The 57,166-nt window shown below is 65.4% G+C and carries 52 protein-coding genes (1 of these 52 cut by a window edge); 14 read left to right on the top strand and 38 right to left on the bottom strand.

All coding sequences use genetic code 11. From position 1 onward, the window contains the following. Positions 1–454, top strand: the final stretch of a protein-coding gene (locus tag Q1W68_RS04600; protein WP_300653215.1) for a catalase family peroxidase. It extends 554 nt beyond the left edge of the window; the window shows 454 of its 1,008 coding nt (coding positions 555–1,008); its start codon lies beyond the left edge, outside the window; it ends in the stop codon at positions 452–454. Between the two features lie 24 nt (positions 455–478). Here the strand turns inward: Q1W68_RS04600 and Q1W68_RS04595 are convergent, their stop codons facing one another. After that, positions 479–1,633 carry an acyl-CoA dehydrogenase family protein gene (locus Q1W68_RS04595; protein ID WP_300653213.1) on the bottom strand — a complete coding sequence of 385 codons (1,155 nt, stop codon included), beginning with the start codon at positions 1,631–1,633 and terminating at the stop codon, positions 479–481. A gap of 109 nt (positions 1,634–1,742) precedes the next feature. On the opposite strand from Q1W68_RS04595, the gene Q1W68_RS04590 reads away from it, so the two are divergent. From Q1W68_RS04590 to Q1W68_RS04560, 7 genes are all read left to right on the top strand, one after another. Further along, positions 1,743–2,948, top strand: a complete 1,206-nt coding sequence (locus Q1W68_RS04590) for an acetyl-CoA C-acetyltransferase (RefSeq protein WP_300715699.1) — start codon at positions 1,743–1,745, stop codon at positions 2,946–2,948. A 17-nt stretch (positions 2,949–2,965) separates the two neighbouring features. After that, on the top strand, positions 2,966–5,122 hold the full coding sequence (locus Q1W68_RS04585; protein WP_300653207.1) for a 3-hydroxyacyl-CoA dehydrogenase NAD-binding domain-containing protein: 2,157 nt from the start codon (positions 2,966–2,968) through the stop codon (positions 5,120–5,122). Between the two features lie 4 nt (positions 5,123–5,126). Beyond that, positions 5,127–5,870 (top strand): 3-oxoacyl-ACP reductase FabG, encoded by a 744-nt coding sequence (gene fabG / locus Q1W68_RS04580; protein WP_300653204.1) that lies wholly within the window; start codon positions 5,127–5,129, stop codon positions 5,868–5,870. A 128-nt stretch (positions 5,871–5,998) separates the two neighbouring features. Beyond that, complete coding sequence (locus Q1W68_RS04575) at positions 5,999–7,627, top strand: ATP-binding protein (RefSeq protein WP_300653202.1); 1,629 nt, start codon at positions 5,999–6,001, stop codon at positions 7,625–7,627. Between the two features lie 2 nt (positions 7,628–7,629). Continuing rightward, on the top strand, positions 7,630–8,016 hold the full coding sequence (locus Q1W68_RS04570) for a response regulator (protein ID WP_300653200.1): 387 nt from the start codon (positions 7,630–7,632) through the stop codon (positions 8,014–8,016). Beyond that, the gene (locus Q1W68_RS04565) at positions 8,009–8,593 is read left to right on the top strand and encodes a chromate transporter (RefSeq protein WP_300715697.1); all 585 of its coding nucleotides are present in this window, start codon (positions 8,009–8,011) and stop codon (positions 8,591–8,593) included. The genes Q1W68_RS04570 and Q1W68_RS04565 overlap by 8 nt, the downstream gene beginning before the upstream one ends. 5 nt (positions 8,594–8,598) lie before the next feature. After that, positions 8,599–9,189, top strand: a complete 591-nt coding sequence (locus Q1W68_RS04560; protein ID WP_300715696.1) for a chromate transporter — start codon at positions 8,599–8,601, stop codon at positions 9,187–9,189. A gap of 18 nt (positions 9,190–9,207) precedes the next feature. Here the strand turns inward: Q1W68_RS04560 and Q1W68_RS04555 are convergent, their stop codons facing one another. The 3 genes from Q1W68_RS04555 to Q1W68_RS04545 are packed head-to-tail and all read right to left on the bottom strand — an operon-like array spanning position 9,208 to position 11,407. Further along, positions 9,208–9,930, bottom strand: a complete 723-nt coding sequence (locus Q1W68_RS04555; protein WP_300653192.1) for an NAD-dependent deacylase — start codon at positions 9,928–9,930, stop codon at positions 9,208–9,210. Positions 9,931–9,932: 2 nt separating this feature from the next. After that, on the bottom strand, positions 9,933–10,676 hold the full coding sequence (gene rlmB / locus Q1W68_RS04550) for a 23S rRNA (guanosine(2251)-2'-O)-methyltransferase RlmB (protein WP_300653190.1): 744 nt from the start codon (positions 10,674–10,676) through the stop codon (positions 9,933–9,935). A 32-nt stretch (positions 10,677–10,708) separates the two neighbouring features. Further along, complete coding sequence (locus tag Q1W68_RS04545) at positions 10,709–11,407, bottom strand: ABC transporter ATP-binding protein (protein ID WP_300653188.1); 699 nt, start codon at positions 11,405–11,407, stop codon at positions 10,709–10,711. Between Q1W68_RS04545 and Q1W68_RS04540 the strand changes: the two genes are divergently transcribed. After that, a complete protein-coding gene (locus Q1W68_RS04540; protein ID WP_300715694.1) occupies positions 11,406–12,098 on the top strand; it encodes an arylesterase in 693 nt (230 codons plus the stop codon). The genes Q1W68_RS04545 and Q1W68_RS04540 overlap by 2 nt on opposite strands. A 6-nt stretch (positions 12,099–12,104) precedes the next feature. Then, positions 12,105–13,172: a tRNA 2-selenouridine(34) synthase MnmH gene (gene mnmH / locus Q1W68_RS04535; RefSeq protein WP_300715693.1), complete on the top strand. Its 1,068-nt coding sequence runs from the start codon at positions 12,105–12,107 to the stop codon at positions 13,170–13,172. Positions 13,173–13,207: 35 nt separating this feature from the next. Here mnmH and Q1W68_RS04530 read toward each other — a convergent pair whose 3' ends face one another. From Q1W68_RS04530 to Q1W68_RS04425, 22 genes are all read right to left on the bottom strand, one after another. After that, the gene (locus tag Q1W68_RS04530; protein WP_300653180.1) at positions 13,208–13,393 is read right to left on the bottom strand and encodes a hypothetical protein; all 186 of its coding nucleotides are present in this window, start codon (positions 13,391–13,393) and stop codon (positions 13,208–13,210) included. Between the two features lie 32 nt (positions 13,394–13,425). Beyond that, positions 13,426–14,625 (bottom strand): PLP-dependent transferase, encoded by a 1,200-nt coding sequence (locus Q1W68_RS04525; protein WP_300659464.1) that lies wholly within the window; start codon positions 14,623–14,625, stop codon positions 13,426–13,428. Next, complete coding sequence (locus tag Q1W68_RS04520) at positions 14,613–15,137, bottom strand: phosphoribosyltransferase (RefSeq protein WP_300659462.1); 525 nt, start codon at positions 15,135–15,137, stop codon at positions 14,613–14,615. The genes Q1W68_RS04525 and Q1W68_RS04520 overlap by 13 nt, the downstream gene beginning before the upstream one ends. A gap of 82 nt (positions 15,138–15,219) precedes the next feature. Further along, positions 15,220–16,608, bottom strand: a complete 1,389-nt coding sequence (locus Q1W68_RS04515) for an adenylosuccinate synthase (protein WP_300715692.1) — start codon at positions 16,606–16,608, stop codon at positions 15,220–15,222. Then, on the bottom strand, positions 16,605–17,798 hold the full coding sequence (locus tag Q1W68_RS04510) for an ATP phosphoribosyltransferase regulatory subunit (RefSeq protein ID WP_300653172.1): 1,194 nt from the start codon (positions 17,796–17,798) through the stop codon (positions 16,605–16,607). Before Q1W68_RS04510 ends, Q1W68_RS04515 begins: the two co-directional genes overlap by 4 nt. Before the next feature lie 118 nt (positions 17,799–17,916). Further along, positions 17,917–18,099 (bottom strand): DUF2065 domain-containing protein, encoded by a 183-nt coding sequence (locus Q1W68_RS04505; protein ID WP_291213590.1) that lies wholly within the window; start codon positions 18,097–18,099, stop codon positions 17,917–17,919. Positions 18,100–18,158: 59 nt separating this feature from the next. Beyond that, complete coding sequence (gene hflC / locus Q1W68_RS04500) at positions 18,159–19,052, bottom strand: protease modulator HflC (protein WP_300659452.1); 894 nt, start codon at positions 19,050–19,052, stop codon at positions 18,159–18,161. Between the two features lie 31 nt (positions 19,053–19,083). Continuing rightward, positions 19,084–20,388, bottom strand: coding sequence for an FtsH protease activity modulator HflK (gene hflK / locus Q1W68_RS04495; RefSeq protein ID WP_300653231.1), 1,305 nt, complete (start codon positions 20,386–20,388; stop codon positions 19,084–19,086). Positions 20,389–20,522: 134 nt separating this feature from the next. Continuing rightward, a complete protein-coding gene (hflX, locus tag Q1W68_RS04490; protein WP_300653165.1) occupies positions 20,523–21,683 on the bottom strand; it encodes a GTPase HflX in 1,161 nt (386 codons plus the stop codon). Positions 21,684–21,786: 103 nt separating this feature from the next. Further along, complete coding sequence (gene hfq / locus Q1W68_RS04485) at positions 21,787–22,056, bottom strand: RNA chaperone Hfq (RefSeq protein ID WP_300653229.1); 270 nt, start codon at positions 22,054–22,056, stop codon at positions 21,787–21,789. A 66-nt stretch (positions 22,057–22,122) separates the two neighbouring features. Then, entirely contained in the window at positions 22,123–23,457 is a 1,335-nt protein-coding gene (gene der / locus Q1W68_RS04480; RefSeq protein WP_300653163.1) for a ribosome biogenesis GTPase Der, read from the bottom strand. 46 nt (positions 23,458–23,503) lie between these two features. After that, the gene (bamB, locus tag Q1W68_RS04475; protein ID WP_300653227.1) at positions 23,504–24,616 is read right to left on the bottom strand and encodes an outer membrane protein assembly factor BamB; all 1,113 of its coding nucleotides are present in this window, start codon (positions 24,614–24,616) and stop codon (positions 23,504–23,506) included. 29 nt (positions 24,617–24,645) lie between these two features. Continuing rightward, positions 24,646–25,320 (bottom strand): tetratricopeptide repeat protein, encoded by a 675-nt coding sequence (locus Q1W68_RS04470; protein ID WP_300653161.1) that lies wholly within the window; start codon positions 25,318–25,320, stop codon positions 24,646–24,648. Positions 25,321–25,423: 103 nt separating this feature from the next. Further along, a complete protein-coding gene (gene hisS / locus Q1W68_RS04465) occupies positions 25,424–26,737 on the bottom strand; it encodes a histidine--tRNA ligase (RefSeq protein ID WP_300653158.1) in 1,314 nt (437 codons plus the stop codon). Between the two features lie 47 nt (positions 26,738–26,784). Continuing rightward, positions 26,785–28,080 (bottom strand): flavodoxin-dependent (E)-4-hydroxy-3-methylbut-2-enyl-diphosphate synthase, encoded by a 1,296-nt coding sequence (ispG, locus tag Q1W68_RS04460; protein ID WP_300653155.1) that lies wholly within the window; start codon positions 28,078–28,080, stop codon positions 26,785–26,787. Between the two features lie 2 nt (positions 28,081–28,082). After that, positions 28,083–29,021: a RodZ domain-containing protein gene (locus Q1W68_RS04455; RefSeq protein ID WP_300653152.1), complete on the bottom strand. Its 939-nt coding sequence runs from the start codon at positions 29,019–29,021 to the stop codon at positions 28,083–28,085. Next, a complete protein-coding gene (gene pilW, locus Q1W68_RS04450; RefSeq protein WP_300653150.1) occupies positions 29,014–29,850 on the bottom strand; it encodes a type IV pilus biogenesis/stability protein PilW in 837 nt (278 codons plus the stop codon). Before pilW ends, Q1W68_RS04455 begins: the two co-directional genes overlap by 8 nt. Next, positions 29,847–30,992, bottom strand: coding sequence for a 23S rRNA (adenine(2503)-C(2))-methyltransferase RlmN (gene rlmN / locus Q1W68_RS04445; RefSeq protein ID WP_300715690.1), 1,146 nt, complete (start codon positions 30,990–30,992; stop codon positions 29,847–29,849). The genes pilW and rlmN overlap by 4 nt, the downstream gene beginning before the upstream one ends. Before the next feature lie 20 nt (positions 30,993–31,012). Then, entirely contained in the window at positions 31,013–31,438 is a 426-nt protein-coding gene (gene ndk / locus Q1W68_RS04440) for a nucleoside-diphosphate kinase (RefSeq protein ID WP_056277714.1), read from the bottom strand. Positions 31,439–31,554: 116 nt separating this feature from the next. Next, a complete protein-coding gene (locus Q1W68_RS04435; protein WP_300653145.1) occupies positions 31,555–32,889 on the bottom strand; it encodes a pseudouridine synthase in 1,335 nt (444 codons plus the stop codon). Continuing rightward, complete coding sequence (scpB, locus tag Q1W68_RS04430) at positions 32,855–33,583, bottom strand: SMC-Scp complex subunit ScpB (protein WP_300715689.1); 729 nt, start codon at positions 33,581–33,583, stop codon at positions 32,855–32,857. The genes Q1W68_RS04435 and scpB overlap by 35 nt, the downstream gene beginning before the upstream one ends. A gap of 230 nt (positions 33,584–33,813) precedes the next feature. Beyond that, positions 33,814–34,827 (bottom strand): RluA family pseudouridine synthase, encoded by a 1,014-nt coding sequence (locus tag Q1W68_RS04425; protein WP_300715713.1) that lies wholly within the window; start codon positions 34,825–34,827, stop codon positions 33,814–33,816. A gap of 73 nt (positions 34,828–34,900) precedes the next feature. Between Q1W68_RS04425 and Q1W68_RS04420 the strand changes: the two genes are divergently transcribed. After that, a complete protein-coding gene (locus Q1W68_RS04420; protein WP_300653139.1) occupies positions 34,901–35,707 on the top strand; it encodes an outer membrane protein assembly factor BamD in 807 nt (268 codons plus the stop codon). Here Q1W68_RS04420 and Q1W68_RS04415 read toward each other — a convergent pair. Continuing rightward, positions 35,670–37,766 carry an ATP-dependent DNA helicase gene (locus tag Q1W68_RS04415; RefSeq protein ID WP_300653136.1) on the bottom strand — a complete coding sequence of 699 codons (2,097 nt, stop codon included), beginning with the start codon at positions 37,764–37,766 and terminating at the stop codon, positions 35,670–35,672. The two genes, Q1W68_RS04420 and Q1W68_RS04415, sit on opposite strands and share 38 nt — an antisense overlap. Before the next feature lie 52 nt (positions 37,767–37,818). On the opposite strand from Q1W68_RS04415, the gene Q1W68_RS04410 reads away from it, so the two are divergent. Beyond that, a complete protein-coding gene (locus Q1W68_RS04410; protein WP_300653133.1) occupies positions 37,819–38,577 on the top strand; it encodes a protein phosphatase 2C domain-containing protein in 759 nt (252 codons plus the stop codon). A gap of 36 nt (positions 38,578–38,613) precedes the next feature. On the opposite strand, the gene zapE is transcribed toward Q1W68_RS04410, so the two are convergent. The 8 genes from zapE to Q1W68_RS04370 form a co-directional block, all read right to left on the bottom strand. Continuing rightward, a complete protein-coding gene (gene zapE / locus Q1W68_RS04405) occupies positions 38,614–39,711 on the bottom strand; it encodes a cell division protein ZapE (RefSeq protein WP_300653132.1) in 1,098 nt (365 codons plus the stop codon). Between the two features lie 13 nt (positions 39,712–39,724). Continuing rightward, positions 39,725–41,152: a dihydrolipoyl dehydrogenase gene (lpdA, locus tag Q1W68_RS04400; RefSeq protein ID WP_300715688.1), complete on the bottom strand. Its 1,428-nt coding sequence runs from the start codon at positions 41,150–41,152 to the stop codon at positions 39,725–39,727. A 63-nt stretch (positions 41,153–41,215) separates the two neighbouring features. Beyond that, on the bottom strand, positions 41,216–42,472 hold the full coding sequence (gene odhB / locus Q1W68_RS04395) for a 2-oxoglutarate dehydrogenase complex dihydrolipoyllysine-residue succinyltransferase (protein WP_300715687.1): 1,257 nt from the start codon (positions 42,470–42,472) through the stop codon (positions 41,216–41,218). Between the two features lie 83 nt (positions 42,473–42,555). Next, positions 42,556–45,447 (bottom strand): 2-oxoglutarate dehydrogenase E1 component, encoded by a 2,892-nt coding sequence (locus tag Q1W68_RS04390; protein ID WP_300715686.1) that lies wholly within the window; start codon positions 45,445–45,447, stop codon positions 42,556–42,558. Positions 45,448–45,625: 178 nt separating this feature from the next. After that, positions 45,626–46,000: a metalloregulator ArsR/SmtB family transcription factor gene (locus Q1W68_RS04385; protein WP_300661704.1), complete on the bottom strand. Its 375-nt coding sequence runs from the start codon at positions 45,998–46,000 to the stop codon at positions 45,626–45,628. Between the two features lie 106 nt (positions 46,001–46,106). Continuing rightward, positions 46,107–48,053, bottom strand: a complete 1,947-nt coding sequence (locus Q1W68_RS04380) for a propionate--CoA ligase (protein ID WP_300715711.1) — start codon at positions 48,051–48,053, stop codon at positions 46,107–46,109. Between the two features lie 75 nt (positions 48,054–48,128). Further along, positions 48,129–48,740, bottom strand: coding sequence for an isochorismatase family protein (locus Q1W68_RS04375; protein WP_300651293.1), 612 nt, complete (start codon positions 48,738–48,740; stop codon positions 48,129–48,131). 79 nt (positions 48,741–48,819) lie between these two features. Next, entirely contained in the window at positions 48,820–49,554 is a 735-nt protein-coding gene (locus tag Q1W68_RS04370; protein WP_300651296.1) for a TetR/AcrR family transcriptional regulator, read from the bottom strand. A gap of 264 nt (positions 49,555–49,818) precedes the next feature. On the opposite strand from Q1W68_RS04370, the gene Q1W68_RS04365 reads away from it, so the two are divergent. Next, positions 49,819–50,391, top strand: coding sequence for a C40 family peptidase (locus Q1W68_RS04365; RefSeq protein WP_300651301.1), 573 nt, complete (start codon positions 49,819–49,821; stop codon positions 50,389–50,391). Between the two features lie 174 nt (positions 50,392–50,565). After that, a complete protein-coding gene (locus tag Q1W68_RS04360) occupies positions 50,566–51,459 on the top strand; it encodes a hypothetical protein (protein ID WP_300651298.1) in 894 nt (297 codons plus the stop codon). An 18-nt stretch (positions 51,460–51,477) separates the two neighbouring features. Here Q1W68_RS04360 and lpdA (Q1W68_RS04355) read toward each other — a convergent pair whose 3' ends face one another. From lpdA (Q1W68_RS04355) to aceE, 3 genes are all read right to left on the bottom strand, one after another. Next, complete coding sequence (gene lpdA, locus Q1W68_RS04355; protein WP_300715685.1) at positions 51,478–53,310, bottom strand: dihydrolipoyl dehydrogenase; 1,833 nt, start codon at positions 53,308–53,310, stop codon at positions 51,478–51,480. 9 nt (positions 53,311–53,319) lie between these two features. Continuing rightward, positions 53,320–54,981 (bottom strand): dihydrolipoyllysine-residue acetyltransferase, encoded by a 1,662-nt coding sequence (gene aceF, locus Q1W68_RS04350; RefSeq protein ID WP_300715683.1) that lies wholly within the window; start codon positions 54,979–54,981, stop codon positions 53,320–53,322. Between the two features lie 20 nt (positions 54,982–55,001). Next, the coding region (gene aceE / locus Q1W68_RS04345) for a pyruvate dehydrogenase (acetyl-transferring), homodimeric type (RefSeq protein ID WP_300715682.1) at positions 55,002–57,166 on the bottom strand (2,165 nt) is incomplete at its 5' end.

Below are 57,166 nucleotides of genomic sequence, written 5' to 3'. Positions count from 1 at the left end.
GGTCAACTACTGGGGCGTGAACGCATTTGAATTCGAGGCCGCACCCGGCAAGAGCCGCTTCGCACGCTGGCAGTTCATGCCCGAGGCGGGCGTGCTCGGTCTCACCGAAGACCAGCTCAAATCCATGGGCGACGAGTTCCTGGCGGGTGAGTTGCGCGAACGCGTGGGCAAGGCGCCCGTGTCGTTCGACTTCCGTTTGCAACTGGCCGAGGCCGGCGACAACCTGACCGACCCCACACTGACCTGGCCCGAAGGCCGCACCGTGGTCTCAGCCGGCAAACTGGTGATCGACAAGGTGAGCGATGGCATGGGCGGCGCCTGCGACGCCGTGACCTTCAACCCGCTGGTGCTGCCCGCAGGCATCAAGCCGTCGGCCGACCCGGTGCTCAATGCACGGGCTGCACCGTACGCGATTTCGCTCGGCCGCCGCCTGGGCGAAGCCGCAAAAAAGTAAACCCTCAGGACGACGGGCGGGTGCTCAGCGCCCGCCCAGCCCCATGGCCCGCGAGATCACCTCTTTCATGATCTCGTTGGTGCCGCCGTAGATGCGCTGCACCCTGGCATCGGCGTAGGCCCTGGTGATGGGGTATTCCCACATGTAGCCGTAGCCACCAAAGAGCTGCACGCATTCGTCCATCACCTTGCACTGCAGGTCGGAGCACCAGTACTTGGCCATGCTGGCGGTGGCCGTGTCGAGCTGGTCCACGTTGACCAGCTCGCAGCACTTGTCCACAAACACGCGCGCCACCTGCACCTCGGTCTGCAGTTCGGCGAGCTTGTAGCGCGTGTTCTGGAACGCGGCCACGGGCTGCCCGAACACCTTGCGGTCCTTGGTGTAGTCCACCGTCCAGTCGATCGCGGCTTGCGCTGCGGCCACGGCGCCAATCGCAATCTGCAGGCGCTCCCAGGGCAGTTGCTCCATCAGGCAGATGAAACCCTTGCCCTCGCCGCCCAACAGGTTCTCAGCCGGCACTTTCACGTTGTCGAAGAAGAGTTCCGAAGTGTCCTGCGCCTTCATGCCCAGCTTCTTGAGGCGCTTGCCCTTCTCGAAGCCCGGCATGCCGCGCTCCACCAGCAACAAGCTGGTGCCTTTGGCGCCCGCACTCGGGTCGGTCTTGGCCACCACGATCACCAGGTCGGCGTGCCAGCCGTTGGTGATGAAGGTCTTGCTGCCATTGAGCAGGTAGCTGCCATCGGCCTGTTTGATCGCCGTGCTTTTCACGCCCTGCAGGTCGCTGCCAGCGGCCGGCTCGCTCATGGCGATGGCGCCCACCATCTCGCCACTGGCGAGCTTGGGCAGGTACTTCTGCTTCTGCGCCTCGGTTCCGTAGTGGAGGATGTAGGGCGCCACGATCTCGCTGTGCAAGCCGAACCCGATGCCGGTGAAACCGGTGCGCGCGATCTCTTCCATCTGCACCACCGAATACAGTTTGTCGGCTGCCGAGCCACCAAAGGCCTCGGGCAGCGTCATGCACAAAAAGCCGTTCTCGCCGGCCTTGCTCCACACCGCGCGATCGACAAAGCCCTGCTCCTCCCAGGCCTCGTGGTGCGGTGCGATTTCTTTCTCCACGAACTTGCGGAAGCTGTCGCGGAAGGCTTCGTGGTCGGCGTTGAACAGGGTGCGTTCGATCATGGTGTCACCTATCAGACTGAGAAAGATCGGAGAGAAGGAATTTAACAAAGCAAATGCTTGGCAAAAGTCTATACTGATTCGCGGCATCCGCCTTCCCCCAGGAGACACCATGAGCGAAGCATTCCTTTTTGATGCCGTGCGCACGCCGCGCGGCAAGGGCAAGAAAGACGGCAGCCTGCACGAGGTCAAGCCGATCGACCTGCTGGCCGGCGTGTTGACCCACCTGCAGCAGCGCAACGGCTTCGACACCGCGGCGGTGGACGACGTGGTCATGGGCGTGGTCTCGCCCATCGGCGAGCAAGGCTCGGTGATCGCCAAGGTGGCCGCGCTCAAGGCCGGCTGGGACTGGCGCTGCTCCGGCGTTCAGATCAACCGCTTTTGTGCTTCGGGTCTGGAGGCGGTGAACATGGCCGCCATGAAGGTGAAGAGCGGCTGGGAAGACCTGGTCGTGGCCGGCGGCGTGGAGAGCATGAGCCGCGTGCCCATCGGCGCGGACGGCGGCGCCTGGGCGCAGGACCCGGCGACCAACAGCGACACGCTGTTCGTGCCGCAGGGCATCGGTGCCGACCTGATCGCCACGCTCGAAGGCTTCACCCGCGAAGACGTGGATGCCTTCGCCCTCGAATCGCAGAAACGTGCGGCGGCTGCGCGCGCCGCAGGCCACTTCAAAGGCTCGGTCGTTCCGGTCACCGACTTCCTCGGCCAGACCATCCTGGATGAGGACGAGTTCATCAAGCCGCACACCACCCTGGACGGTCTGGCTGCGCTCAAGCCCGCGTTCGAGCAGCTCGGGGGCATGGGGTTTGATGCCGTGGCGCTGCAGCGCTACCCGCAGGTCGAGCGCATCCACCACGTGCACCACGCGGGCAATTCGTCCGGCATCGTCGACGGCGCCACCGCCGTGCTGATCGGCAGTGAGGCCGCGGGCAAGACACACGGACTCACCCCCCGTGCGCGCATCGTGTCGGTGGCGCTCTCGGGCGCCGACCCGACCATCATGCTCACCGGCCCCATGCCGGCGGCGCGCAAGGCGCTGGCCAAGGCGGGCCTGACCATCGACCAGATCGACCTGTTTGAAGTGAACGAAGCCTTTGCGGCCGTGCCCATGAAGTTCATGAAGGAACTCGGCGTGCCGCACGAAAAAGTCAACGTCAACGGCGGCGCCATCGCCATGGGTCACCCGCTGGGCGCCACGGGCGCCATGATCCTCGGCACGCTGGTGGACGAGTTGCACCGCCGCCAGCTTCGCTATGGCCTCGCGACCCTGTGTGTGGGCGGCGGCATGGGCATTGCAACGATCGTCGAGCGCATCTGAACAACAGCCGAACCCCCATGAAAACCATCCGCTACGAACTGCACGACGGCATCGCCACCCTCACCTTCGACGAGCCCGGCTCGCCGGTGAACACCATGTGCGCCGACTGGCAGCGCGACCTGAGCACCGCCACGGGCCTGGTGGTGCGCGACAAGGCCCTGATCCAGGGCATCGTGCTCGCCTCGGCCAAGAGCACCTTCTTCGCCGGCGCCGACCTCAAGAGCACCATGCGACTGACGCCGGCCGACGCACCGCGCGTCTTCGCCGAGATCGAACAGACCAAGAAGAACTTCCGCACGCTGGAGACACTGGGTGTGCCAGTGGTGAGCTGCATCAACGGCGCCGCACTGGGCGGTGGCTGGGAAGTCGCGCTGGTCGGCCACCATCGCGTGGTGGTGGACAACCCCAAGATCCAGCTCGGCCTGCCCGAGATCACGCTGGGCCTCATCCCCGGTGCCACCGGCATCACCAAGATGACGCGCCTGCTGGGCTTGATGGGCGCGCAGCCCTACATCCTGGAGAGCAAGCTGTTCAATCCCCGCGAAGCGCTGGAGCTCGGCCTCGTGCACGAGCTGGTGCCCGCCGGCAGCGCCGACGTGGCCGCCGCGCTGCGCGCCGCGGCCCTGGTCTGGATCGCGGCCAACCCGAAAGCTCAGCATCCCTGGGATGCCAAGGACTACAAGATCCCCGGCGGCACACCGGCCAACCCCAAGATCGCCGGCATGCTGACCGTGGCGCCGGCCATGCTCAAGCTGAAGACGCGCGGCCTGTACCCCGCACCCGAAGCCGCGCTGGCCGCCATGGCCGAAGGCACGATGGTCGACTACGACACCGCCACGCGCATTGAAAGCCGCTACCTCGCCAAGCTCATCGTGAGTCCGGTCGCGCGCAACATGATCAACACGTTCTTCTTCAACATGAACGCGATCAAGAGCGGGCAGTCGCGCCCGAAAGATGTGCCGCGCTACAAGCCACAGAGGGTCGGCATCCTCGGCGCCGGCATGATGGGTGCGGGCATCGCCTACACCCAGGCCAGCCGCGGCATCGACACCGTGCTGGAAGACGTGAGTCTGGAGAACGCGCAACGGGGCAAGCTCTACAGCGCCAGACTCACCCAGACGCGTGTGGACAAAGGCCGCATGAGCTTGCACGAACAGCAGGAACTGATGGAGCGCATCAAGCCCACCGCCCACCCCGCCGACCTGCAAGGCTGCGACCTGATCATCGAAGCCGTGTTCGAGAACCGCGAACTCAAGGCAACCGTCACGCGCGAAGCCGAACCCATGCTGGCCGAGGGTGGGTTCTTTGCGAGCAACACGTCCACCCTGCCCATCTCCAGCCTGGCCCACGCCAGCACCCACCCGGCCCGGTTTGTCGGCATCCATTTCTTCAGCCCGGTGGACAAGATGAAGCTGGTGGAGATCATTCGCGGCAAGCAGACCAGCGACGAGACCGTGGCACGCGCCTACGACTACGTGCAGGCGCTGGGCAAACTGCCCATCGTGGTGAACGACTCGCGCGGCTTCTACACCAGCCGCACGTTCGGCACCTTCGTGATGGAAGGTGCGGCCATGCTGGGCGAAGGCATTCCTGCGCCGGTCATTGAGAACGCGGCCCTGCAGGCCGGCATGCCCGTGGGTCCGCTGGCGGTGCTGGACGAGACGGCGCTGTCGCTTTCGGTCCACGTGCTGGACCAGACCCGCGCCGATTTCCAGGCCGAAGGCAAGACCTTCGAGGCCACACCGGGTGAGCTGCTGGTGGAGCGCATGGTGAAGGAGTTCCACCGCGCCGGACGCGCCGCAGGCGCTGGTTTTTACGACTACCCGGCGGGGCAAAAGAAGACGCTGTGGCCCGAGCTCAAACCCCTGTTTGAACAACCCGGCCAAGCCTGGGACCTGCAGGATGTGAAAGACCGCCTGCTGTACCGCCAGGCGGTGGAAACCGCACGCTGCCTGGCCGAGGGCGTGCTCACCACGGTGCACGACGGCAACGTCGGCTCCATCTTCGGGATCGGCTTCCCGGCCTGGACCGGGGGGGCGTTGCAATTCATTTACGGCATGGGGATTGACGCGTTCGAGGCGCGCTGCGCCCAGCTGGCCCAGCAATTCGGCCCCGGCTTTGCGCTCAGCGAAACCGTGAAAGACGCCATTCGCCAACACCAACCCACGTACTGAGCCCATGCAAAGACTCTCGGGAAAAATCAGCCTCATCACCGGCGCTGCGCAAGGCATTGGCCTGGCCACTGCCCTCAAGTTCGCCCAGGAGGGTGCGGTCGTCATCGTTTGCGACGTGAAGCAGGCCGCCGTGGACACCGCGGTGCAGCAGTGCGCAGCGCTGGGCGCCCAGGCCGTGGGCTTTGTGATGGACGTCACACAGCGCGACATGGTCGACGCCGTGGTGGCGCAGGTGGTGGAACGCTTCGGCCGCATCGATGTGCTGGTGAACAACGCCGGCATCACGCAGGACGCGCGCCTGCAGAAAATGACGCTCGAGCAGTTCGACCGCGTGATCGACGTCAACTTGCGCGGCGTCTTTCACTGCGCCCAGGCCGTCGCCGACCACATGAGCGCGCAAGGCAACGGCGTGATCCTGAACGCCTCGTCGGTGGTCGGTATCTACGGCAACTTCGGCCAGACCAACTACGCGGCCAGCAAGTTCGGCGTGATCGGCTTCACCAAGACCTGGAGCCGCGAACTGGGGCCGAAAGGCATTCGCGTGAACGCCGTGGCGCCGGGTTTCATCGCCACGCCCATCCTCTCCACGATCCCGGAGAAAGTCATCGCGGAAATGGAACACCGCGTGCCCTTGCGCCGCCTGGGCCAGCCCGAGGAGATCGCCAACGTCTACGCCTTTCTGGCGAGTGACGAAGCGAGCTACATCAACGGTGCGGTGATCGAGGTCTCGGGCGGCATGTCGGTGTAGCCCTCGACGATCACAGGGGTGGGGCACGCGGGTGTGCCGAAGTCGACGCGGCCGCGTATATCGCTCGACAACGTGTATGCAAAACGGGGGGCTGTGTTACAACTCGACGTTCTTCTGCACGCTCAGCCATGGTCACCTCTCCGATCCCTGTCAACGAACCCCAAAGGCTGGCCCGACTGCGCGGCCTGGGAGTCCTCGACACCCTTCCGGAAAAGGCCTTTGACGACATTTCCGCGCTGGCGCAGATGATCTGTGGAACGCCTGTGGCGCTCATCAGTCTGGTCGATCAGGACCGGCAGTGGTTCAAGTCGCGTATCGGCATCGTCGAGCATGAAACCCCGCGGGAAGTGGCCTTCTGCTCGCACGCCATCCTCGAGCAAGACCAGGTCATGGTGGTTGAAGATCTGCGGCAGGACCCGCGTTTCAGCGACAACCCATTGGTGACGGGTGCCCCGGACGCCCGGTTCTATGCGGGCGCACCCATCGTCACCCATGACGGTCTCGCGCTGGGCACCGTGTGCGTGCTCGACACCAAGGCCCGCAAGCTCGACCCCGGGCAAATCGACGCCTTGCAACGGCTCGCCGGTCTGGTCATCAACCTGCTGGAACACGAGTCGGTTCGCATCGAAGAAGCCACGCGCAAACAGGAAGCCTGGCGCCTGCAGCACGAAGAACTCACGGCCATGGCCATTGCGGGCCTGGACCTGCAGGTCTACATCGACCCCAACTACCTCATCCAGCACGTCAACGACACCTACCTCGCCTACTGGGGCGGCACACGGGAAGACATCATCGGGCGCCACATCGCCGAACGTGTGGGCGAGGATGCGTTCCGAAGCATCATCCAACCCCAGCTGGATCGCGCACTGGCGGGTGAGGCGGTGTCCTACACGCGCAAGACGGACTTTCCTGCGCGTGGCGCACGCCATGTGGAGGTGGCCTTGCTGCCGGTTCGCAACACCCGGGGCGAGATCGCCGGGGCCGTGATGCGGGCGCAGGATGTGCATGAAACGCGGGCCCGAGAAGCCCAGTTGCAGCGGACCGTGGCGCTGCTCGAGCAGCGCACCATGGAGCAGGAACGCTTCATCCACATCATCTCGCACGACTTGCGCGAGCCGATCAACACCGTCAACAACTTCACCTCCCTGCTGGTGAGCGACCACAAGGAAGAGCTGCCGCCCGCTGCGCAGCGCTACCTCTCGTTCGTGCAGTCCGGCGGCCAACGCATGAGCTTCCTGCTCGACGACCTGCTGCACTTCGTGCGCCTGGACAGCCGAGTCGTGCAACTGCGCCCGGTGGAGATCAGCCGTTTGATGCAGCAGATCGAGGTGGATCTCGCCCCCACCCTGGCCCGCATGGACGGTCGTCTCGAACACCGCCCCCAGCCCCAGGTGATGGCCGATGAAGCGCTGTTGCGCATCGTGCTGAAGAACCTGGCCGCCAACGGCCTGAAGTTCGCGCGACGCGGCGTGCCGCCCGTGGTTCACATCGGCGTCGAAGCGGTTGAAGGCGGCCACCTCATCCACGTGAGCGACAACGGCATCGGCATCGCCGAAGACCACCAGCGCGACATTTTCGACATGTTCAAACGCCTGCACAACCGCAAGCACTACGAAGGTTCGGGCCTGGGCCTGTCGATCTGCCGCCGCATAGCGCAGCTGCACGGCGGTGACATGAGCGTGCAGTCGGTGCCCGGCGAGGGCAGCCGCTTCACCCTGCACCTGCCTGCGGCCCCCGCAGCACCCCACCTGGAATGACCATGACCGCACCCGAGCGATTCATCCTGATCGACGACAACGAGGCCGACAACGTCTACCACGAGATCATGATCCGGCGCGCCGGCTTCACCGGCGACATCCTGGTGTTTGAAAGCGGCATCGAAGCGCTGGCCTTCCTCAAGACCGATCCGCTGAGCATCCCCACCTGCATCTATCTCGACATCAACATGCCGCTGATGGACGGCTTCGAGTTCGCACTTGAAGCCACGCCACTCCTGACCGGCAAACCCACGGTGGTGCTGGTGATGCTCACCTCATCGGGGTCGCCCAAAGACCGCGACCGGGTGGGAGAAATTCCCGTCATCCAGGGCTTCGTCACCAAACCCTTGCTGGCAGACGCCGTTCGGGACATGCTGCAGCGTGGCTGAAGACGCCCCCGCCCAACCCCAATCCAAAACAGACCTTTTCCTCGCCTTCACCTGGCTGGCCCTGCAAGGTTTTGGCGGCGTGCTGGCGGTCGTCCAGCGCGAGCTGGTGGAGAAAAAGCGCTGGATGACGCGCGAGCAGTTCGTTGAAGACTGGGCCGTGGCCCAGATCATGCCGGGCCCCAACGTCGTCAACCTGTCCATGATGATCGGCGGGCGTTACTTCGGTCTGCCGGGCGCACTCGCGGCCCTGGCCGGCATGCTGGCCGCCCCGCTGGTGGTCGTGTTGCTGCTGGCCGTGGCGTATGGCAGCGTGGCCGACAACCCGATGGCACAAAACGCCCTGCGCGGCATGGGCGCCGTGGCCGCCGGTCTGATCACCGCCACCGGCATCAAGCTCATCGCCGCGCTCGACAAGAACGCCATGGGCATGCCGGTGTGCATCGGCCTGGCCGTGCTCACCTTCATCGCCATCGGCCTGCTGCGCTGGCCCCTGCTCTGGGTGCTGCTGGGCATTGGCGGCTTGGCCTGTGTGTGGGCCTACCGTGTGCTCAAGCGCAAGGAAGAGGCCGGCCCATGACCAGCATGACACCCGATTGGGCAAACTGGCTCAACCTGTTCACCCACTTTGCGTCCCTCTCCCTGCTGGGCGTGGGCGGCGCCATCACCACCGCGCCCGACATGCACCGCTATCTGGTCTACCAGAACGGCTGGCTCAGCGATGCGCAGTTCACCTCGTCGATCGCACTGTCACAAGCCGCGCCGGGCCCCAACGTGCTGTTCGTCGCCCTGCTCGGCTGGAACGTGGGCCTGAACGCCGGTGGCGGCCCCGGCGCCGGCTGGACCGCTTGGGCACTCGCGCTGCTGGGCGTGGTGGTGACCATGGTGGCCATCATGCTGCCCTCGTCCGTGCTCACCTACACCGCCACCCGCTGGGCCCACAAGAACCGCGAACTGCGCGCCGTGCGCGCCTTCAAGACCGGTATGGCCCCCATCGTGATCGCCCTGCTGATCGCCACCGGCTGGCTGCTCACCGGCTCCCACGACCACCCCGAGCGCGACTGGCCGCTCTGGCTGCTCACGGCGGTGGCCACCCTGCTGGTGTGGCGCACGAAGATCCACCTGCTGTGGATGATCGGGGCGGGGGCGGTGTTGGGAGCGTTCGGAGTGGTTTGAGATCGCGCGTCGACCGGATCAAGCCAGCAACGACGGCAGGCACAGCGCCGCAGGCTCCCTGAGACACCGTTCGGCCACCGCATCGAGCGGCGTGGCCTCGGGGTTCACCATCACCACGCGCGCGCCGCACTGGTGGGCGGTGAGCGCCAGACCGGCCGCCGGATAGACCTCACCCGAGGTACCCACCACCAGCATCAGCTCGCACTTGCGCGCAGCCTGCTCCGCCGCTTCGAGTGCGGCCGCCGGCAGGTGCTCGCCGAACCAGACCACCGCCGGGCGGCGCAGGTTGCCGCACACCGGGCAGCGCGGCGGTTGGCCGGGCTGGATGTTGTCGGGCTGACAGCACGTACGCGGCGCGTCGAGCCACTGGTCTTCGGCGATGTTGCCGTGCAGGGCCAGCGCATCTGACTGGCCCGCGCGCTGGTGCAGGCCATCCACGTTCTGGGTGATGAGGGTCAGGCGGCCAGGATGTCGTTCTGCGAACCTGGCGAGTGCCAAATGACCTGCGTTGGGCTGCACGGCGGCGATCATCTCGCGCCGATGGGCATACCAGTCCCAAACGCGCTGGGGATGGGCACGAAAAGCGGCCTCGGTCGCCAGGTCTTCGGGGTTGAACCGGGACCACAACCCGGTCTGCGCGTCGCGGAAGGTGGGCACACCAGATTCGGCACTCATGCCCGCGCCGGTGAGCACGGCGATGTGGCGCGCTTCACCAATCCAGCGACGCACCGAGTCGTGCATGTTCAACTGCGCTGGCGCAGCGCCTCGTACAGACACACGCCGCTGGCCACCGACACGTTCAGGCTCTCCACCGCGCCGTGCATGGGAATGCTCACCAGTTCGTCGCAGGTCTTGCGGGTGAGCTGGCGCATGCCCGCGCCTTCGGCACCGAGCACCAGCGCCACCGGACCTTTGAGTTCCACCTGGTAGAGCGTCTTCGGTGCGTCGTCGCTGGTGCCGATGACCCAGATGTTGCGTTCCTTGAGTTCGCCCAGCGTGCGCGCCAGGTTGGTCACCATGAAGTACGGCATGGTCTCGGCCGCGCCGCTGGCGACCTTGGCCACGGTGGCGTTGATGCCGGCGGCGTGGTCCTTGGGCGCGATCACGGCGTGTGCACCGGCGCCGTCGGCCACCCGCAGGCAGGCGCCGAGGTTGTGCGGGTCGGTGATGCCGTCGAGCACGAGCAGCAGGGGTGGCACACCGGTGGCCTCCAGTTGCTCCAGCAATTCGTCGAGCGAATGCACCTGCTTGATCTCTTCGACGCGCGCGGCCACGCCCTGGTGGCCGTGGCTGCCCGCGAGCTTGGCGATGCGCAGGCCGTCGGCCTCGATCAGGCGGGCGTTGGCCTCGCGGGCCTTGTCGAGAAACTGGCGCATGCGCGCATCGCGGCGCGTGGGCTCGTAGTAGATCTCGATGATGGATTGGGGCGCGGTTTTCAGGCGCACGCCCACGGCATGAAAGCCGAAAAGCACTTTGGGGGAAGACATGCCCGGATTATCCCCTCCGGGCGCAGGCGGCCTCAGGCAAGGGCCGCGGTCTCTTTCGCTTCGGGCACCACCTGCCCGGCCTCGATGGTGATGCGGCGTTCGCAGCGCTGCGCGATGCTTCGATCGTGCGTGACCAACACTAGCGTCGTGCCCTGCTCGCGGTTGAGGTCGAACATGAGTTCCATGATCTTGCCGCCGGTGGCGAAATCGAGGCTGCCGGTGGGCTCGTCGGCCAACAGCACGGCGGGCTGCACCACGAAAGCGCGCGCCAGCGCCACGCGCTGCTGCTCGCCGCCCGAGAGCACCTTGGGGTAGCTGGACAGGCGCTCGCCCAGACCCACGCGTTGCAGCATGTGGGTGGCGGTGGTGCGTGCGTCGCGCCGCCCGGCCAGCTCCAGCGGCAGCATCACGTTTTCCAGCGCGGTGAGGTTGCCCAGCAGCTGGAAGCTCTGGAACACAAAGCCCACCTTCTGTGAACGCAGCGCGGCGCGCTGGTCTTCGTCCATGGCGAACAAATCGACACCGTCGATGTGAACTGTGCCGCTGGTGGGCGTGTCCAACCCGGCCACGATGGACAGCAACGTGCTCTTGCCCGACCCGGACGCACCCACGATGGCGGCGGTTTCCCCTTTGTTCAGGGTGAAATCGATATCGCGCAGAATGGTCAGCGACCCGGTGGAGTCGGTGACCGACTTGAACACATGCTGGACCGCAATCATCACATCGGACATGGAAGGACTTCTCAAGTTGAAACGCCGTCACTTTAACGCGCTGGTCTGCAGTGTGTGCGCGCTCGCCGCTGCAGGGTCTTTGGGCCATGCACTGGCGCAGGCACCTGCGCAAGCGGCCAGCAGCAAGCTGCCGGTGGTCCTGGTGGTCGGCGATTCGCTCAGCGCCGAATACGGTCTCAAACGCGGCACCGGTTGGGTGGCCTTGTTGAGCGAAACCTTCGCCAAAGAGAAAGTGAAGGCGCGCGTGGTCAACGCCAGCATCAGCGGCGACACCACGTCGGGTGGGCGTTCGCGCATCGCGGCCCTGCTCAAGCAGCACCAACCCAAGTGGGTGGTCATCGAGTTGGGTGGCAATGACGCCTTGCGCGGCCTGCCCCTGAACATGACGCGGGACAACCTGGCCACCATGGCGCGGCTGTCTCGCGAAGCGGGGGCCCAGGTGCTGCTGCTGGGCATGGAGATGCCGCCGAACTACGGCGCGAAGTACGCACAGGAGTTCCGCGAGGTCTTCACCGCCGTGGCCAAGGCCGAGAAGACCGCCCTGGTGCCGTTCTTTCTGAAAGACGTGGCCGACACCAAGGACCCGACCGCGCTGTTCCAGAGCGACCGCATCCACCCCAACGAGTCGGCTCAGCCCACCATGCGCGACAACGTGTGGCCCGAACTTCGCAAGCTGATCGCCCGTCGATAATCGGGCATGCCCGTCCACACCCTGAATGCCACCGAGGCGCTGAGCCGCCTGGCCGAATTCGACCTGATCATCGACGCTCGCACCGAAGACGAGCACGCGCTCGACCATGTGCCGGGCGCGGTGAACTGGCCCACGCTCGACAACGAAGAGCGCATCACCATCGGCACGATGTACAAACAGGTCAACCCGTTCGAGGCCAAGAAACGCGGCGCGGCCCTCTCGGCCCGCAACATCGCGGCCCACATCGAGCGCGAGGTGATCGACAAGCCGCGCACCTGGAAACCGCTGGTGTACTGCTGGCGTGGCGGCAACCGCAGCGGTGCGCTGGCCACCATCCTGGGCGCCATCGGCTTTCAGGTGACGCTGATCGAAGGTGGCTACAAGGCCTGGCGCGCGGCGCTGGTCGACTCCTTGCCCGCGTTGGCCGAAAGGCTGCGCTACCGCATCGTCTGTGGCCCCACCGGCAGCGGCAAGACGCGTCTGCTGCAAGCCTTGGCTGCGCAGGGTGCGCAGGTGCTCGACCTCGAAGCCCTGGCCAGCCACCGCAGTTCGGTGCTGGGCCACATACCCGGCCAGCCGCAGCCGAGCCAGAAGCGTTTTGATTCGATGGTGTGGTCTGCCCTGCGTGGCTTCGACCCGGCGCGCGTGGTGTACGTGGAAAGCGAGAGCAAGAAGGTGGGCAACGTGCGTGTGCCCGATGCCCTCATCGACGCCATGCGGGCCAGCCCCTGCATCGACCTGCGCCTGTCGGACACGGAGCGTGTGGCACTGCTGCTGGAGGACTACGACTTCTTCGTGAAAGACCCGGTGTCGTTTTGTTCGCGCCTGGAAGCGCTGACCGAGTTGCGCGGCAAAGAGGTGGTGACGGGGTGGACCGAGCAAGTGATGCATGGTCAGACGCCCGACGTGGTCCTGGAGCTGCTGACCCGCCACTACGACCCGATGTACGCCCAGTCGATCGGGCGCAACTTCAAACAGTTTCCGCAGGCCCTGCCCTGTGAGCTGCGGGACCGTTCAGCCGATTCGCTGAACGAAGCTGCGCGATCCTTGATCGCCAGCGAAAGCGCGGCCTGAGCGAGGAGCCCAGGCCGCTGACAAGACCCAAAAGGTCAGTTGCCTGCGCCAGCGCCGTCGCCGCCCGATGCGCCGTCTGGTGCATCAGTGCCCGGCTCTTCCGGTGCATCGGTGTCGTCGTGGCGGCGGCCTTCGGCCTTGGCCTTGAGCTTTTCCTCTTTCTTCTTCTTCTTGGCAAGCTCGCGCTGGCGTTTTTCGTATCCGTAGTTGGGAGTAGCCAAATCAGTCTTTCAGGTCTGTTGAAACGAAGGGGTCAGGCTTGCAAGGCGCTCATGGCCTGTGCGAGGTCGGCACGCAGATCGTGCACGGATTCCAGACCGACCGCAAAGCGTACCAGACCACCGGCGTGCGGCCATGCGCGCGTGCGAATGGAGGCCATGTCGTAGGGGGCGCAGAGGCTGATGGGTCCGGCCCAGCTCCAGCCCAGGCGGAAGAGCTGGAGGCTGTCGCAAAACGCATCGATGCGCGACTGGGGAATGGACGCGTCGAACACGGCACTGAACAGACAGGCCGCCGCGGTGGCGTCACGCTGCCAGGCGGCGTGCCCGGGCGAGTCGGGCAAAGCGGGATGCAACACCTGAACCACCCCCGGCTGCACCTGCATCCACTGCGCCAGCGCGCGGGTGGCCGTGTCCTGCGCCTCGTAGCGCAAGGCCATGGTCGGCAGGTTGCGCAGCACCAGTTCGGCATCGTTGGCGGCCACACCCAAGCCCAGCCGCATGTGGGTGAGCAGCACCTGGCGGTGCAAGGTTTCATCGCGCGTGACCACCGAGCCCATCAACACGTCGGCGCCGCCACTGGGGTACTTGGTGAGCGCCTGCATGGAGATATCGACGCCCAGATCAAACGCGTTGAAGGCGATGCCGGCGCCCCAGGTGTTGTCGAGCACCGTGACGATGGACCGTTGTCCTCCGCGAGTCTCATTGGCCTGCTGCACACGGGCCACGAGCGCAGGAATGTCGGGGAACTCCAGCGTGATGGAGCCGGGTGCTTCCAGCCAGACCAGGCGCGTGGCGGGCGATATGTGCCGCGCCAGGTCGTCGGGGTCCATCGCATCGAAAAAGCGGTGGGTGATGCCCCAGGCCGCCAGCTCGACCGCAGCAAACGCCTTGCCCGGACCGTAGGCGTTGTCGGGGATCAGCACCTCGTCGCCGCTGCGCAGGAAAGCCATGTCGACCAAGGCCACGGCAGACAGTCCGCTGGGCACCAGCACGCAATGGTGGCCGCCTTCGATGGTGGCGATGCGCTCCTCCAGCGTGAAGGTGGTCGGCGTGCCGTGCAGGCCGTAGGTGTAGCCGCTCTTGTCTTTCCAGTCGTAGGTGCGCAACGCCTGGACGTTGGGAAAGAAAACGGTGGAGGCCTTGTGCACACCCGGCGCCACCGCCTCGAAGCCTTCAGGCGGCTTGTAGGGGTGGTGGATCAGGCGGGTGGACAGGTCTCTCACAGCTTCCATTTCTCCAGCAGTTGGGCGGGGCGCATGCTGTCGTAGCCCTCGAACGGCTGGTGGATCCAGGGATTGGTCGGCAGGAACTCCACCGAGTAGTCGGGCGTGAAGGTCGAGAGTTGCTTGGTCCAGATCACCGCGCTGCGCATCTCGGTGATGGGCGCGTAGTTGTTCTTGAGCATGTCGATCACGGCCTTGAGCGTGTGACCGGAGTCGGCCAGATCGTCAACCAGCAGCACCTTGCCGGCGATCTCGCCTTTCGGTGTGGTGATGTAGCGCGCAATGTCCAGGTTGCCCTGCTGCGTGCCGGCGGCGGCTCGGTAAGAGCTGGTCGACATGATGGCCAGCGGCTTGTCAAAAATACGCGAGAGGATGTCGCCGGGGCGCATGCCACCACGCGCCAGGCACAGGATGGTGTCGAACTCCCAACCGGATTGGTGGACCCTGAGCGCGAGCTTCTCGATCAGGTTGTGGTACTCGTCGTAGGAGACGTAGAGGTGTTTGCCGTCTTCGGTGAGCATGCGGACTCCGGGTGGGGGTATCGGTCGGGATTCTTGCACGGTACACGGCGAGTTGGGCCGCTCATGCACCGATCAGCCGTGCTTAGCCGTGATAGGGGTGGTGCAGCAGGATGGTGTGGTCGCGGTCGGGGCTGGTCGACACCACATGGATCGGCACACCCGTGGTTTCCTGAATCCGCTGCAGATAGCGGCGCGCGTTCTCAGGCAACTTGTCGTACTGCGTGACACCCACCGACGAGTCGCTCCAGCCCGGCAGGGTTTCGTAAATCGGCGTGCAACGGGCAATGTCTTCGGCACCCAGCGGCAGGATGTCGATGGTTTCGCCATCCAGCTCGTAGCCGGTGCAGAGCTTCAGTTCTGCAAGACCATCGAGCACATCCAGTTTGGTGATGCACAGGCCGGTCAGGCCGTTGACCTGGGCCGAGCGCTTGAGCAACGCCGCGTCGAACCAGCCGCAGCGGCGGCTGCGCCCGGTGGTCACGCCTTTTTCTGCGCCCACCGTGGCCATGTGCCAGCCGGGCGTGCCTTCTTTTTCCCAATCGAGTTCGGTCGGGAACGGCCCACCACCCACGCGGGTGCAGTAGGCCTTGGTGATGCCCAGCACATAGTGCAGCAGGCCCGGGCCCACGCCGGCGCCGGCGGCGGCGTTGCCGGCCACGCAGTTGCTGGACGTGACAAAGGGGTAGGTGCCGTGGTCGATGTCGAGCAGCGTGCCCTGCGCGCCTTCAAACAGCAGATTGGCACCGGCCTTGTGGGCTTCGTTCAGTTCGCGCGACACGTCGGCGATCATGGGTTTGAGCAACTCGGCCTGCTGCATGGCTTCGGCGAACACCGGCTCGAACTGGATCGCGCCGTCTTTCATGTAGGCCGCGATCTTGTCGTCCCAGACCATGTCGGCCGAATGCAGGTAGCTGGTGAGCAGGTGGTTGTGCAGGTCGAGCAGCTCGCGCAGCTTGGCGGCGAAACGCTCGGGGTAGCGCAGGTCCTGCACGCGCAGGGCGCGGCGGGCGATCTTGTCTTCGTAGGCCGGGCCGATGCCACGGCCGGTGGTGCCGATCTTCTCGGTGCCGGCCTTGACCTTGGCGGCTTCGCGCGCAATGTCGATCGCAGCGTGGAACGGAAGGATCAGCGGGCAACCTTCGCTCACCCGCAGGCGCGAACGCACTTCGACACCGGCTTTCTCAAGACCCGTGATTTCTTCGAACAGTTTGCCCACCGAGAGCACCACACCGTTGCCGATGTAGCACTTGACACCGGCGCGCATGATGCCGCTGGGAATCAGGTGCAAGGCGGTCTTCACACCGTTGATGACCAGCGTGTGCCCGGCGTTGTGACCACCCTGGAAACGCACCACGCCGGTGGCGGTTTCGGTCAGCCAGTCGACCAGCTTGCCTTTGCCCTCGTCGCCCCACTGGGTCCCCACCACCACCACGTTGCGACCGGGTGTCACGGCGTTGCTGCTGTTCTTCATTGGCTGATTTCCGTTTGAATGTTCTTCACTGCCCATGCGCCCGCCTGTGCCGCGTCGGGCACCAGTTCGCGGTCGCAATGGAATTCGTCGACTTCGTGTTCGTGGCCGGGCAACACGCAGACCACCGTGTGGCCCTGCGCGCGCAGGCCGGCCACGGCATTGCGCAAGCTGGCGTCCATGCCCCATGGCGCGCGGATCGCGGCCACCAAAGAGCGTGGCGCCACGGCGGCCACGAGCTCCTTGAGATCCAGACTGAAGCCCACCGCCGGGCGGTTGCGACCGAACACGGCGCCCACCTCGTCGTAGCGGCCACCCCGGGCCAACTCCAGCGACTGGCCCGCACTGCCCTGCCCTGCGTGCGCAAACAAGGCGAAGCGCATGCCGGTGTAGTAGGCGTAGCCGCGCAGGTCGGCCAGATCGATCGACACCGCCATGTCCTGCGCGTGCGAAGCGAGCCAGCGCAGGTTGTCGAGTGCCGCGTGCAGGGCCGGCGACGCCTGCAGCGTCTGTCCGGCTTCATCGAGCACAGCCACGTCGCCGAAGAGTCGAGGCAATGCGCAGAGATCGCGGCGGACGTTGGTCGGCAGATCGCGCGCCAGCACCTGGAGCTCGGCCACGTCCTTGGCATTGAGCGCCGCGTGGATGCGGGCTTCCTGCGCCGCGGTCAGCGTCACCGGCGCCAGCACAGCGTCGATCACGCGCACATCGGCCATGTCGAGCTGAAGGCCCTTCACCCCGGCCACGCGCAGACTGGCTTGAGCCAGCTCAATCACCTCAAGGTCAGCCTCCAGACCGGCGTGACCGTAGATCTCGGCGCCGAACTGTAAGGGTTCGCGACTGGCCAGCGGGCGGTCGATGCGCGTGTGCACCACCGGGCCGCAGTAGCTAAGGCGTGCCACGCCCTGGCGGTTGAGCAGGTGCGCGTCGATGCGCGCCACTTGCGGCGTGCTGTCGGCGCGCAAACCCAGCGTGCGGCCAGACAACTGGTCGACGAGTTTGAAGGTTTGGAGGTCGAGTGCTTCGCCGGTGCCGGTGAGCAGCGATTCGAGATGTTCCAGCAGGGGCGGCATCACCAGCTCGTAGCCATAGCCACGGGCCGTGTCGAGCAAGCTCCTGCGCAATTCTTCGATGTGGCGGGCCTCGGAAGGCAAGACATCGGCTATGTGATCCGGGAGGACCCAGGCAGACATGGGCATTTTCAGGAGCTGTTAAAACCGCGATTTTACCGGGGTGCGGCACGGTATCCGCAGGGTGATCGCGCAAGGGGCCGGGAGCGGGCGCATCCAGCGCCCGTCTGGCCAGGGAAATTCAGCCGAGCAGCCAGACCATCAGCACGCCGATGGCCACGCAGACCAGGCCGAAGAAACGCAACTGTCCGTCGCGCAGGCCAAGCATTTCAGAGAAGACCCGGCGCCACAACCGCGGCGCCACCAAGGGCAGGATGCCTTCGAACACCAGCACCAGTGCCAGTGCGGTCCAGATCGGGTCCACGCGGCAACGGCTGAGCGATCAGCGCTGGCCTGAGGTGCAAGCGCTGGTCGTCATGCGGCTCAGCGGCTCGGCGCCAGGTTGCTGCTGCGCAGCGACTTGAAGAAGTCGGAGGAAGGATCGACCACCACCACGTCGGACTTGCTGGCGAAGCTCGATTTGTAGGCTTCCAGGCTGCGGTAGAACTGCGCAAAGGCAGGGTCGCGACCAAAGGCCTCGGCGAACGACGCGGCGGCCTTGGCATCGCCCTCGCCCTTGATGAGCTGCGCATCGCGATAGGCCTCGGACACGATCACCTCGCGCTGGCGGTCGGCATCGGCACGGATCTTTTCACCCTCGGCAAAACCGGTGGAACGCAGTTCGTTGGCCACGCGTTTGCGCTCGGCTTCCATCCGCTGGTACACCGACGCAGTGATGCTCTCGGCGTAGTCCACGCGGGTGATGCGCACGTCGACCACGTCCATGCCCCAGGGTTTGTCGGCACTGCGCACAGCGGCGAGCACTTCGCGCTTCACGTCGGCCATCAGCTGTTCGCGCCGGGTCGACAGCAGTTCGTTCACGGTGCGCTTGTTCACTTCCTGCTGGAACGAGTTGCGCACGACACGGTTGAGCTGCAAGGCGCCCGCGCGCTCGGTGATCCCGACGTTGCGGATGTACTCCTGCGGCTCGGCGATGCGCCAGCGCACGTACCAGTCGATCACCACACGCTGTTTCTCGGCGGTCAGCGTCGGCTCGGTGTCGGTGCTCTCCAGCGTGAGCAAGCGCTTGTCGATATAGGACACGTTCTGGAACGGTGGCGGCAACTTGAAGTTCAGGCCTGGCTCGGTCACGACCTGCTTGATCTGGCCCAGCTGGAAAACCACGCCGAACTGGCGCTGGTCAACCACGAACAGCATGGAACTGGCGATGGCCAGCGCCACGACGAGGCTGGTGAGGATGAAACCCAATTTGTTCATGTGCGGTGCTCTTTGGTCTCGTGTGCGGCGTTCAGCGGCTCTCGCGCTCGCGCGAGCGGGCTGCGTTGTCAAGGCTGCGGCTGGCCGGGGTGGCGGGGGCCGCGCTGGTTGGCGCTGCGGGCGCTGCGGGCGTCGCAGACGGCGACTGGGTCGTCATCTGCATGATCTTGTCCAAGGGCAGGTACAGAAGGTTGTTGCCGGCCTTGGAATCCACCAGCACCTTGGTCACATTGCTGTAGATCTCCTGCATGGCGTCTGTGTACATGCGCTCCCGCGTCACCTGCGGGGCCTTCTGGTATTCGGTCAGCACCGAGCGAAAGCGCTGGGAATCACCTTCTGCCTGCGCGACGATGCGGGCGCGATAGCCTTCAGCTTCTTCGGTCAGCCGGGAAGCTGCACCGCGAGCCCTTGGGACCACATCGTTGGCGTAGGCCTCGGCTTCGTTCTTGGCGCGCTCGCGCTCCTGACCCGCCTTGAGCACATCGTCAAACGAAGCCTGCACCTGCTCGGGCGGACGGACACCGCCTTGTTGCAAGTTGATGCCCACGACCTCGATACCCACTTTGTAGCGATCCAGGATGTTTTGCATCAGCGCGCGCACCCTCGGCGCGATCTGGTCGCGCTCTTCGGCCAGAGCAGCGTCCATCTTCATCTTGCCCACCACTTCACGCACCGCCGTTTCGGCGGCCTGAACCACGGAAGCATCCGGATCCCGGCTCTCGAACAGGAATGCACGCGCGTCGTTGAGGCGGTACTGCACGGCAAACTTGATCTCGACGATGTTTTCGTCTTCCGTCAACATGGCCGACTCGCGAAGACCGGTGGCGGGCACCAGGTTGTCCCGACCCACATCGACCGAGCGAATCTGCGTCACGAACACCGTCTCGTGTCGCTGGACCGGGTACGGCAAGCGCCAGTTGAAACCAGCCCCGACCGTGCTGTTGTACTTGCCGAACTGTGTGATGACGGCCTGTTGGCCCTCTTGCACGATGAAGAAGCCGGTGCCCAGCCAGATCAGCGCCGCAACGCCGACAATGAGTCCCGCGCCAATGCCGGTCGTTTTCGGGCTCGGGTTGAAGTTGGGCATGCCACCACCGCCGGAGCCATTGCCGCCGCCCTGACCACCACCCTTTTTGCCCAACAAGCCGCCGAGCTTGCGATTGAAGTCGCGCCACAGCTCGTCAAGGTCTGGAGGACCCTGGTTGGGCCCCTGACCACGAGGGCGCTGAGGTGCCCGGTTGTCGTCGTTGCGATCGGGTTCCTGTCCGTCTTTCGAACCTTCGTTGCGGGGTGCATCGTCGCCCCGACCCCAGCGTGGATCATTCAAATTGAACATGCCCAACAACTTGCTCACGCCGCGTCGGGGTTTGGACCTTGGGCCAGGCTGCTCAGCGCGGGAGGGGGTTTGCAGATTCACATCCATGTGTTGCCAACTTTTTGTCGATTCAAAAACCATCACATTGTGCCCAATCAGGACAGCGGACTTTCAATTTCGGGGAACGCCCCCGGGCTCATGGGGCCTTGCCCGCCTTTGAGGTTCATCACCCGCGCCGCCAACAGTGCTCGCAGGGCGGGCAAACCCTCGCCGGTCTTCGCACTCACGTAGATTCGAGACACAGGCTGCCCATCCAGTTCCATTTGATCACTGAGAACATGCGGACGGTTTGCTTCGTCCATGGCGTCGAGTTTGTTGAACACCAGGATTTGAGGGACTTGCTCGGCCCCGATGTCATTGAGCACGCTCATCACAGACGCAATTTGCTCCGGGTGCGAGGGATTGGATGCATCCACGATGTGCAGGAGGAGATCGGCGTCAGCGGCTTCTTGCAAGGTCGCCGCAAAGGCATCGACCAACCCGTGCGGGAGATCGCGGATGAACCCCACCGTGTCGGACAACGACACCGAACGGCCCGCCTCGCCCAGGTAGAGCTGGCGGGTCGTCGTGTCGAGCGTGGCAAACAACTGGTCGGCCGCGTAGGCGCGTGCCTTGACCAAGCCGTTGAACAACGAAGATTTGCCAGCGTTGGTGTACCCCACCAACGAGATGGAAAAGGTATCGCGCCGCTCACGCTGACGGCGCTGGGTGGCGCGCTGCTTCTTCACTTTCTCAAGCCGCTCTTTGGTGCGCTTGATCGACTCACCGATCATGCGGCGATCCAGCTCGATCTGCGTCTCGCCGGGGCCACCGCGCATGCCGATGCCGCCGCTCTGACGCTCAAGGTGCGACCAGCGCCGCACGAGTCGGGTGGAAAGGTACTGAAGCCGAGCGAGTTCAACCTGCAGCTTGCCTTCGTGGCTGCGGGCACGCTGCGCGAAGATTTCCAGAATCAGCAACGTTCGGTCATTGACCGGCATCCCCAGGTGGCGCTCCAGATTGCGCTGCTGGGCCGGGCTGAGCGATTGGTCGAACAGCACCTCTGAAGCGCCGGTCGACTGGGCCAACAGTTTGATTTCGTCCGCCTTGCCGGAGCCCACGAACAAGGCTGGGTCGGGTGCTCTGCGCTTGCAGGTCACCCGATCGGCCACCGAATAGCCCGCCGTCTGGGCCAGCAGACCCAATTCTTCCAGCGGGGCGTCAAAGTGAGGAGCACCAAAATCCACGCCCACCAGAATGACCGATGGGGTGGACATGGACGGTACGTCGGGTGATTTCAAATGGGTTCAGTGACAGCGCGGAGGGCGCTGCGCACCGGGTCGTGGCGCGAGTCCGACCCGGCATTCAGGGCGCCAGTGTTCAAGGTGCGGTTGAGTCGTCTGCAGCCGCTGCGGTGAACTGCACGGGACGCCCCGGAACGATGGTGGAGATGGCGTGCTTGTACACCATCTGGGTCACGGTGTTGCGCAACAGAACAACGTATTGGTCGAACGACTCGATTTGCCCCTGCAACTTGATGCCATTGACCAGGTAAATCGACACGGGGACGTGCTCCCGGCGCAGCTGGTTCAGGAAGGGATCTTGCAAGAGTTGGCCTTTGTTATTGCTCACGATATTCTCCGTGTTCAGAAAAAAGTGGATAGGAAAACAACCATACCACAGGGCCAGCGATGCTCAGGCCCTCCGGGGAGATTCCTATTCCTTGAAAGGATTGGTGGAGGTCTTGAACTCGATCCGCAAAGGCGTGCCAACAAGATCGAAGGCCTTGCGGAAGCGCCCCTCGAGGAAGCGCTTGTACGAATCCGGCACGTGTTCCAGCGAGTTACCGTGGATCACGATCACCGGCGGGTTCATGCCACCCTGGTGGGCGTAGCGCATTTTGGGGCGGAACATGCCGCCGCGCGTCGGCGCCTGGAACTGAACCGCTTCAGCCAACAGGCGGGTGAGCACCGGGGTGGACATCTTGCGCGTGGCCGATGCCTGGGCCTGGATGATCGATTTCCACACCGGCGCCAGTCCCTGACGCTTTTGGGCCGAGATCATGTGCATCGACGCGAATTTCAGGAAGGCCAGGCGGGTCTCGATCTGGCGTTCGATCTGCTCGCGCTGGTAGGCATCCACCGCGTCCCATTTGTTGATGGCCAGCACCACGGCGCGGCCGCTTTCCAGGATGTAGCCTGCAATGTGGGCGTCCTGGTCGGTCACGCCCTGCGTGGCATCAAGCAGCAGCAGCACGACGTTCGCGTTTTCAATGGCCTGCAGGGTCTTGACCACCGAAAATTTCTCGATCGCCTCGAACACCCGACCCTTGCGACGGATGCCGGCGGTGTCGATCAGCTCGAACTTCTGGCCATTGCGCTCGAACGGCACGGAGATGGTGTCGCGCGTGGTGCCGGGCAGGTCGAATGCCACCAAGCGCTCTTCGCCCAGCCAGGCGTTGATCAGGGTGGACTTGCCCACATTGGGCCGCCCCGCCACCGCCAGACGGATCACGCCGACCGGTGCGGGTTCTTCCTCTTCGTCTTCCGGCGGCAGGCCGGGAATGCGCTCCATGGCCAACTCGACCATCGAGCGGATGCCCTGTCCATGCGCACCGGAGACCGGCAGCACTTCGCCCAGACCCAACTCGTAAAACTCGACCAGCTGCAAGCCCTGGGTCATGCCCTCGGCCTTGTTGGCCACCAGCACGCACGGCTTGCCCAGCCGACGCAGGTAACTTGCGATCTCGTGGTCCTGGGCGCTGATGCCGGCCCGGGCATCGACCACGAACAGCACCACGTCGGACTCGGCCACGGCCTGCCGTGTCTGCTTGGCCATCTCCTTGTAGATGCCTTCGGTGGCATCGGGCTCGAAGCCCCCGGTGTCGATGACGATGTATTCACGCGCACCGAGGCGGCCATTGCCGTAATGGCGATCACGGGTGAGGCCGGCAAAGTCGGCCACGATGGCGTCGCGAGAACTCGTCAGGCGGTTGAACAGGGTGGACTTGCCCACATTGGGGCGGCCCACCAGGGCGATGACGGGTTTCAAGGAAAACTGCTTTCGTTCAGGACGCGGTACGGCTGAGCCGTGACCACTATTGGGGGCGCCAGGCGTACACGCCGCCGTTGCGCGTCTGCACCACGAGCGCGTCGCCCGCGAGCACAGGGGCGGCGAGAACCGGCGACCCGTCGGTGCTCAGGCGGGTCATTTCACTGCCATCTTCGCGTGAGATCAAATGCACGAGGCCGCTGCTGTCGCCCACGGCCACCACCCGGCCCAGGGCCACGGGAGCACTGAGGCCGCGGTATTTCAGACGGTCGATGCTCCAGGCCGGCTCGCCGGAAGCGCGTTGCCAAGCTTGAAAGCGGCCTTCCGCGTCGGCACCAAACACCAGACGGTCGTCACCGTGAACACCGGTGGTGCCCTGCGCAACGCGTGACCACACCACCGTCCCTCGGCTGGCATCCACACAAGCCACGGCCGCCGAATAGGCTCGCGCGCACACGCTGTCGCCAATTCGGCTGACCGGGCCAACGATGTCCACCAGCCGCTCCACTTCGTTGGTGCCGCGCGACGTGGCCACCGGCGCCTCCCAGCGCACGGATCCATTGGCAGGATTGAGGCCCACGAGTCGCCCCGACAATCCAGCCACCAGTGTGTCGCCAACGGCCAGCAAAGCGCCACTCTGGCTCAGCACCAAGGGCTCACTGGTGCGTGTTTGGGTCCACAACCGGGCGCCATTTTTGGCGTCAAACGCGGTGACGGTGCGGTCGGCCGAGAGCACGAACACACGTGCACCTGCCACCAGCGGGGCCGTGAAGGCGCGGGCAGGCAGACGCACCCGCCAGACTTCGCGACCGTTGGCCATCGCCACGAGCTGGTTTTCGCGCGTGACCACGGCGGCGGTTTGCCCGTCAGACCCCACACCGGCAGCGATGGGGGTGCCGAGATTCAAACGCCAGACATCTTGACCGGTCACGCCATCGAGCGCCGCCACGGCGCCCGATGTGCTGGCCACGAACACGCGGCCCGAGGCCACTGCGGGCGTCATGGATTCGGTGCCGGGGCCGATCTGCGCGGTCCATGCCACACGTGTTCCCATCAGTGCGGCCACGGGCGGAAGCTCGGCGGGTTGTGGCTTCTTGGGACCGGAGGAACAGGCTGCAAGACCGGCAAGGACCAGCGCACCCAGGCAAGCGGTGCGCAAACTGCGCTGCCAGGAGTTCAGAAATGGGTTCAACGGACGACCTCGGTTGTTGGAGTCAGGCTGGCCACATCGACGCCCAGCGAAGCCAGCTTCACCTCGACCAGCCGGCGGTATTCGGTTCGGGTGCTGAGGCCCTGCCAGGCGGCCTGGTACTGTGCCTTGGCTTCGTCGGTTTTTCCCTGGGCCATGAACACATCACCGCGGCGATCGGCCACGAGTGGCTCAAACGGCTTGGGCACGGGTGCGTCCAGCGTCTTGAGCGCCTGGTCGAAGGCCTGCGCCTCGATGTCGAGTGCCGCCAGGCGCAAGCGCGCCACCGCCTTGTACGAATCGTCGGAGGATTTCTCGGCTGCCCAGGCCAGGGCGGCTCGGGCCTCGGGGAGCTTGCCCGCGTCGAAGAGTGTCTTGCCGGCCTGCAGCGCCGCCTGGCTCGCGTACGTGGTGCTGGCGAATTGTGATTGCATGTCGGCCAGCGCGCGCTGCACACGATCGGCATCTTTGGCCACCGCCGCGCGGTCCACCTCGTCGTACAGGGCAGCGGCCTTCGCGGCCTGGGTGCGTTGCCAGTAGTTCCAGCCGTTCCAGGCGGCAAATGACCCGAAGACCACGATCAGCACCCAGCTGATGAGGTTGCCGTACTGACTCCAGAAGTGTTTGATCTGATCGAGCTGTTCCTGCTCTTCGAGGTCGAGGTGTTTGGCCATGCTGCAAATTCGATTCGGGTTCGGGCGCCGGGAGCGCAACGCTCGATTGTAGGCGGGTGGCCGCGGCATCCCCGCCTGCGACGCACGGGGAATGCCGGGCAGGTCAGGTGCTGCGCAAACTGGCAGCCCAGTCGGCCACCTGAGCGACCGGCAGCAAGCGCTGCACCGCGTCGGGTGCAGCCGCGTCGGTGTCCGGCCGGGGGCCACGCAAAGGCTTGAGGGCCACCCCGCCTTGCTGCAGCTCCTGTTCGCCGAAGATCAGGGCAAAGCGGGCGCCGCTGGCGTCCGCCTTCTTGAACTGCGACTTCATGCTGCCCATGCCATCGGCGCCGCCTGCGTGCATCTGCACGTTGACGCCGTGCCGGCGCAGCGCGCGCAGCACCGGCATGACCTGGGGCACATGGGACGCGTCGGGCACCACGGCATAGGCGTCGGGCACGGGAGGCTCGGGCAGCTTGCCCTGCTCTTTCAGCAGCTCCAGGATGCGTTCCATGCCCAGCGCCCAGCCCACGGCTGGCGCGGCCTTGCCACCGATCTGCTCGAACAGGCCGTCGTAGCGGCCACCGGCACACACCGTGCCTTGCGAACCCAGTTGCGTGGTCACGAACTCGAACACCGAGAGGTTGTAGTAGTCCATGCCGCGCACCAGGCGCGGGTTGATGCGGTACGAAATGCCGTGCGCATCGAGCAGGCCGCGCAGGCGGTTGAAATGGTCGAGCGATTCGGCACCCAGGTGGTCCATCAGCCGCGGCGCGGCGTTCACCAGGGCCTGCATGGTCGGGTTCTTGGTGTCCAGGATGCGCAGCGGGTTGCTGTGCAGGCGGCGCTTGGCCTCCTCGTCGAGCTGGTCGATGTGGGCTTCCAGATAAGCGATCAGCGCCTGGCGGTGCGCCAGCCGCTCGGGGGGCTGACCCAGGCTGTTGATCTCGAGTTCGATCCCGGTGAGGCCGAGCTCGGCCCACAGGTCGCAAGCCAGCACGATGAGCTCGGCGTCCACATCGGGGCCAGCGAAGCCCAGGGCCTCGGCGCCGAACTGGTGGAACTGGCGGTAGCGACCGCGTTGCGGGCGCTCGTGGCGGAACATCGGGCCCATGTAGTACAGGCGCTTGCCACCGTCGTACAGCAGCGAATGTTCGAGCGCGGCGCGCACCACGCCCGCCGTGTTCTCCGGGCGCAGCGTGAGTTGCTCGCCGTTGAGCCGGTCTTCAAAGGAGTACATCTCCTTCTCGACAATGTCGGTCACCTCGCCCAGACCACGCACGAACAGCGCGGTGGGCTCCACGATGGGTGTGCGCAGGTTTCGGTACCCGTAGCGCCTCATGAGGCGACGCAGGGTTTCTTCGAGCCACTCCCAGTGCGCGGACGCGGGAGGGGCGATGTCGTTCATGCCTTTGACGGCGCTCAGTTTTTCTGCCATGCCTTGGGAGCTCGTGCGGTCAGCGGACGCCGGGGGGAGACCCGACTTCAAACGGTGACGCCAAACTTTTTCTCGATGTAGTTGTCCACGATGCCTTGAAACTCGCGCACGATGTCGTCGCCGCGCAAAGTCATTGCTTTTTGGCCGTCAATGAAAACGGGGGCTGCCGGCGCCTCGCCGGTGCCGGGCAGGCTGATGCCGATATCGGCATGCTTGCTCTCACCGGGGCCGTTGACGATGCAACCCATCACCGCGACCTTGAGGTTTTCAACGCCAGGGTAGCGCTCGCGCCAGACCGGCATGGAACTGCGCAGGTAGTCGTCGATCTGCTTGGCCAGCTCCTGGAAGGTGGTGCTGGTGGTCCGGCCACAGCCCGGACAGGCGGTGACCGAGGGCACAAACGCGCGCATGCCCAGGGCCTGCAGGATCTCCAGCGCAATCACAACTTCTTGTGTGCGGGCTTCGCCCGGTTGCGGCGTGAGCGAGATGCGGATGGTGTCGCCAATGCCTTGCTGCAACAGCACCGAGAGCGCGGCCGTGGAGGCCACCGCGCCCTTGGTGCCCATGCCCGCCTCCGTCAGCCCCAGGTGCAGGGCGTAGTCGCAACGCTGTGCCAGGGCCTGGTACACCGCAATCAGGTCTTGAACCGCGCTCACCTTGCACGACAGCGTGATGTTGTTGCCGTTGAGGCCGATCTGCTCCGCCCGTTTGGCGGATTCGAGTGCGGAGGTGATCAAGGCCTCGTACATCACCTGACGCGCTTCCCAAGGCTGGGGCCGGCTGGCGTTCTCGTCCATCAGGCGGGCGAGCAAGTCCTGGTCCAGACTACCCCAGTTCACGCCAATGCGGATGGCCTTGTCGTGGCGCGCTGCGATTTCCACCATCTGCGCGAACTGTCGGTCGCCTTTGTCACCACGGCCCACATTGCCGGGGTTGATGCGGTACTTTGAAAGCGCCTGGGCGCAAGCTGGATGGTCGGTGAGCAGGCGGTGCCCGTTGTAGTGGAAATCGCCGATCAGGGGCACGTGGATGTCCATGCGGTCCAGCTGCTCGCGGATGTAAGGGACGGCCTTGGCGGCTTCGTCGTTGTTGACCGTGATGCGAACCAGCTCGGAGCCGGCAAGTGCGAGTTCCTTGACCTGAATCGCCGTGCCCACCGCATCAGCGGTGTCCGTGTTGGTCATGGACTGCACACGCACGGGCGCATCGCCACCCACCGTCACGCGGTGGCTGCCCCAGGCCACGACGCCCTGCCGCGTCGTTCGGGCACGCACGGCAGCGAGGGGAATGGGTTGCCCGGCAGCGCCGGAAGTCACAAGAGAAGATCGGGACGCAGTGTCCATGTTCATTTCACCTCGAATCGGGCCACGTTGTTACGTGCAAACGGCGATGTGTCAAACAACTTTCCACGCACGCTGACCTCGGCAGCGTCGGCCTTTCCCAGCACCACGGTGTAAGGGGGCGCCGCGGAAAACTCGATCACATCGCCCGCCTGGAGCAGCCTTTTGACCACCACCACGCCAGACCCATTGACCACCTCGACCCAGGATTGACCAGTGGCGGCGATGCTCAGCAGGCCACCCGACTTGGTCACCGCAGAGGGATCGGGTGTCACAGCCACACCGGCTTCGGCCACCGGGGCTTGAGGAGAAGTTGACGGCTCGGCAGGCGCAGTGGTGGTGCCACCGGGCACCGCAAGCGGATCGGCAACGACCGGTGCTGGGCTTGCACCCGCCGCGGCGTCCTGCGGGCCGGGGGCTGCAGGCTCCGGCGGAACCACCGGCATGGCTGCCGGCACCGGCCCGGGACCGGCAGCAGCGCCAGGCTCGGGCACTGCGGATGTGTGGTCGGCCCGTGGCAGGAACACGATCACCAACGCTCCCAGCAGCAACGCAATGGCGGCCAGCAGCGCTGGGCGGGACAACCAGCTCAGGGGGTTGAACGGGGCTTCGTCGTGACCGGAGTGGAAAGGTGCATTGAGGGCGTGGCCCGATTGACCGAGCGTGGACACCGCACTCTGCGGAATCTGCTGCAGGATCGGCCCCGGATCCACCCGGAGCTGCCGACACGCGCTGGAGGCCAAGGCCCTGGCAAACGTCATGTCGGGGAGCTCGGTGTAGCGTCCGGCCTCCAGCGCCTCCAGCTTCTTGACGGGCACTTTCAAGGCGGCCGCCAGCGCAGCGATGTGCAGTCCGGCCGCTTCGCGAGCCTCTTTCAGGCGGACGGGCCGAGAAACCGTCTCGGCAGGAGCATCGCTGCCCTGCTGCGCCACCGCTTCACTCATTGAAGGCACCCCGCTGGTAGTTCGCCCACTGCGCAGACTCCGGGTAGCGCCGGCCCAGCTGCTGGGCAAGCTGCGTCATGGCCTGGGTGTTTTGCAACTGGCGTTCCACCTTGATGCCCAACCACAGGGTTTCCGCGTTCGCGAGATCGGTGTTGTTGAGGCGGCGGATGGTGAACTGCGCCTTGCTCGCCTCACCGCGACGAAACTGCAGCGACGCAAGGTTGTAAGCCACGATCGGGTTGCCGGCGTCCAGCTCGTACGAACGGGCCAGGCTGGCCTCGGCCTCCGCCAACTGGCCGGCACGGATCTGGCAGATGCCCATGGCCAACAGGGAGCGCGCCTGCCCGCCGTACACCGGGCTGGCCAGTGCGCGCCTGAACAGATCGGTGGACTGCGCATAACGCCCGGCCTGGCATTCGAACCACCCATAGTTGTGCAGGGTATCCGGGTCGCGCGGATTGAGCTGGATGGCGCGCTTGAAACTTTCTTCCGCCAGCACGCTGTTGTTCAACTGCATGTACACCAGGCCACGCAGCGCGTAGGCCGGGGCGTAGGTGGGGTCGGCCTGCAGGGCCAGCTTGATTTCATCGAGCGCCACCGTGGTCTGCCCTTCGGCAAAGTAGCCAGCGGCCAGCTCGATGCGGATGCGCGCGCGCTTGCGCACATCCGGCTCGTCCGAGTCCGTGATCGGCTCTTGCATGGACGCAGCCGAGGGTGCCGCACCCGTCTGGGCGCAACCGACAAGGAAGGTCAGGCCACACAGCAGACACGCCAGCAAACCCGCCTTGGCACCTGAAAACCGGGCTGGGAATCGAGTGACTGAAGTCATGCCTGCTTTTCCTTGTGGACGATGCGGATGGGATGCTCGGTGGCACTGCGGCGTTTGGCCAGGCGGCTGGCGGCGTTGGTGCGGTCGAGCACGTCGCCGGCCAGTTGACCACAGGCCGCGTCGATGTCGTCACCCCGCGTCTTGCGCACCGTTGTCACCAGACCACCTTCGCTGAGGATGCGGGCGAACTGCTGCACCACAGGCCGAGGTGAGCAGAGCAAACCAGAGCCGGGAAACGGATTGAAAGGAATCAGGTTGATCTTGCAGGGCACGCCGCGTCCCGCATGGCCCCGGACCAGAGCCAGCAGCTCTTGCGCGTGGTGCGGCTGGTCGTTCACCCCGTCGAGCATGCAGTACTCGAAGGTGATGAAATCGCGCGGCGCGGCGGGCAGATAGCGCAGGCAGGCGTCCAGCAGTTCGGCGATCGGATACTTCAGGTTGAGCGGCACCAGGTCGCTGCGCAGCGCGTCGTTCGGCGCGTGCAGGGACACGGCCAGCGCGACCGGACAGTCTTTCGCGAGGCGGTCCATCATGGGCACCACGCCCGAGGTGGACACGGTCACGCGGCGGCGAGAAAGGCCGTAGCCGTGATCGTCCAGCATCACACGCAGCGCCGGCACCAGCGCGTTGTAGTTCTGCAAGGGTTCGCCCATGCCCATCATCACCACGTTGGTGATCACACGCTCGCTGCGTTTGAGGTGCTTGCGCAAAAAGAACTCGGCTTGCCACAGCTGGGCGAGGATCTCGCCCGTCGTGAGGTTGCGCGAAAAGCCCTGGTGGCCGGTGGAGCAGAAGCGGCAGCCCACGGCACAACCCGCCTGGGACGAGACACACAAGGTGCCGCGGTCTTCTTCGGGAATGAACACGGTTTCGACCGCGTTGCCACCGCCCACGTCGAACAGCCACTTGATGGTGCCGTCCGCCGAGTCCTGGCGCGACAGCACAGGCAGGCCGGTGATGGTGCAGGCACCGGGGAGCTTCTCGCGCAAGCTGCGCGCGAGGTCGGTCATCTCGGTGAAGTCCGACGCCCCTTTTTGATGGATCCAGCGAAACAGCTGGACGGCGCGAAAGCGCTTTTCGCCCAGCTGCTCGCACCAAGCGGCCAAACCCTCAAGATCGAAGTCGAGCAGGTTGGCCGTCATGGCATGGTCAGCGCGCTGGCTCAGCGCGAGTAAACGTTGAGACCGGCGAAGAAAAACGCGATTTCAGCGGCGGCGGTCTCGGGGGCGTCCGAGCCGTGCACGGCGTTGGCGTCGATGCTGTCGGCGAAGTCGGCGCGGATCGTGCCGGCGTCGGCTTTCTTCGGGTCGGTCGCGCCCATCAGGTCGCGGTTCTTGGCGATCGCGCCTTCGCCTTCCAGGGCCTGGATCATCACGGGGCCGGAGATCATGAAGTCCACCAGGTCCTTGAAGAAGGGACGGGCCTTGTGCACCGCGTAGAACGCTTCGGCTTCGCCGCGCGACAGGTGGGCCATGCGGGCAGCCACAACCTTCAGGCCAGCGGCTTCAAAGCGGGCGTAGATCTGGCCGATCACGTTCTTGGCAACGGCGTCGGGCTTGATGATGGAGAGAGTGCGTTCGATGGCCATGGAAATCCTGAGGTTTTGTGGGTGAATCTGTCGGGGTTTGGGGCACCCCGCAAAGCCCATGATTCTACATTGGTCGTGTCGCTCGGCCGTGACGCGCGGGGAAGAGCCGAGTGGGTTCAGCGCCCGCCAGTGCGACCACCGCCACCACCTCCGCCGCGGCGGCGCGCGCCACCGGGTGCGCTGCCGCGCCCGGCTTCCTGCTCGCGCCTGCGCTGCAGGGCATCCTGCCCGATGTAGCCGAACGAGGTTTTCATGGGATCGGGCTGCGAAGCTCCGCCGCCCGGCCCGCGACCGCCCGTGCTGGTGCCGGGCTTGGCGCCTCGGCCTTTGCCGCCGGGACCGGTCGGTGCGCCGCCCATGCCGTAACCGCTGCTGCGCCGATCGCCAAAGCCAGGGCTCTCACCGCGGCTGCCGGGCGGTTTGCCTTGCGTGCGACCCGATCGAGGGCCCTGTTTTCCGCGCTGCGCCGGATGGCGGCCACCGGGACGCGGTGGGCGGGCGCCCTCCTCGTCGGCGCCGGGCATGCCGGCCGCGGCCGTCAGGCGCGCGATGTCGCGCTCGTCAAGCTCGATCCAGGCGCCGCGCTTGAGACCGCGCGGCAGCATCATGGCGCCGTAGCGGATGCGGATCAGGCGGCTGACCGCATGGCCCACCGCTTCAAACATGCGGCGAACCTCGCGGTTGCGACCTTCACCGATCGTCACGCGGTACCAGCAGTTGGCGCCCTCACCACCACCGTCTTCGATGGAAGCGAACTGGGCCATGCCGTCGTCCAGCCGCACACCGTCGAGCAGGCGGGCCTTTTCGTCGTTCGACAGCGCACCGAGCACCCGCACCGCGTATTCGCGCTGCAAGCCAAAGCGCGGGTGCATCAGCCGGTTGGCCAGTTCACCGGAGCTGGTGAGCAGCAGCAGGCCTTCGGTGTTCAGATCGAGCCGGCCAACCGACTGCCACTTGCCCTGCATCAGCTTGGGCAGACGGCGAAACACCGTGGGCCGGTTTTGCGGGTCGTCGTGCGACACCACTTCGCCCGCAGGCTTGTGGTAGGCCAGCACGCGTGGCGGGAGCGGTGTCATGCGCACGCGCACCGGTTTGCCGTTGACCTTGATCACATCGCCGATCTGGATGCGCTGGCCGACGTGGGCCGGCTCACCGTTGACCGAGATGCGGCCTTCGAGGATCAGTTGCTCCATCTCCAGCCGCGAGCCCATGCCGGCCTGCGCCAGCACTTTGTGCAGCTTGGGCGACTCGGCCTGCGGCGAGAGCACGCGCTTCACGGGCAGCGCTGGCAACTCCTGCTCCTGCTCGGCGTCGAATGCTCCGCTGACGACGTCGTCGAATCGCAGCACCTCGGGCTCGGGGTGTGGTGGCGCGGGCTTGGGCCGGACCGCAGGCACCTCGGCGGTGGGGTCGAGCTCAGTCGGGTTGGGGGGAGTTTGATCCGGGGTCATGGTCTTCCTGGGTGGACGGTTCCAACAACTGCGGGTCGGAGGGCGGGGAAATCGGGTCGGCGGCCAGGGGGTCGGCCACCACGAGCAGGTCTGATTCGGGTGCATCCAGATCGGGCGGATCGGACGGCAAGCTGTTCGCCAGCGATTCAAAATCGAGCCGGTCCAGCGCGGACTCCTGCACCTCGCTGCCGTCCAGGGGCGGCAACTGGTCCAGCGAGGCCAGCCCGAGGTCATCGAGGAACTGGCGTGTGGTGGCGAACAGGGCCGGCCGGCCCACGGTTTCGCGGTGGCCGATCACTTCAATCCAGCCCCGGTCTTCAAGTTGTTTGATGATCAGCGAATTGATGGTCACACCGCGGATGTCTTCCATGTCGCCGCGCGTCACCGGCTGGCGGTAGGCAATGATGGCCAGCGTCTCCATGGCAGCGCGGCTGTAGCGCGGCGGCTTTTCAGGGTGCAGCCGGTCCAGGTAGGGACGCAGTTCCGGGCGGCTCTGGAAGCGCCAGCCCGTGGCCACCTGCACCAGTTCCACGCCGCGCCCGGTCCATTCGAGCTGCAGATCGGCCAGCAAGGTTTTGAGCGTGTCGGCCGACACTTCCATGTCGAACAGCGTGCCGAGTTCCCGCACCGACAGCGGCTGGGGCGCGCAGATCAATGCCGTCTCGAGGACACGCTTGGCATCCGTGGTGTTCATGGTGTCTGTCAGTCAAAACCCGGTGGGCAACCGGGACGGGGCGAAAGGCGAACGGTGCGATGGAGCCGCAGGCCATGCAGCATGCGGGCGCGACCGTCGGGTCGGGGCGAATCGGCTGGATCCTGCAGAGCCCGGACAAGGGTTCTCGGTCGGGCGTTGAAATCGGGCGGCTGGACGAAGGTCGGGGGTGAGAGGTCTTGCGCAAACCACCCGCGTCGGGTGATGCGGATTCAAGCCGCCGAGTCGCTGTCCCAGCCGCTCGCATTGTAATGGAGCCCGCTGGATTCGAGCGCCAGCAACATGTCGGCCGGCGGCTCGGAACGGAACAACAGGGGCTGGCCACTGACGGGGTGCCTGAGCTCCAGCCGCGCCGCGTGCAGGGATTGCCGGGTCATGCCCCACAGCGCCCGACCGCCGTACAGCGTGTCGCCCACCAGCGGATGTGCAAGCCAGGCCATGTGAACCCGGATCTGGTGGGTGCGCCCGGTGTGCAGCTTGCAGGCCACCAGGCTGGCCTGGTCGCAGGTGTCGAGCAGGCGCACCGTGGTCTGCGCGGTCTTGCTGCTGCCCCCCTCGACCCGTACCACCGCCATGCGCAGACGGTTGTGCACATCGCGTCCGATCGGTTGATCCACGTGCTGGTCTTCCATGCCCTTCCAGCGCCCATGGGCCAGTGCGAGGTATTGCCGGCTCACCTCGCGCGCGGCGATGGCGCGCACCAGCGCTTCCACCGCCTGGCGGCTCTTGCCCACCAGCATCAGACCCGAGGTGTCCTTGTCGAGCCGGTGCACGATGCCCGCGCGCGGCAGGCTCGCGGCGCCGGCGTGGTGCGCCAGCAAGCCGTTGAGCAGCGTCCCGGTCCAGTTGCCGGCGGCTGGGTGCACCACCAGGCCAGCCGGTTTGTGGATGACGAGGAGATCCGCATCCTCGAACACCACATCCAGCGCGATGGCCTCGGGCACGAAGGCCTGTGCTTGCTGGGTGGGCCGCAGCTCCACATGCAGCTGATCACCGGCCGCGATGCGCGCCGATGCCTTGCTCTGGGGCACGCCCCGCACCTGCACGGCGCCGTCGGCCATGAGCTGCTGCAGGTAAGAACGGGAGAACTCTGGAATCAGCTGGGCCAGCGCGCGGTCGATGCGCCAGCCGTGCATGCCGACCGGAACCTCACAAATGCGCCTTTCGACTTCAAGCGCCCATTCATCGGCGGCCGTGGCTGTGTCATGGGCCGCGTCTGCCGGCAGACCGTCCGACGCACCCCCCGTCGATATACTTTGCGCTTTCAATCCGTCGGTCCGTTGTGAAGGTGAGTTTGTTATGTTGACGATGAGATTATCGGCTCTGGCCGCGTGTTCACTGGGCGCTGCGCTCACGCTCAGCGCTTGCGGCAGCACCAAACCCGTGGACGAAACCGCCAACTGGAGTCCCAACCGGATCTACAGCGAAGCCACCGAAGAGCGCTCCGCCGGCAACTACGAGCGCTCGGTGACCTTGCTCGGCAAGCTCGAAGGTCGCGCAGCGGGCACACCGCTGGCCCAACAGGCCCAGCTGGACAAGGCCTACACCCACTACAAGGCCGGCGAGCCTGCCCAGGCACTTGCCGCCATCGAGCGCTTCCAGAAGCTGCACCCCGCCAGCCCGGCCATGGACTACGCGCTCTACCTCAAAGGCCTGGTGAACTTCAACGACAACCTCGGCCTGTTCGGTGCGATCGCGCGGCAAGACCTCTCGGAGCGCGACCAGAAGGCCGCCAAGGAATCGTTCGAAGCCTTCCGGGAGTTGAGCACACGCTTTCCGGACTCGCGCTACACCCCGGACGCTCGCCTGCGCATGACCTACATCGTCAATTCGCTGGCCCAGTACGAAGTGCATGTCGCCCGCTACTACCTGAGCCGCGGCGCGCACGTGGCGGCCATCAACCGTGCACAAACCGCGCTCAACGAGTACAACGACGCACCCGCACTCGAGGAAGCCCTGTTCATCATGGTGCGCGCCTACGACGCGCTGGGCATGACCCAGCTGCGCGATGACGCGCGCCGCGTGATGCAGACCAACTATCCGAAAAGCGAATACCTGAGCCAGGGTTTCAAGACAGCAAGCGATCCCTGGTGGAAGATCTGGTGAGTGCGAGTGCGTCCAGTGCCGCGCTCATGTCGGCTTCGTCAACCAGACGGCGCATCGGTGGCAGGCTGGCCAGCAACGGAAGGCCATAGCTCCGCGTGACGAGGCGGCGGTCACCGATGACCAGCACGCCGCGGTCGGCTTCGGTTCGTATCAAACGACCGGCTCCCTGCTTCAAGGCCATGGCTGCCTCTGGCAGGTAGGCCTCTCCAAACGGATTCAAGCCCTGCGCTTCCAGGCGAGCGGCGCGGGCGGCGGTGAGGGGATCGTCGGGCGAGGAAAACGGCAGCTTGTCGATCACGAGCAACTGCAGCGCATCTCCAGCGAGATCCACACCTTCCCAGAATGAGGCCGAGGCCACCAGGATGGCGCCCTGCGGCGTCGAAGCGGCCGCCCTGAACCGCGCCAGCAAGGCTGCACGGGACAGGCGCCCTTGGGCCAGCACCCGTACCGGCGCACAACGACCGAGGAGCACCTGTTCGTTCAAGGCTTCGGCCATGCGCGACACCGCGCGCAGGGTGGTGGTGAGCACCAAGGTGCGTCCACCCAGACGCGTGGCCCACTGCGCCACCCGCCGTGCCAGCTCGGGTGTGTGCGCGGCCTCGGACGGCTCGGGCAGGTCGTGCGGCACATAGACCGAGGCTTGCTGGCCGTGGTCAAACGGACTGGCCACCCGCAAGGTGCGCACGGTGCTGTGATCCGCCAGGCCCAAGCCTCGCGTGAACCAGCTCAGCGCGTCGTCGTGGCCGAGCGTGGCCGAGGCGAAGATCCAGCTTCGATCACCGCGGCCTGCATCGGGCACCAGCCTGCTGAAGCGGGCGGCGCTGTCCAACGGCGCGCGCACCATGCGCCAGGCGCGGTCGACGCCCCACTCCATCCAACGCACGCTGGCGGCATCCGCCGGGCTCGGCCCGCCCGGCGCCAGGTGGCTCCAGGTGCCCTGCAGCGCCTTGATGCGCTCGAGCAGACGGGCGAGCTCAGCCGCACTCGGGGCGGTGGCCGACACGGCCTCCAGCGCAGCCGCCAACGCCTGATCGAGACCCGTGACCGCCCGCAGCCAGGCATCAGGAGCCAGCCCGCCAGGTGTTGCGTCGGTCCACGCGCTGCGGCTCTGGGTGGCGGTGTCTCGAGGCACCGAGCCCAGGGCGCGGCAAGCTTGTTCGAGGCTGAGCGCCAGGTGTGCCCAGGGTCTCAGCCCGCGGGCCCGGGCGTTGCCCTGCACGCCGATTTCGCGCGCGAGGTCGTGCAGGTGGTCCGAGGCGATGGACCGGGACAACAGCTGCACGCCCGTGTCGTTGAGCCGGTGCGCTTCATCCAGCACCACCACGCCGGTCTCGGGCAACCAGTCCACGGCTTCGGCCTCGCGAATGACCTGGTCGGCAAAAAAGAGGTGGTGGTTGATCACCACCCAGTCGGCCTCCCGCGCCTGGCGGCGGGCCAGGTTGACGTGACAGGCTGCGGCCTGCGGGCATGTGGCGCCCACGCAGTTGTGGCGGGTGGATGTGATCAGGGGGCGCAGCGGCGAGCGTTCGTCCAGCCCGTCCAGCTCGCCCACATCACCGCTGCGGGTGAGGCGCGCCCAGCGCTGCACCTGTTCCAGTCCAGCGGCCACGGCCGGGTCGCGTTGCGCGGACGAACCGACCGTCCTGGCCAGCTCCAGCCGGTGCAGGCACAAGTAGCTGGAGCGCCCTTTGAGCAGCGCCGCGCGCACCGGCAGACCCAGCGCGCGGGACACCGCAGGAATGTCGCGCGTGAACAGCTGGTCTTGCAGGGCCTGCGTGGCCGTCGACAGCAGTGCGCGTTGCCCGCTCAGCAGCACCGGCACGAGGTAGGCAAAGGTCTTGCCGACACCGGTGCCCGCCTCCACCGCCAGATGCTCGCCGGCCTGCAGGGCCTGCGCCACGGCCAGCGCCATGTCGAGCTGGCCCGGCCGGGGACGAAGTCCGGGGCGCGACACCGAGCGTGGGCCTTCGGCGGCAAAGGCAGCCGCCACGCATTGAACCAGATCAACCACGCCAGCGGCGTGCAAAGGCGCACGGGCGGTGAGGTACCGCGGGGACATAACTGGATACCATTGCGTGCAACCAACGGCACCCGAACAACGACTGATTCATATGTCCAAAGGCTACCGCATCCAGGCTTCCACCGGCATCCACCGGGGAGACCGCGACTACCAGCAAGACCAGGTGTGCCTGCTGAACCACCCACGCCACGGCAGTTGCATGCTGGCCGTGCTGGCCGACGGCATGGGCGGACGCAGTGGCGGTCGCAAGGCGTCGGATCAGGTGATGCTCACGGCGCGTCAGCTGTTCGAGCGTTACGACCCGGACACCGACGACGCGTCTGCCTTGCTGCGCCAGATCGTTGAAGAGTCGCACCTGGTGATCAAGCTCACCGCCGTGTCGGCCGAACAGGAGCCGCACAGCACGATCGCCGCCTTCCTGATCGACCCCGACGGTGAGAGCCACTGGGTGCACGCCGGCGACTCGCGGATCTACCACTTCCGCAACGGCCGCATGGTGTTTCGCACCATGGACCACTCGTACGTGCAGACCCTGGTCAACCAGGGCGAGCTGAGCGAGCAGGAAGCCCTGGACCACCCGCACGCCAACATCCTCATGGGTTGCCTGGGCACCGAGAACGACCCGCCGGTGGATCTGCACGTGGTGCCGCAACTCACGCCAGGCGAGGCGCTGATGGCCTGCAGCGACGGCGTGTGGCACTACTTCACGCCCGAAGAACTGGCCAGCACGATCGCCATGCTGTCGCCGCGCGAGGCTTGCGAGTTCCTGATCCAGAAGGCGCGCACGCGTGCCAAGGGCGCAGGCGACAACCTGTCGATCGTGATCGTGAAGCTGGAGCCGCTGAGCTGAATCCCGCGCAGCGGGCTTCGCTGTCAACGCCAATCGTCACGTCAAACCGGTGTCCACCAGCCGGTGCTCCAGGGCCAGGAACTCCTCCGATTGCATTTCGCTCAAGCGGGAGACCGTGCGCGGAAATTCATGCGACATGGGCCCTTCGAGGTACAGCGCTTCGGGTTGCACGGCAGCCGACATGACCAGCTTGACGCGGCGGTCGTAGAGCACGTCGATCAGCCAGGTGAATCGCCGCGCCTCCGACGCCTGACGCACCTGCATCTGCGGCACGTTGGACAGCATCACCGTGTGGAACTGGGTGGCGATTTCCAGGTAGTCGTTCTGTGAACGCGGCCCGCCACACAGGGTGCAGAAATCGAACCAGATCACGCCGCCGGCCCGGCGCACGGCCCGGATCTGGCGCGACTCGATCTGCATCACGGGATCCTGGTCACCCGCTTCAGCCAGCTCGTTGAAGGTGGCCTCCATCGACGCATCGGCCTGTGGCCCCAGCGGGCAGTGGTAGAGCTCGATGTGGTTGAGGGTGCGCTGGCGGTAGTCGGTGCCGTTGTCCACGCTCAGCACCTCCAGCCGCTCCTTGAGCAGCTCGATGGCGGGGAGGATGCGGTCGCGGTGCAAGCCGTCGGGGTAGAGGCCGTCCGGGTGGAAGTTCGACGTGGTGACGAAACCCACGCCGGCCTTGAACAACGCATCCAGCAGGCGGTGCAGGATCATGGCGTCGGTCACGTCCGCCACGTGGAACTCGTCAAAGCAGATCAGCTTGTAACGCTTGGCGATCCGCAGGCCCAGCTCGTCCAGCGGATTCACCGTGCCCTGCAACTCGCGCAGTTCGCGGTGCACCTCGCGCATGAACTCGTGAAAGTGCAGGCGCGTTTTGCGCTTGAGCGGCACCGCGTTGAAGAAACAATCCATCAAGAAGCTTTTGCCCCGGCCCACGCCGCCGAACATGTACACGCCGCGCGGAATCTCGGGCTTGATGAAGAGCTTTTTGAGCGAGTTGGAACGGCGCTGTTTGTATTCCGCCCACTCGGTGGCGCACCGCTCCAGCGCGTCGATGGCACGCTGCTGGGCGGGATCGGTTGTGTAGCCGCGCTCTTTCAGCGCGGCTTCGTAGGTGCTGCGAACGCTCAAGACCAGTGCCGGTTCAGAAGTTCAACGTGCGCTTGTCCACCGCCAGCGCGGCTTCTTTCGTCGCCTCCGACAGCGAGGGGTGCGCGTGGCAGATGCGCGCGATGTCTTCGGCGCTGGCCTTGAATTCCATGGCCACCACGGCTTCGGCGATCAGCTCGCTGGCCTGCGGGCCGACGATGTGCACGCCCAGAATCTCGTCAGAGACGGCATCGGCCAGGAACTTGACCATGCCGGTGGTGTCGCCCAGCGCACGCGCGCGGCCGTTGGCCAGAAATGGGAAGGTGCCGGCCTTGTACGCGGCGCCACGCGCCTTGAGCTGCTGCTCGGTCTCGCCCACCCAGGCGATCTCGGGGCTGGTGTAGATCACCCAGGGGATGGTGTTGAAGTTCACATGGCCGTGCTGGCCGGCGATGCGCTCGGCCACGGCCACGCCCTCTTCTTCCGCCTTGTGCGCCAGCATCGGGCCGCGCACCACGTCACCCACCGCCCACACACCCTTGAGGTTGGTGCGGCATTCGGCGTCCACCACGATGGCGCCGCGCTCGTCCAGCTGCAGGCCCACCGCTTCGGCGTTGAGGCCGATGGTGTTGGGCACGCGACCGATGGAGACGATGAGCTTGTCGGCGTCCAGCGACTGGGCTTCGCCCTTGGCGTTGGTGTAGGCCACGCTCACGCCCTTTTTGGTGGTCTTGATCTCGCCGACCTTCACGCCCAGCTCGATCTTCAGACCCTGCTTGTCGAACGCCTTCTTGGCTTCCTTGGCGATCTGCTCGTCCACCGCACCCAGGAACGTGGGCAGGCCTTCAAGAATGGTCACATCCGAGCCCAGCCGGCGCCAGACCGAACCCATTTCCAGGCCGATCACGCCGGAGCCGATCAGCACCATCTTCTTGGGCACGGCACCCAGACGCAGCGCGCCGTCGTTGGACAGGACCGTCTCTTCGTCGAACGGCGTGCCGGGCAAGGCGCGCGCGTTGGAGCCGGTGGCCACGATGATCTGGCGTGCGGTCAGCAGCTCTTCCTTGGCGCCCGTGACCTGGATTTCGTAGCCGGCTTCCACCGCCTTGGCGAACGAGCCGCGGCCGTGGAAGAACGAGATCTTGTTCTTCTTGAACAGGTACAGGATGCCGTCGTTGTTCTGCTTCACCACGGTGTCTTTGCGGCCGATCATCTTGGCGATGTCGATCTTGACGTTGGTGGCGGTGATGCCGTGGTCGGCGAAGTGGTGGTTGGCGTGGTCGAAGTGCTCCGACGATTGCAGCAACGCCTTGGACGGGATGCAGCCGACGTTGGTGCAGGTGCCGCCCGGGGCCGGGCCGCCAGCGGCGTTTTTCCATTCGTCGATGCAGGCGACCTTGAAACCGAGTTGGGCTGCGCGGATGGCGGCGATGTAGCCACCGGGGCCACCGCCAATGACGACGACGTCAAATGTTTGGGACATGTTGGATTCCTGAATTCAAAAGGCCAACGCCCCTGTCGGGGCGTTGGCAGAGGGGGTTGCCGGTCAAATGTCGAACAACAGGCGGGCTGGGTCTTCCAGCGCCTCTTTCATCGCCACCAGGCCCAGCACGGCTTCGCGGCCGTCGATGATGCGGTGGTCGTAGGACATGGCGAAGTAGTTCATGGGGCGAACGACGACCTGGCCGTTTTCCACCATCGCGCGGTCCTTGGTGGCGTGCACGCCCAGGATGGCCGACTGCGGCGGGTTGATGATGGGGGTGGACATCATCGAGCCGAAGGTGCCGCCGTTGGAAATGGAGAAGGTGCCCCCGGTCATCTCGTCGATGCCGAGCTTGCCGTCCTTGGCCTTCTGGCCGTATTCGGCGATCTTCTTCTCGATGTCGGCAAAGCTCATCTGGTCGGCGTTGCGCAGGATCGGCACCACCAGGCCGCGCGGCGAACCCACTGCGATACCGATGTCGAAGAAGCCGTGGTAGACGATGTCGTTGCCATCGACCGAGGCGTTCAGGATGGGGTACTTCTTGAGCGCGTGCACCGCGGCCTTGACGAAGAAGCTCATGAAGCCGAGCTTGACGCCGTGTTCCTTCTCGAACTTCTCCTGGAACTTCTTGCGCATCTCCATGACCGGGGCCATGTTGATTTCGTTGAAGGTGGTCAGGATGGCGTTGGTCGACTGCGATTGCAGCAGGCGCTCGGCCACGCGGGCACGCAGGCGGGTCATGGGCACGCGCTCTTGAGGGCGGTCACCCAGATCAGGCGCGACCACCGGCACCTGCGGCAGCACCTTGGCGGGCGCGCCGGTGGGAATGGCCACGGGCGCGGCTACCGCTGGTTTGGGTGCGGCCACGGCGGAGAGCACATCGCCTTTGGTCACGCGGCCGTCTTTGCCGGTGCCGGCCACCGAGCCCGAGGCCAGGTTGTTGTCGGCCATCAGCTTGGCGGCGGCGGGCATGGCCACGCCGGCTTTGCTGGTGGAGGCCACGGCAGCGGCCGCTGCAGCCGGGGCTGGAGCGGAGGCAGGCGCTGCCGCCACGGCGGGCGCAACAGCACCGGCCACGGCCGCAGTGTCGATGCGCGCGATCAATTGCTCGGCCGCCACGGTGGCGCCATCGCCCTGCAGCACTTCAACCAGCACACCGGCCGAAGGCGCCGGCACTTCCAGCACGACCTTGTCGGTCTCGATCTCGATCAGGATCTCGTCGACCGCCACCGCGTCGCCGACCTTCTTCTTCCACTGCAGCATGGTGGCTTCGGCCACCGATTCGGAGAGCTGCGGAACTTTGACTTCTACGATTGCCATGTTTCTTCTACCTGTTTGTTTCGGACTGCGCTGAGCCAGCCGACCCGGGATTCAACATCCGCGGGCCGGGCGGCAGCAGCGGCTTACTTGGTGAGGATGAAGCCCTTGAGCTTGCCGAAGGCGGCGTCGATCAGGTTCTTCTGCTGTTCCTGGTGCAGGTGCGAGTAACCCACCGCCGGCGAGGCGGAGGCGGCGCGACCGGCGTAGCCGAGCTTCTGTCCGTCGAGCATGTTCTCGTGGATGTAGTGCTGCACAAAGAACCAGGCGCCCTGGTTTTGCGGCTCGTCCTGGCACCACACGATGTCGGTGGCGTTGGGGTACTTGCGCAGTTCGGCACCAAACACCTTGTGCGGGAACGGGTAGAGCTGCTCCACACGGATGATGGCCACGTCGTCGGATTCGCGCTCCTCGCGCTTCTTCACCAGGTCGTAGTACACCTTGCCCGAGCAGCAGATGACGCGCTTGACCTTCTCGGCCTTCTTCGCCACATCGGCGTTCTGGTCGGGGATCACGGTCTGGAAACCGCCTTTGGTGAACTCGGACAGCGGCGAGGTCGCGTCCTTGTTCCGCAGCAGCGACTTGGGCGTGAAGATGATCAGCGGCTTGCGCAGCCCACGGATCATCTGGCGACGCAGCACATGGAAGATCTGGCTGGCCGTGGTGGGCTGCACGATCTGCATGTTGGTGTCGGCCGCCATCTGCATGAAGCGCTCCAGGCGCGCCGAGCTGTGCTCCGGGCCCTGACCTTCGTAGCCGTGCGGCAGCATCAGCGTGATGCCGTTGACACGGCCCCACTTCACTTCACCGGAGGCGATGAACTGGTCGATCACGACCTGCGCGCCGTTGACGAAGTCGCCGAACTGCGCTTCCCAGATCACCAGCGTGTTCGGGTCGTTGGAGGCGTAGCCGTACTCGAAGGCCAGCACCGCTTCTTCGGACAGGATGGAATCGATCACCACGAACGGAGCCTGGTTGTCGGCCACGTTCTGCAGCGGCACGTAGGTGCCCTCGTCGAACTTCTCGCGGTTCTGGTCGTGAATCACGGCGTGGCGGTGCGTGAAGGTGCCGCGGCCGCAGTCTTCACCCGAGAGGCGCACCGGGAAGCCGCTGGCCACCAGCGAGGCAAACGCCATGTGCTCGCCCATGCCCCAGTCCACCGGAATCTCGCCACGGCCCATGGCCGCGCGGTCGGCGTACACCTTCTTCACCAACTGGTGTGGCGAGATGGTGTCGGGGATCGTGGTGAGGCGTTCCGACAGGCGCTTCCACTCGGCCATGGGGATGGCGGAGTCGGAGCTGTCGGTCCACTTCTTGTTGAGGTAGGGGCTCCAGTCGACCGCGAACTTGCTCTTGAAGTTGGTGAGCACCGGGTCCACCGTGTGGCGGCCGTCGTCCAGCGCAGCGCGGTAGGCCTTGACCATGTCGTCACCGATCGACTCGCCCAGGCCCTGCGCGACCAGCTTGTCGGCGTACAGCTTGCGCGTGCCGGGGTGGGCCGCGATCTTCTTGTACATCAGCGGCTGGGTCAGGCTCGGGGTGTCCTGCTCGTTGTGGCCCAGCTTGCGGAAGCACACGATGTCGACCACCACGTCTTTCTGGAAGGCCATGCGGAATTCAAGCGCGAGCTGGGTGGCGTACACCACGGCCTCGGGGTCGTCGCCGTTCACGTGCAGCACCGGCGACTCGATCATCTTGACGACGTCGGAGCAATACAGCGTGGAGCGGCTGTCGCGCGGGTCGGAGGTGGTGAAACCGATCTGGTTGTTGATCACCAGATGCACCGTGCCACCGGTGGAGTAACCACGCGTCTCGGCCAGCGCCAGCGTTTCCATCACCACGCCCTGGCCGGCAAAGGCCGCGTCGCCGTGCACCAGCACCGGCAGCACCTGCTTGCCCAGCGGATCGCCACGGCGGTCCATGCGGGCGCGCACCGAGCCTTCCACCACGGGGTTGACGATCTCCAAGTGCGAGGGGTTGAACGCCAGCGAGAGATGGACCGGCCCGCCGGGGGTGGTCACGTCGGAGCTGAAGCCCTGGTGGTATTTCACGTCGCCGGAAGGCAGGTCTTCGGGCGCGGTGTGGTCGAACTCGGCGAACAGGTCCTTGGGCATCTTGCCCAGGGTGTTCACCAGCACGTTCAGGCGGCCACGGTGGGCCATGCCGATCACGATTTCCTGGATGCCGACCTGGCCCGCCTGGCGGATCAGTTCGTCCATGGACGCGATGAAGCTCTCGCCACCTTCGAGCGAAAAGCGCTTCTGGCCGACGTACTTCGTGTGCAGGAAACGCTCGAGGCCTTCGGCCGCGGTCAGGCGATCGAGGATGTGTTTCTTCTTCTCGGCGTTGTAGGCCGGCTTGGAGCGCGTGCTCTCCAGACGCTCCTGCCACCAGCGCTTCTGGCTCTGGTCGGTGATGTACATGTACTCGGCGCCGATGGAGCCGCAGTAGGTTTCACGCAGGGCATTGAGCAACTCGCGCAGGGACATCGTCTCCTTGCCGAAGAAGGTGTTGCTCGTGTTGAAGATGGTTTCCAGATCGGCGTCTGCAAAGCCGTAGAACGCCAGATCGAGTTCGGGAATGTTGTCGCGCTCAGCGCGCTTGAGCGGATCGAGGTCGGCCCAGCGGGCACCCACGTTGCGGTAAGCAGCAATCAGCTGCTGGACGGCAACGCGCTTGCGGCCCAGGTCGGAGTCGGCGCCAGCGGCGATGACGACTTTGGTGCCACCCTGCTTGGCGCGGTCGGCAAAAGCGTTGATGACGGGCTGGTGGGGAACGTCGCGGGCATCAGACCCATCGCCGGCGGGCACGTGTTGCAGTGCATCGAAATAACTGCGCCAGTTGTCCGGCACGCTGCCGGGGTTGGCGAGGTAGTTCTCGTACATCTCTTCCACGTACGGCGCATTGCCGCCGAAGAGGTACGAGTTGGTCTTGTAGGCAACATAGACGTTGCCCCCATTGGCTTGGGAATCGCTCATAAATCCGCTGACCTCCGTTTCCCTGCAGGAAACATTAGCTGGTTAGAAAAACCTTCCGCTGCACGGCTTGACCGTTATGCGGATGCGACAGTGACTGTGGAAGGACCTGACTGCAACTCGGGATTGTGCCACCTTGGGCCGCGCGTGAGGAAAAAGGTTTGGCGACAGCGCGATGACGTCAGGATGTCACCCGGGGTGAAAGCCGCTCTGAAGGCGGCACGGCGCTGGGCTCGTCGATCTCGATCGCGATCTGTGTGCACACAGTGCGGCACAACATCACCGCCTTTTCGCTCTGCACCCGGTAGATCACCTGAGTGCCGTCCTTGCGCTTGGCCAACACGCCCGAGCGGTAGAGCAGGTTCAGGTGTTGCGACAGGTTGGGCTGGGTGGTGTCGATCTCTTGCAACAGCTGCGACACCGACTTCTCGCGGTCACACAGCGCGCTGAGGATGCGCAGCCGCATGGGGGTGGCCAGCACGCCAAAGAGCTCGGCAGCGAGTTCAAAAACCCGCACCCGCTCCACCTGGCCTTCGGATTCGATCATCTTGTCCATGGCACCCATCGCTCGTGTGAATATAAGCATGGATCATACTTAGAAAGCCCGAAAACGACCATGCCGCGACCCGGTCAGCAATCCGGGCGGCGGCCCTGCAAGGCCCTCAGGCCAGCAGATCCCGGATCTGCTGCAGCGCAGCCGGGTCGTCCATGGTGGTCAGGTCGCCCGGGTCGCGCCCTTCGCACACGGCCTGGATGGCCCGACGCAGCAGTTTGCCGCTGCGGGTTTTGGGCAGCACCGAGACAAACCGCACCCGCGCCGGCCGCGCCACCGCGCCGAGTTGTTCGTCCACCAGTTTCATCACCTCGCCTTCGAGCTTCAGGCGCGAGGCGTCGTCGGTCAGGGTGGCGGCGTCCTTGACCACGGCAAACGCCATGGCCACCTGGCCCTTGAGTTCATCGGCCACACCGACCACCGCCACCTCGGCCACACGCGGATGGCTGGAAATGCTTTCTTCGATCTCGCGCGTGCCCAGGCGATGGCCCGCCACGTTGATCACGTCGTCGGTGCGGCCGAGGATGAAGAAGTAACCGTCCTCGTCCTTGATGCCCCAGTCGAAGGTGCTGTAGACCAGCTTCCCGGGCACGCTGGACCAGTAGGTCTTGACGAAGCGCTCATCGTCACGCCACACGGTCTGCATGCACCCGGGCGGCAACGGCCCTTCAATGGCGACCACCCCTTTTTGCCCTGGCTCGGTGAGTTCGGCGCCGGTCTGGTCGTCGAGCAGCTTCACGTTGTAGCCATACACCGCGCGCCCGGGCGATCCGAACTTGCTGTTGGCCGGCTCAACGCCGTTGCACAGCGACAAGATGGGCCAGCCGGTTTCGGTCTGCCAGTAGTTGTCGATGATGGGCTTGCCCAGGGCGTCGGCGATCCATTGCGCGGTCGGTTCGTCCAGCGGTTCGCCCGCCAGGAACAAGGCCTTGAGGCTGGAAAGGTCGTGGTCCTTGATGAACGAGGCGTCGTACTTCTTGAGCACGCGCACCGCCGTGGGCGCGCTGAACATGACGCTGACCTTGTACTTTTCCACCAGGTGCCACCAGATGCCGGCATCGGGCCGGATGGGCAAACCCTCGTACATGATGGTGGCCATGCCGGCGATCAGCGGGCCGTACACGATGTAGCTGTGGCCCACCACCCAGCCGATGTCGCTGGTGGAGAAGTAGGTTTCACCGGGCTCGCCCATGAAGACGTGCTTCATGCTCGCGGCCAAGGCGACGGCGTAGCCACCGGTGTCGCGCTGCACGCCCTTGGGTTTGCCGGTGGTGCCGCTGGTGTAGAGCGTGTAGCTCGGGTGGGTGGCGTCGACCCATTCGCAGGGCACCACGGTGTCCAGGTGCTGGTCGCGTGCGCTGGCGTAGTCCACGTCGCGCCCGGCCGTGAGCTTCATCGGCGCCAGACCGCGGTTCACCATCACCACCTGCGCGGGCTTGTGCGCCGAGAGGCGGATGGCTTCATCCAGCAGGGGCTTGTACTCCACCACCTTGCCACCGCGCGAACCGGCGTCGGCACTGACGATGACCACGGGGGAGGCGTCTTCGATGCGACTGGCCAGCGAGTGGCTGGCAAAGCCGCCGAACACCACCGAATGGATGGCGCCGATGCGCGCGCAGGCCAGCATGGCGAACGCGGCTTCAGGAATCATCGGCATGTAGATCAGGACTCGGTCGCCCTTCTTCACGCCCAGGCTGAGCAGGACCGCCGCCATGCGCTGCACCTCGGCGTGCAACTCGCGAAAGCTGTAGCTGCGCTCCACGTCGGTTTCCGTGGACACGAAGATCAGCGCGTTCTGGTCGGCCCGGTCCTTCAGGTGGCGGTCCACCGCGTTGTGGCACAGGTTGGTGAGACCACCTTCGAACCAACGCGCAAACGGCGGGTTGTCGTGGTTGCAGACGCGGTCAAACGGCTTCTTCCATTCCACCAGGGCGGCCTGTTCGGTCCAGAACGCGTCGCGGTCTTCGATGGAACGGCGGTAGAACTCGGCGTAACCCTGGGCTTGACTCATGAACGTCTCCTGCTGGCGTGGTGGTGGTCTGCACTCAAACTGAATTCATAATTATGAGCAACCGGCTTGCGACAGGCTGACATGCGCCAGGAGCACCCCCCTTGCGCATGTCCCAGGGGCCTACTTGATCAGCGCCTGCACGTCGCGAAACAGCGGGTGGTCTGCCGTGCGCAGCCATTCGAAGGCCACCATCTCGGTGGTCACGAGTTCGGCGCCGGCGCTGGCGAGTCGGTCAAAGGCGGCGTCCCGGTTGCGCTCGGTGCGCGAACCACAGGCGTCGGTCACCACCCAGACGTCGAACTCCTGCTCGATCAGCTCCAGCGCGGTCTGCAGCAGGCACACATGCGCTTCGCAGCCAGCAAGCACCACCGTCTGGCGCTCGGCGGCGGGTGCAGCGGCGGGTTTTTGCAGGTTCTTGGGCAGGCTGCGTGCGTTGCCACCGCCTTGAGCTGGACGGGCTGGAGGACGCAACCAGTCACCCAGGCCGTCGGACACGGCACTGAAGTGCATCTTGGCCAGGGTCTTGCGGCACAGTCCGCGCAGCTCCGGCGGGTTGGGTCCGAGCTTCTCGGGGTTTTGTTCGGTGCCCCAGGTGGGCACTTCGAGCAGCTCGGCCATGCGGGCCAGGCGCACGGCGTTGGCGAGCACCTGGGGGCCTTCATAAATGGCCGGCATCAGGCGGGTCTGGTAGTCCACCAGCACCAGTTGGGAGTCGTCAGCGTCCAGCAGCATGCATGTCTTTCTTGTATCGTTCCGGGATTCGGGAGCGCCGATTTTCGCAGCGCGGCGTGCGCCGCCGTTGCGCCGGCCGTCAAAGACCGAACAAGTCTGCCTGGTCCCGCCGCCGTGATGGCGCCAGGGTGCCAGGATTGAACCGCTCGATCAGCAGCTCCACGTACGTCGCAAACATCGATTCGGCCGACTGCCCGAGCAGCCCCATGCGACCCGTGCGGTGCAGCAACAGCAAACCCACACCGTGGGCGAAGAGCGCGGTGTTCTCGCGCAAGGCGACTTCCATCGAAAGTCCCATGCCCTGCAGCGCGACCTCGCAGGGGCGCAGCGCATCCTGCAAACGACCGTTGAGCTGCCGGGCGAGATCACCGGCCAGTCCATGGGCTGCCAGGCCCTGCACCAGGTAAAAGCCCAGATCGAGGTCGCGCGGGCTGCGGGCGCAATACCCGAACCAGGCTTGCGCCTTGGCCGCGAGCGTGAGTTGGGGTTGCGATGGGAATGAACGCGCGGCGGCCACCTCGGCATTGAGCCGCTCCAGCGATTCGGCCAGCAGGGCTGCATAAATCGCCTCCTTGCTGTCGAAATAGCTGTAAATCGCCCCCGGGGTGTAACCCGCCCGGCGAGCGATTTCGCGGATGCTCGCGCCCTCGACGCCCTTCTCTGCGAACACGCTGCGTGCTGAGTCCAACACCAAAGCGCGCCGCGTGTCGGACATGGCGAGCTGGCGCTGTTGGCGTTGCTGCTGCTGGCGCTCGGCGGCTTCGCGCTCGGCCGCCGTCATGACCGGGGTGAGTTCGTGCAGCTGGACTTCCATGACGGCAGTTTAGCCCGTGCCATCTGATGCGGTGAATTTTTAAACCTGTCATCATAAATTTGAACATCGTTCAATTAAAAATCCGCCGCTCCACTTCTTGCACACGGGCAGTTGGGATTTCACGCGGACCAATGCGGTGAACGGTCGTCCATCGCAGCCCGGCGGACCGCGTGCGATGCACCCCGAGCAAACACCAACAAAATCAAGCATTTGCAGACCATTTCTCGCTTGACTTGCCAAGGTAACGCCGATACCCTGCGCGGCATGCGTCACTTCTTTGCAGTCCTTTTGGTGAGCCTGTCGGCGGCGGTCCACGCCGCTCCGCCGGACGCCGCGTTCGAGGACATGGACGCTTTGCTGGTTGAAAAAGGCCTCATGGCCCGCCTGGGGGACCAGTTCCAAAGCGCCCGTCACAGCGTGGGCGATCAGGCCTCCAGTCTGGTGATCAACGCCATGGCCTTTCTGGGTGTCCCGTACAAATACGGCGGCAACACGGTGGAGACCGGCTTCGATTGCAGCGGATTTGTGCGAGCGGTGTACGAGCAATCGATCGGGAAAATCCTGCCCCGCCGATCGGACGAACAGGCGGCTGCGACTCAGGAGATCGACCGGAGCGAGCTCAAACCCGGTGACCTGGTTTTCTTCAACACCATGCGCCGAGCGTTCAGCCACGTGGGCATTTATGTGGGCGAGGGAAAGTTCATTCACTCCCCGCGAGCCGGCTCACATGTGCGCATGGAAGACATGCGCATGTCGTACTGGAGCACCCGCTTCAACGGCGCGCGCCGTGTGGTTCCCGTTGCAGATGGCACAGCGGGCAGCTCGCGCACGCCCTGATCAGCGACACCGCACTGCCCCAGGCTGAACAGGCCACCGGTACGCCTCAAGAACCGCACTTCGATCACAACGCTCGCCCCGCGCCGACCTGCGCGTAGGCTGCCCGAGCGATGGTCCCGGCATTTGCGCAGCGAGAGACTGAAGGTCCTTCCTGTGCCGACCAAGGACCCTTCGATGTACGCCCAATTCCAGTACGACTCCACCCAGCTGCTGCTCAAACCCGTCCTGCTCACGAACCCGCTTGACAGCGCCCTCAAGCCTGAACAACAACAAGCGAGGGCATCATGCGTCGAGCGCGTGCGGGAAGCCACCCTTGCCAACCCTGAAGAAGGCCAGCAGCTGGAGGCGCTGGCGACAACCTTGCCGCGCACCGTGGCAGACATCGAGTTCGCGCTCTACATGCTGATGGCGCACCTTCGGAGTCCGGAGCGCACGGAGCGTGAAGGAAAAATTCACCACATCGTGGCACCTGCCTTCCTCGGCATCCCCCAAAGTCCCGTGCTCGACGCAGGCGCCAACGCCCTGAAAGTGCTGGGCCGTCTCGTTCCAAACAGCATGCTCGATGCGCATCTGCGGACCGGCCTGATGTCGGTGCACATGGCGGCCAGCGCCCAGAAGGACCCCGTTTGGCTGGAATACGCCAAGACGTTCAAGGGTTGGCTCAACGACGCGTGCAAACGCATGAATCTCCCGATCGGCTCCGCCGCCTACATGCTCATGCTCCAGACCATGCTGACCCAGCCGGTGGGCATGCAGCAAGGCACCAACCATTGGTTGATCCAGGCCGGCAATCACAGCTTGGGAGCGCTGATCACCGAAAGCACCAAGGTCACGGGTCTGGAGGCCGACCGGGCAGATGCGCTGATTCAGGTACTGATCGACGGTCTGTCGGATCCGGATGCCGCCAAGACGCCCGCCAACATCACCGCGATCGTCGCCGCAAACATCAACACCTTGCGAGCCGAGATCGCTGAGCGGGAAAAACAGATGCTCCTGGAAACGGTTGCCGCGATGCAGCGTGGCGTGCCGTTTGGCCCCAACGTGATCGAGATCAAGCCGACCGTTTGAGGCGGTCGGCCTGTTCCATCAGCGCCGCGCAGGCGGCACGTCGGTGCACGAACCGTGCGCGATTTCCGCCGCCATGCCGATGCTCTCGCCCAGCGTGGGGTGCGGGTGAATGGTTTTGCCGATGTCCACCGCGTCCGCTCCCATCTCGATGGCCAGTGCGATCTCGCCGATCATGTCGCCCGCGTGCGTCCCGACCATGCCACCGCCCAGGATCTTGCCGTGGCCGTGGGCCTCGGGTGAATCGTCGAACAGCAGCTTGGTCACGCCCTCGTCGCGCCCATTCGCAATGGCTCGGCCAGAAGCTGTCCACGGGAACAGGCCCTTCTTGACCTTGATGCCTTGCGCCTTGGCCTGGTCTTCGGTGAGGCCCACCCAGGCCACCTCGGGGTCGGTGTAGGCCACACTGGGGATCACGCGGGCATTGAAGGCGGCCGCAGCCAGCTCCTTGTTGCCCTGCAGTTCACCGGCAATGACTTCGGCCGCCACGTGCGCCTCGTGCACCGCCTTGTGCGCCAGCATGGGCTGGCCCACGATGTCGCCGATGGCGAAGATGTGCGGCACGTTGGTGCGCATCTGGATGTCGACGTTGATGAAGCCCCGGTCGGTCACGGCCACACCGGCCTTGTCGGCGGCAATCTTCTTGCCGTTGGGCGTGCGGCCCACGGCCTGCAACACCAGGTCATAAACCTGTGGCGCGGGCGCGGTACCACCCTCCTCGGCCGCCGCAAACGTCACCTCGATGCCTTCGGGTGTGGCCTTCGCCCCCACCGTCTTGGTCTTGAGCATGATGTTGTCGAAGCGCTTGGCGTTCATCTTCTGCCAGATCTTCACCAGGTCGCGGTCGGCGCCCTGCATCAGGCCGTCCATCATCTCCACCACGTCCAGCCGCGCGCCGAGCGTGCTGTAGACCGTGCCCATTTCCAGGCCGATGATGCCGCCGCCCAGGATCAGCATGCGCTTGGGCACGGCCTTGAGCGCGAGCGCGCCGGTGCTGTCGACCACGCGCGGGTCTTCGGGCATGAACGGCAGGCGCACGGCCTGTGAGCCGGCGGCAATGATGGCCTTCTTGAAGGCGATCACCTGCTTCTTGCCGGTCTTCTCCTGCGCCGTGCCGCTGGTTTCTTCCACTTCCAGGTGGTGGGCACCGACGAAGGCACCGTATCCGCGCACGGTGGTGACCTTGCGCATCTTGGCCATGGCGGCCAGGCCGCCGGTGAGCTTGCCGATGACCTTTTCCTTGTGGCCCCGCAGCTTCTCGATGTTGACCACCGGGTGGCCGAAGTCCACGCCCAGGTCGGCCATGTGGCTGACCTCGTCCATCACGGCCGCCACGTGCAGCAGCGCCTTGGACGGGATGCAGCCCACGTTCAGGCACACGCCACCCAAAGTGGCGTAGCGCTCGACCAGAACGACCTTGAGACCCAGGTCGGCCGCGCGGAAGGCCGCGCTGTAGCCGCCCGGGCCACCGCCGAGAACGAGCACGTCGCACTCGAGGTCGGCGGAGCCGGCGAAGGCAGAAGCCGTTGGCGCAGGCGCCGCAGCGGGTGCAGCGGCCGGTGCCGCGGCAGCAGGTGCAGAAGCGGCCGCGGGGGCAGGCGCCGCAGCGGCATCACCCGCCGCCTCCAGTGTCAACACCACACTGCCCTGCTTGACCTTGTCGCCCAGCTGGACCTTGAGCTCCTTCACCACACCCGCAGCGCTGGAGGGAATCTCCATCGAAGCCTTGTCGGACTCGACCGTGATCAGACTTTGCTCCGCCTTGACGGTATCGCCGGGCTTGACCAGCAACTCGATCACCGCCACTTCGTCGAAGTCGCCGATGTCAGGTACTTGAATTTCAATGATGGCCATCGTCATTCCTTAAAGAAGAACGCGACGGAAGTCGCCGAGGATCTGGCCGAGGTACGCGTTGAAGCGCGCCGCCGCAGCGCCGTCGATCACGCGGTGATCCCAGGTCAGCGACAGCGGCAGCATGAGGCGCGGCGCAAAAGCCTTGCCGTCCCACACCGGTTCCATCTGGCTCTTGCACACGCCCAGGATGGCGACCTCGGGCGCGTTGATGATGGGCGTGAAATAGCGCCCACCGATGCCGCCCAGGCTGGAGATGGTGAAGGTGGCACCGCTCATCTCGGCCGGGCTCAGCTTGCCCTCGCGCGCCTTCTTGGCCAGTTCGCCCATTTCCTGGCTGATCTGCAGCACGCCTTTTTTGTCGGCGTCCTTGATCACCGGGACCATCAGGCCGTTGGGCGTGTCGGCCGCAAAGCCGATGTGCCAGAACTGCTTGTAGACCAGCGCGTCACCGTCGAGGGAGCTGTTGAACTCGGGGAATTTCTTGAGCGCGGCCACGCAGGCCTTGATCAGGAAAGCGAGCATCGTCACCTTCACGCCGCTCTTCTCGTTCTCCTTGTTGGTGGAGACGCGGAAAGCTTCCAGATCGGTGATGTCGGCATCGTCATGGTTGGTGACGGCCGGGATCATCACGGCGTTGCGCAGCAGGTTGGCGCCGCTGATCTTCTTGATGCGGCCCATCTCCTTGCGCTCGATCGGGCCGAACTTGGCAAAGTCCACCTTGGGCCAGGGGATCAGGCCCAGCTCGGAGCCACCACCACCGGTGGACGCCGGGGCCTTGGCCGCTTGCGCGACCGTTTGCACGGCGCCGGTCATCACCGACTTCGTGAAGGACTGGATGTCTTCGGCGGTGATGCGGCCCTTGAGGCCAGAGCCCTTGACTTCGGCCAGCGGCACGCCGAGTTCGCGCGCGAACTTGCGCACCGAAGGCGAGGCGTGGGGCAGGCCCACGGCGGCAGTCGCGGTGGGGTTGTGCGCCGGTGCTGCAGGCGCCGAAGCGATGGCGGCCTGCGGTGCAGCCACAGCGGCTGCGACAGCAGCGGGTTTGGCTCCCTCGCCCCCCTGGGGAGAGGGCTGGGGTGAGGGGCCCGCCCCAGCAACAGCACCTTCCAGCACCGCCAGCAGGTCCCCAATGTTGACCGTGTCACCCACCTTGACCTTGAGCTCCTTGAGCACACCGGCATGCGAGGACGGAATCTCCATCGACGCCTTGTCGGACTCGACCGTGATCAGGCTTTGCTCAACCGCGATCTTGTCGCCCGGCTTGACCAGCACCTCGATCACCGCGACGTCCTTGAAGTCGCCGATGTCGGGCACAAGCACCTGGACCGGGCCGCTGGCGGCAGGCGCCGCTGCTGCCTGAGCAGGAGCAGCCGCAGGAGCCGCCACGGGCGCGGCAGCCGGCGCAGCCACCGGAGCAGGCGCTGCAGCTGCACCCGCAGCCTCCACCACCAACACCACCGAGCCCTGCTTGACCTTGTCGCCCAGCGCCACCTTGATTTCCTTCACCACGCCGGCCGTGCTTGACGGAATCTCCATCGACGCCTTGTCGGACTCCACCGTGATCAGCGACTGCTCGGCCTTGACCGTGTCGCCCACTTTCACCAGCAGCTCGATCACCGCCACCTCGTCGAAGTCACCGATGTCCGGGACCATCACATCCATGAGTGCCATGTTCTTGTCTCCTCGCCGTCTCAGGCGTACAGCGGGTTGATCTTGTCGGCCTTGATGCCGTACTTGGCAATGGCCTCGGCCACCTTGGCCACCGGCACCGTGCCCTCTTCGCTCAGCGCCTTGAGCGCGGCCACCACGATGTAGTGGCGGTTGATCTCGAAGTGCTCGCGCAGCTTGCTGCGGAAGTCGCTGCGGCCGAAACCGTCGGTGCCCAGCACCTTGTAGGTGCGACCTTTGGGGATGAAGGGCCGGATCTGTTCGGCGTAGTTCTTCATGTAGTCGGTGGAGGCCACCACCGGGCCGGTGTGCTTCTCGAGCTGCTGCGCCACAAACGACACGCGCTGCGGCTCGGTCGGGTGCAGGAGGTTCCAGCGCTCGGCGTCCTGGCCGTCGCGCGTGAGCTCGTTGAAGCTCGGGCAGCTCCATACGTTGGCGGCGACACCCCAGTCTTTTTCCAGCAGTTCCTGTGCGGCAATCGATTCGCGCAGGATGGTGCCGGAGCCCAGCAACTGAACGCGCGGCGTGAGCTTGGCGCCCTCTTTGCAGAGGTACATGCCCTTGATGATCTGGTCTTCGGTGCCGGGCGTGAGGCCGGGCATGGCGTAGTTTTCGTTCAGCAGGGTCAGGTAGTAGAAGACGTTGTCCTGCTTCTCCACCATGCGCTTCAAACCGTGGTGCAGGATGACGCCGACTTCGTGCGCGAAGGTCGGGTCGTAGCTGATGCAGTTCGGGATGGTGCCGGCCAGGATGTGGCTGTGGCCGTCTTCGTGCTGCAGGCCTTCGCCGTTGAGCGTGGTGCGCCCGGAGGTGCCGCCCAGCAGGAAGCCGCGCGCCTGCATGTCGCCGGCCGCCCAGGCCAGGTCGCCGATGCGCTGGAAGCCGAACATGGAGTAGTACACGTAGAACGGCACCATGATGCGGTTGCTCGTGCTGTAGCTCGTGGCCGCTGCGATCCAGCTGCTCATGCCGCCGGCTTCGTTGATGCCTTCCTGCAGGATCTGGCCGGCCTTGTCTTCCTTGTAGTACATGACCTGGTCCTTGTCGACCGGCGTGTACTGCTGCCCCGCAGGGTTGTAGATGCCGATCTGGCGGAACAGGCCTTCCATGCCGAAGGTGCGCGCCTCGTCGACCAGGATCGGCACCACGCGCGGGCCGAGTGCCGCATCGCGCAGCAGCGTGTTCAGGAAGCGCACATAGGCCTGCGTCGTGCTGATTTCGCGGCCCTCGGCGGTCGGCTCGAGCACGGCCTTGAAGGTCTCCAGCGGCGGCACGGTGAACTGCTCGTCGGCCTTGGCGCGACGCTTGGGCAGGTAGCCGCCCAGGGCCTGACGGCGCTCGTGCAGGTACTTCATTTCCGGCGTGTCGTCGGCCGGCTTGTAGAACGGGATCTTGGAGAGTTCGCTGTCCGGGATCGGCAGGTTGAAGCGGTCGCGGAAGATCTTGATGTCTTCGTCGGTGAGCTTCTTGGTCTGGTGCACCGTGTTCTTGCCCTCGCCCGACTTGCCCATGCCGAAACCCTTGACGGTCTTGATCAGCAGCACGGTCGGCTGGCCCTTGTGGTTGACCGCCTTATGGTACGCCGCGTAGACCTTCTGCGGGTCGTGGCCGCCGCGCTTGAGGTTCCAGATGTCGTTGTCGCTGAGGTGGGCCACCATTTCCAGCGTCTTGGGGTCGCGGCCGAAGAAATGCTTGCGCACGTAGGCGCCGTCGTTGGCCTTGAAGGCCTGGTAGTCGCCGTCGACCGTGTCCATCATGATCTTGCGCAGCGCGCCGTCCTTGTCGCGCGCCAGCAGCGGGTCCCACTCGCTGCCCCAGAGCAGCTTGATCACGTTCCAGCCCGAGCCGCGGAACTCGCCTTCGAGCTCCTGGATGATCTTGCCGTTGCCGCGCACCGGGCCGTCCAGGCGCTGCAGGTTGCAGTTGATGACGAAGACCAGGTTGTCGAGGTTCTCGCGGGCCGCCAGGCCGATCGCGCCGAGCGACTCGACCTCGTCCATTTCACCGTCGCCGCAGAAGACCCAGACCTTGCGGTTCTCGGTGTTGGCGATGCCGCGGGCGTGCAGGTATTTCAAAAAGCGCGCCTGGTAAATCGCCATCAGCGGGCCCAGGCCCATGGACACCGTGGGGAACTGCCAGAACTCGGGCATGAGCTTGGGGTGCGGGTAGCTCGACAGACCCTTGCCGT

The organism is Hydrogenophaga sp. (assembly GCF_030158645.1).
Taxonomy (GTDB): Bacteria; Pseudomonadota; Gammaproteobacteria; order Burkholderiales; family Burkholderiaceae_C; genus Hydrogenophaga.
This window is presented reverse-complemented; position numbering and strand designations above follow the sequence as displayed.

What these genes read in the sequence shown, in the direction of transcription:
- Q1W68_RS04595 (WP_300653213.1), bottom strand. Translation starts at nt 1,633, where the DNA reads ATGATCGAACGCACCCTGTTCAACGCCGACCACGAAGCCTTCCGCGAC.
- Q1W68_RS04590 (WP_300715699.1), top strand. Translation starts at nt 1,743, where the DNA reads ATGAGCGAAGCATTCCTTTTTGATGCCGTGCGCACGCCGCGCGGCAAG.
- Q1W68_RS04585 (WP_300653207.1), top strand. Translation starts at nt 2,966, where the DNA reads ATGAAAACCATCCGCTACGAACTGCACGACGGCATCGCCACCCTCACC.
- fabG (WP_300653204.1), top strand. Translation starts at nt 5,127, where the DNA reads ATGCAAAGACTCTCGGGAAAAATCAGCCTCATCACCGGCGCTGCGCAA.
- Q1W68_RS04575 (WP_300653202.1), top strand. Translation starts at nt 5,999, where the DNA reads ATGGTCACCTCTCCGATCCCTGTCAACGAACCCCAAAGGCTGGCCCGA.
- Q1W68_RS04570 (WP_300653200.1), top strand. Translation starts at nt 7,630, where the DNA reads ATGACCGCACCCGAGCGATTCATCCTGATCGACGACAACGAGGCCGAC.
- Q1W68_RS04560 (WP_300715696.1), top strand. Translation starts at nt 8,599, where the DNA reads ATGACACCCGATTGGGCAAACTGGCTCAACCTGTTCACCCACTTTGCG.
- Q1W68_RS04555 (WP_300653192.1), bottom strand. Translation starts at nt 9,930, where the DNA reads ATGCACGACTCGGTGCGTCGCTGGATTGGTGAAGCGCGCCACATCGCC.
- rlmB (WP_300653190.1), bottom strand. Translation starts at nt 10,676, where the DNA reads ATGTCTTCCCCCAAAGTGCTTTTCGGCTTTCATGCCGTGGGCGTGCGC.
- Q1W68_RS04540 (WP_300715694.1), top strand. Translation starts at nt 11,406, where the DNA reads ATGGAAGGACTTCTCAAGTTGAAACGCCGTCACTTTAACGCGCTGGTC.
- Q1W68_RS04545 (WP_300653188.1), bottom strand. Translation starts at nt 11,407, where the DNA reads ATGTCCGATGTGATGATTGCGGTCCAGCATGTGTTCAAGTCGGTCACC.
- mnmH (WP_300715693.1), top strand. Translation starts at nt 12,105, where the DNA reads ATGCCCGTCCACACCCTGAATGCCACCGAGGCGCTGAGCCGCCTGGCC.
- Q1W68_RS04525 (WP_300659464.1), bottom strand. Translation starts at nt 14,625, where the DNA reads ATGGAAGCTGTGAGAGACCTGTCCACCCGCCTGATCCACCACCCCTAC.
- Q1W68_RS04520 (WP_300659462.1), bottom strand. Translation starts at nt 15,137, where the DNA reads ATGCTCACCGAAGACGGCAAACACCTCTACGTCTCCTACGACGAGTAC.
- Q1W68_RS04515 (WP_300715692.1), bottom strand. Translation starts at nt 16,608, where the DNA reads ATGAAGAACAGCAGCAACGCCGTGACACCCGGTCGCAACGTGGTGGTG.
- Q1W68_RS04510 (WP_300653172.1), bottom strand. Translation starts at nt 17,798, where the DNA reads ATGTCTGCCTGGGTCCTCCCGGATCACATAGCCGATGTCTTGCCTTCC.
- hflC (WP_300659452.1), bottom strand. Translation starts at nt 19,052, where the DNA reads ATGAACAAATTGGGTTTCATCCTCACCAGCCTCGTCGTGGCGCTGGCC.
- hflK (WP_300653231.1), bottom strand. Translation starts at nt 20,388, where the DNA reads ATGTTCAATTTGAATGATCCACGCTGGGGTCGGGGCGACGATGCACCC.
- hflX (WP_300653165.1), bottom strand. Translation starts at nt 21,683, where the DNA reads ATGTCCACCCCATCGGTCATTCTGGTGGGCGTGGATTTTGGTGCTCCT.
- Q1W68_RS04470 (WP_300653161.1), bottom strand. Translation starts at nt 25,320, where the DNA reads ATGGCCAAACACCTCGACCTCGAAGAGCAGGAACAGCTCGATCAGATC.
- hisS (WP_300653158.1), bottom strand. Translation starts at nt 26,737, where the DNA reads ATGGCAGAAAAACTGAGCGCCGTCAAAGGCATGAACGACATCGCCCCT.
- ispG (WP_300653155.1), bottom strand. Translation starts at nt 28,080, where the DNA reads ATGGACACTGCGTCCCGATCTTCTCTTGTGACTTCCGGCGCTGCCGGG.
- Q1W68_RS04455 (WP_300653152.1), bottom strand. Translation starts at nt 29,021, where the DNA reads ATGAGTGAAGCGGTGGCGCAGCAGGGCAGCGATGCTCCTGCCGAGACG.
- pilW (WP_300653150.1), bottom strand. Translation starts at nt 29,850, where the DNA reads ATGACTTCAGTCACTCGATTCCCAGCCCGGTTTTCAGGTGCCAAGGCG.
- rlmN (WP_300715690.1), bottom strand. Translation starts at nt 30,992, where the DNA reads ATGACGGCCAACCTGCTCGACTTCGATCTTGAGGGTTTGGCCGCTTGG.
- ndk (WP_056277714.1), bottom strand. Translation starts at nt 31,438, where the DNA reads ATGGCCATCGAACGCACTCTCTCCATCATCAAGCCCGACGCCGTTGCC.
- Q1W68_RS04435 (WP_300653145.1), bottom strand. Translation starts at nt 32,889, where the DNA reads ATGACCCCGGATCAAACTCCCCCCAACCCGACTGAGCTCGACCCCACC.
- scpB (WP_300715689.1), bottom strand. Translation starts at nt 33,583, where the DNA reads ATGAACACCACGGATGCCAAGCGTGTCCTCGAGACGGCATTGATCTGC.
- Q1W68_RS04420 (WP_300653139.1), top strand. Translation starts at nt 34,901, where the DNA reads ATGTTGACGATGAGATTATCGGCTCTGGCCGCGTGTTCACTGGGCGCT.
- Q1W68_RS04415 (WP_300653136.1), bottom strand. Translation starts at nt 37,766, where the DNA reads ATGTCCCCGCGGTACCTCACCGCCCGTGCGCCTTTGCACGCCGCTGGC.
- Q1W68_RS04410 (WP_300653133.1), top strand. Translation starts at nt 37,819, where the DNA reads ATGTCCAAAGGCTACCGCATCCAGGCTTCCACCGGCATCCACCGGGGA.
- lpdA (WP_300715688.1), bottom strand. Translation starts at nt 41,152, where the DNA reads ATGTCCCAAACATTTGACGTCGTCGTCATTGGCGGTGGCCCCGGTGGC.
- odhB (WP_300715687.1), bottom strand. Translation starts at nt 42,472, where the DNA reads ATGGCAATCGTAGAAGTCAAAGTTCCGCAGCTCTCCGAATCGGTGGCC.
- Q1W68_RS04390 (WP_300715686.1), bottom strand. Translation starts at nt 45,447, where the DNA reads ATGAGCGATTCCCAAGCCAATGGGGGCAACGTCTATGTTGCCTACAAG.
- Q1W68_RS04385 (WP_300661704.1), bottom strand. Translation starts at nt 46,000, where the DNA reads ATGGACAAGATGATCGAATCCGAAGGCCAGGTGGAGCGGGTGCGGGTT.
- Q1W68_RS04375 (WP_300651293.1), bottom strand. Translation starts at nt 48,740, where the DNA reads ATGCTGCTGGACGCTGACGACTCCCAACTGGTGCTGGTGGACTACCAG.
- Q1W68_RS04370 (WP_300651296.1), bottom strand. Translation starts at nt 49,554, where the DNA reads ATGGAAGTCCAGCTGCACGAACTCACCCCGGTCATGACGGCGGCCGAG.
- Q1W68_RS04365 (WP_300651301.1), top strand. Translation starts at nt 49,819, where the DNA reads ATGCGTCACTTCTTTGCAGTCCTTTTGGTGAGCCTGTCGGCGGCGGTC.
- Q1W68_RS04360 (WP_300651298.1), top strand. Translation starts at nt 50,566, where the DNA reads ATGTACGCCCAATTCCAGTACGACTCCACCCAGCTGCTGCTCAAACCC.
- lpdA (WP_300715685.1), bottom strand. Translation starts at nt 53,310, where the DNA reads ATGGCCATCATTGAAATTCAAGTACCTGACATCGGCGACTTCGACGAA.
- aceF (WP_300715683.1), bottom strand. Translation starts at nt 54,981, where the DNA reads ATGGCACTCATGGATGTGATGGTCCCGGACATCGGTGACTTCGACGAG.